The sequence below is a fragment of the Rhodanobacter sp. C05 genome (assembly GCF_002001165.1).
GTDB lineage: Bacteria > Pseudomonadota > Gammaproteobacteria > Xanthomonadales > Rhodanobacteraceae > Rhodanobacter.
Genome location: NZ_MUNQ01000006.1, coordinates 343,218 through 400,888 on the forward strand (window position 1 = coordinate 343,218; position 57,671 = coordinate 400,888).

Sequence of the window (57,671 nt, forward strand, 5' to 3'; positions counted from 1 at the left end):
TAGCGTCGTCGGCAACCAGCCGATGGCCGCGGCTGATCAGTTCCAGCGCCAGCTCGCTCTTGCCGGAGCCGGCTTCGCCGGTGATCAGCACACCGATCGAGAACACCTCGAGAAACACACCATGCAGGGTAGTCTTCGCCGCCAGCATGCGCGCCAGGTGGTATTGCAGATAGGTAAGCAGCTCATGGCCGCGTTTGGGGCTGATCCACAGCGGCGTGTTGGTTTCCTCGGCAACCTCGCGCAGGTCAGCCGGCACCGCCTGGTCCTTGGTCACGATCAGTGCCACCGGCTGGTAGGCGGCGATCTTGTGCATCACCTCCCAGCGCTGGCGCGAATCCAGCGCGTCGAGGAAGTTCAGTTCCTCGGTGCCGATGATCTGGATCTTGTTCGGATAGATGACGTTGAGGTAGCCGATCAGCGAAGGCCGGCGCGACTGTGCGGCACCGGGTTCGATCACGCGCGTTTCCCCGCGCATGCCGGACAGCCAGCGCAGGGCCATGCGTTCGTGGACGCCGTCGTAGAGTTGTCGCGCGCTGATCCGGTCCAAGCGAAGGTCCCTTGTGCCGCATGGCGAGCCCGGTGGGCATCTGCGGCAACGTGACCATTGTGCCAGCTTGGACGGTTAGGCGTCTTCGGAACGAAGGCGGCCCGCCGGAGGGCGGGCCGCGGGAGGGATCAGCCGAACTGGCGCGCTTCGCGTGCCTCGTGCTGATGCTTGTCGCTGACTTTCTCGCGATGTTTGCGCAACTGGTTGACCAGCTTGTCGAACAGGATGTCGATGGAGGCATACATGTCGGCTTCGGTGGCTTCGGCATGCAGGGTGGCGCCGATCACGCCCAGCGTGCCCTCGGCACGTTGTCGGAGCTTGTCGACCGACAGCACGATGGCAAGGCTGAGCAGTTTGTCGTCGAGGCGCGTGAGGCGGTCAAGCTTGGCGGTGGCGTGGTCGCGCAAGGCCGGGGTGACTTCAATCTGCTGGCCGCTGAGTTGGAATTGCATGGGGCGCCTCCTCTGGTGCTGCAGGCCGCGTTTCGCGGCGGGATGGACGTGCCGTAGCCGGGAGGGCGGCGGCACATCGTCAATCATCTCTCAGGTATGGGAACGCTTTTGTGAGAACCAAGTTCCCGACAGGTTTGGGACGCGGATCAGCTGGCGCGCTGACGTTCGCTGGAGCTGGGAATGCGCAGCCCCTCCCTATATTTGGCCACGGTGCGGCGCGCGACCTGGATGCCCTTGCGCTGCAACTCCTCGGCTATCGCCTGGTCGGAAAGCGGTCTGCGTGCATCCTCCGCGTCGATCAACTTGCGCAACATGGCCTGGATGGCGGTAGCCGAGGCACTGCCACCGTCCTCGGTGGAGACGCCGCTGGAAAAGAAGTACTTCAGCTCGAACGTGCCGCGTGGAGTATGGATGTATTTGCGGGTGGTGACGCGCGAGATGGTCGACTCGTGCATGCCCACTTCCTCGGCCACTTCACGCAGTACCAGCGGGTGCATCGCTTCGGGGCCGTAATCGAGGAACGCGCTCTGTCGGCGCACGATAGCCTCGGCCACCTTGAGCAGGGTTTCGGCGCGCGATTCCAGGCTCTTGATCAGCCAGCGTGCCTCCTGCAGCTGGCCGCGCATCCAGCTGGCGTCTTCGCTGCGGGCCTTTGCGATCAGGCCGCAGTAATGCTGGTTGAGTCCGAGCCGTGGTTGTGCGTCCGGGTTCAGGCTGACCTGCCAGCGGCTGCCGTTGCGCAGCGCATAGACATCCGGCGCGACATATTCCACCGGGGTGGCGTCGAGGGCAGCACCCGGGCGCGGGTCGAGGCTGCGGATCAGTATCGCGGCGCAGGTCACGTCGTCCTCGCTGACCCGCAGGCGGCGCGCCAGTCTCGCGATGTCATTGCGCGCCAGCAGTTCCAGCTCGCTGTCGACCACGCGCAGGGCCAGTTCGCGTTGCGGCGTGCCCGGATCGAACTGTTCAAGCTGCACGCGCAGGCAATCGCGCAGGTCCAGGCTGCCCACCCCGGCGGGATCGAAGCCCTGCAGCCGCTTGCGTACGGCGTCGACCTCGTCGAGGCTGGCCTTGAGGTCGGCTGGCAGCACGGCCAGTACCGCCTCCAGTCCCTCGGACAGGTAGCCGTCGGCATTCAGGGAGTCGATCAGTACGGTGGCGATCAGGTGCTGGCGCGGATTGAACAGCGCCATGTTGAGCTGCCACAACAGGTGTTGCTGCAGTGTCTCCGGTGCAGCGTTCTGCGGTTCGAAATCATCGTCGCCCCGGGAACCGACGCTGCCGCTGCTGCTGACACTGCTGCTGGAGAAATCGATCGGCGATTCAGCCACGACGCCATCAGCCCATTCGCTGTTGTCATCGCTGTCGTTCTGGCTGCTGCCTGCGGCAGCGACGCTTTCGGCGCTCGGGTACTCGCTTTCGGCGCTTTCGCGGTCGACCGCTTCCTCGTCCTCGATTTCCTCGGCGAACTCCAGCAGCGGATTGCTCTCTGCGATCTGCCGCAGTTCGGCTTCCAGCTCCAGCTGCGACAACTGCAGCAGACGGATCGCCTGCTGCAGTTGCGGCGTCAGGGTCAGCTGCTGGTGGAGACGAAACTGCAGTGCGGGTTTCATGCCAGCCAGGTCGAATGAATTCGCGGTCATCCTAACGCTTGCCTGCGGGCGCGGCCATAGCCGCACGCAACCGCTTGCCGCACAACACTAAAGAACAGGAATCAGAGGCGGAATTCGCGGCCCAGATAGACCTCGCGCACCCTTTCGTCGGCGAGGATGTGCGCCGGGGTGCCGCGGGACAGCACCTCGCCTTCGCTCATGATGTAGGCGCGGTCGCAGATTCCCAGCGTTTCGCGCACGTTGTGGTCGGTGATCAGCACGCCGATGCCGCGCTCCTTCAGGTGGCGCACGATGCGCTGGATTTCACCGACCGAGATCGGGTCGACGCCGGCAAATGGCTCGTCCAGCAGCATGTAGCGCGGCCGTGCGGCCAGCGCCCGGGCGATTTCAACGCGGCGACGTTCACCACCTGACAGGCTGACACCTTTCTGGTCGGCGATGTGGCTGATCTTCAGCTCGTCGAGCAGGCCTTCCAGTTCACTGTTGCGCTGCTGTTCGCTCAAGCCCTCGCGCAGTTCCAGCACCGCCAGGATGTTGTCGGCCACGCTGAGCCGGCGGAATACCGAGGCTTCCTGCGGCAGGTAGCCGATGCCGAGCTTGGCGCGGGCATGCATCGGCAAGCCGGTGATGTCCTGTTTGTCCAGCTTGATGCTGCCGGCATCGGCCTCGATCAGGCCGACCACCATGTAGAAGCAGGTGGTCTTGCCGGCACCGTTGGGACCGAGCAGGCCGACGACCTCACCCTCGCGGATCGAGAAACCGAAGTCACGCACCACTTTGCGTGCCTTGAAACTTTTCTGCAGACCTTCAGCGGAGAGCATCGGTTATGGTTGCCTCTGCGAAGACGTCGACGAACTGCTGGCCGGCGTCGAAGCGGGCTTGGCTGCACTGGATGCCGAGGCGGGCTTGGCGGCAGAGGGTGCTGCCACTGGCTGGGTGGAGGCCGGCTTGGCCGGCGTCACCGGATGCGGTTTTGGCAGGAAGGTCATGTGTACGCGGCCATCGCCGTTGCTTTCGCCGGTGATGTAGGCGGTCTGGGTGTTATAGGTGAGCTTGTCGCCATGCGCCTCGCCACGTCCCTGCTGGTGCACCACGGCATCGGTGATGAGCACGGCAATGCCGTTGATGTTGTCGTAGTCCAGCGTGAGCGCGTCGCCGGTCATCAGATTGCCGCTGTCGTCCAACTGCTCGATATGCGCGGGCTTGCCCGTTACCACGATGCGGCTCACCTGCTGGTCGCCATCCACGTGGATCTTGGCCAGGTCACCGGTCACCTTCATGGTGCCTTGGGTGATGAGGACGTGTCCGGTCAGCGTGGTGATGCTGTTGGGTGCATTGAAGCCGTCGAAACTGTCGGCGTGCACCACGTTCATCGGCTGGTTGCGGTCATCCTGCTTGGCCAACGCCGGTTGCAGTGCCAGCAGTCCCAGGAGTACCAGGCCGAACCGGATGGTTCTTCTGGCGCGGGATAAGTGTGCCGTGGACGTCATGGAGTAGTTCCAGATGATTTTCGTTGAGATTGGCGCGCATGCCAATGCCGTTCATTCTACTGTCGCCCTGCGTCATCAAGGCGGCCTCCGCGGTTTCCATGCGGTTTTCCTTCGGCCACGCGGTGATTTCCGAGGTATGCAGGGTGGCTACGGGCTGGGCAACACCCGTTGCATCGATGAACGCCGGGCGGTGCAGATAGACCGGACCCTGCAGCTTCAGCAGGGTGCCCGGCTTGTTGACCCAGCCGTACAGGGATTCGCCCTCCCAATCCGGTATGCCAGGTTGCTTGGCAGGCATCTGGAAGGTGGGTGAATTGAGGTAGAGCGATTCGTCGCTCTCGCGGCGCTCGAGATGTGGCGACTGCACACGCAATCCAGGCGTGCCATCGACGTCGTATTCGGTCACACGCGCATTGGTCAAGGTATAGCCGGAGCGTGGCGGCCCGACAAAATCCTGATTTGACGCGGGTGGCCCCAGCCACCATTGCAACACCTGCAGGATACCTGCCGCCAGGGCAATCAGGGCGATCGAGGCCGGCAGGCGTCGGTCACGCAACCAGAGCCACAGCTTCACTGCCAGCGCTCCCGTTCGGCGGCGCTCTTGCCCTGGGCGAGCAGGATCAGGTCGCAGACTTCACGCGCGGCGCCCATCCCGCCGCTCTTGCTGGTCTGCCAGTGCGCCTGCTCGGCGACCCAGGGATGTGCATTGGCCACGGCCACGGCCAGCCCCGCAATGCGCATCGGCGGCAGGTCGGGCAGGTCGTCGCCGATGAAGGCAGCCTGTTCAGGTGTCAGGTGCAAGGCGTCCAGCAGTTCCAGCAGGCAACTGCGCTTATCCCCCTGGCCCTGATAGACGTGGGCGATATCCAGTTCCTGCGCACGCAGCGCAACCGGTTGGCTGATCCGTGCCGTGATCAAGGCCACCTGCACCCCGTTCGTCTGCAACTGCTTCAGGCCAAGACCGTCGTGCACATGGAACAGCTTGGCCTCGTGACCGTCCTCGCTGTACCACAGGCGCCCGTCGGTCAGGGTGCCGTCGACGTCAAACACCGCCAGGCGCACCTTGGCAGCACGGTCTAGGAGGTCGGCAGGCAGGTCAGCCAGATACATGGAAGATATGGGCTCGTGCAGTGGTGATTGAAGGTCAACGTGCGATCAGACCACACGTGCACGGAGCAGATCATGAATGTTCAGCGCGCCGACCACGCGTTGTTCGTCATCGACGACCAGCAGTGCGTGAATCTGGTGCTTTTCCATCAACTGCGCCGCTTCGGCAGCCAACTTGTCGGCGCCGATCGTCTTCGGGCCGCGGGTCATCAGCTCGGACACGGTGGCACCACGCAGGTTTACGCCCTCGTCGTCCAGTGCGCGGCGCAGGTCGCCGTCGGTGAATACGCCGAGCAGGCGCTGTTCGGCATCAACCACGGCGGTCATGCCCAGGTGTTTGCGGGTCATCTCGACCAGGGCAGCGGTGAGGCTGGCGTCCGGCGAGACCCTGGGCACGTCGTCGCCGCTGTGCATCACATCGCCGATATGCAGCAACAGGCGTCGGCCCAGGCTGCCGGCCGGATGTGAGCGGGCGAAATCGTCCGAAGTGAAGCCACGTGCCTCCAGCAGCGCGATGGCCAGCGCGTCGCCCAATACCAGCGCGACGGTAGTGCTGGTGGTCGGCGCCAGACCGAGCGGGCAGGCTTCGCTGGAGATGCTGCCATCCAGGTGTACGTCAGCCTGGGTCGCCAGCGAGGAGTTGGGCTTGCCGGTGATCGCGATCAACGGGATGCCCTGGCGCTTGATCACCGGCAGGATGAACAACAGCTCGTCGGTCTCTCCCGAGTAGGACAACGCCAGCACCACATCCTGCGGCAGGATCATGCCGAGGTCGCCGTGGCTGGCTTCGCCCGGATGCACGAAAAACGCCGGCGTGCCGGTGGAGGCAAGGGTGGCGGCGATCTTGCGTGCCACATGCCCGGACTTGCCCATGCCGCTGACGATCACCCGACCCTTGCAGGCCAGGATCAGCCGGCAGGCCTCGACGAAGTCCGGCCCGATCCGCGATTCAAGTGCCTGCACCGCCGTTGCCTCGGTGGCAATCACCGTGCGTGCGCTACGGGCGATCGCATCCGGGTTCAGATCGATCGGAGTGGGAGAGGCGATGCGTGCGTTCATGAGGTCTCGGGAGAAGGAAGGCGGATGCCGGCATCGTCGCGGCAACTGTGCAGCGGTCATGCCGGTCGGCAATCACCGTCGTTTCTGTGCCAGAGGATTTCCATTACCATGGCATATTCTCATTTTAACGTCATAAGCCGCACCTTGGATTTGGCCAGCGCCGGAATCCTGCCGCGGCGACCCCGGTTCGTGTACGGAATATTCCCGATGGATCCAGCCAGCATCCAGGCAATGATCGAAACCGGCCTGCCCGGAGCACAGGCTGAGGTCAGCGGTGCCGATGGCGTGCATTTCGAGGCCACCGTGGTGGCCAGCCAGTTTGCCGGCAAGCTGCCGCTGGCACGGCATCGGCTGGTCTATGCCACGCTGGGCGAATTGATGGGTGGCGCGATCCACGCGCTGGCGCTGAAAACCCTGACTCCCGAGGAAGTCGCGGCGCGCCGCTGAGGGCTGCAGCCGGATTTCCCCCTGATTACCGAAGGAAAACGATGGCCAAGATCCTGATCAGTGGCGGCGTGCCGCTCCATGGCGAGGTCGGCATTTCCGGCGCCAAGAACGCCGTGTTGCCGATTCTTGCCGCCTGCCTGCTTGCCGACGAACCGGTCAGCATCGGCAATGTGCCGCACCTGCATGACGTCACCACCTTCATCGAGCTGCTCGGCCAGATGGGCGTGCGGCTGGTGCTGGACGACCGCATGAAGATGCACGTCGATCCGCGCACCACCAGCACCTGCGTGGCACCGTACGACCTGGTACGCACGATGCGCGCTTCGATCCTGGTGCTCGGCCCGCTGGTGGCGCGTTTCGGTCAGGCCGAAGTCTCGCTGCCGGGTGGCTGCGCGATCGGCTCGCGTCCGGTCGACCAGCACATTCGCGGCCTGCAGGCGTTGGGCGCCGACATCACGGTCGAGAACGGCTACATCAAGGCCAAGGCGGCGCGGCTGAAGGGTGCGCGCATCCTGATGGACATGGTCACCGTCACTGGTACCGAGAACATCATGATGGCGGCCACCCTGGCGCAAGGCACCACGGTGATCGAGAACGCTGCGCAAGAGCCCGAGGTCGTCGATCTGGCGCATTGTCTGAATGCGATGGGTGCCCAGATCGAGGGCGCCGGTACCTCGACCATGGTGATCCATGGCGTCGAGCGCCTGCATGGCGCCGAGTATGAGGTGCTGCCTGACCGCATCGAGACCGGTACCTTCCTGGTCGGTGCGGCGATGACCGGTGGCAAGGTGCGTGCACGTCATGCCCGCGCCAATACGCTCGACGCCGTGCTGGCCAAGCTGGAAGAGGCAGGTGCGCACATCTCGACCGGCGATGACTGGATCGAACTGGACATGCAGGGTCGCCGTCCGAAGGCCGTCAACATCAGCACCGCGCCGTATCCGGCGTTCCCGACCGACATGCAGGCGCAGTTCACTGCGCTCAACTGCGTCGCCGAAGGCACCGGCGTGGTCACCGAAACCGTATTCGAGAACCGCTTCATGCACGCCCATGAACTGCAGCGGCTGGGTGCGGACATCCGCCTCGAAGGCAATACCGCGGTGGTGCAAGGTGTCAAGGAGATGAGCGGTGCACCGATCATGGCCACCGACCTGCGCGCTTCGGCCTGCCTGGTGCTGGCCGGCCTGGTAGCCAAGGGCGACACCATCGTCGATCGCGTCTATCACATCGACCGCGGCTACGAGAATATCGAGGAAAAGCTCGGTGTGCTCGGCGCGAAGATCCGTCGCCTGCCGAACTGACACGTCATGAGCTGAAGCTGCGGCGCCGGGGTCAGCCGGTGCGCCGCAGACTCCACGCCAGTGCGATCCAGCAGGGCAGGGCAAACAACAGCCAGGGTTGGTTCTGCTGCACGACGCCGGGCAGCAAATGCAGCAGCACGGCGGCCAATCCGGCCAGCAGCTGCAATGCGATGACGCCATCGATGAAACGCGCTGCGGCCAAGCCGCGCCGGGCCCGCCACAGCGTGGGCAGCAGCACGAACGCAAGCGGATTGAACAGCAACAGATTGGCGTTGGCCCAGGCCGAGTGGTGCGTAGTCAGCGTCCACAGCATCAGCAGCAAGATGCCGACAAGCCCGGCCGGCAGCAGGTACAGCGTGCCGAGCAGGGCGTAACCGGTGGGCCACCAGCGTCGTGCCGCGACGAGCAGCGAAGCGGCCAGCAGTCCGGCCAGGGCGAGCGGCAGCCGCAGATCAGGGGCGTTCGGCGGTGGCACTTCCAGCCGGTTTGGCGACAGCAGTTGTTCGTCCTGCAGCAGCGGTTGCAGGGAACCATGGCCGTTGTCGATCCGGGCGTCACGCATCTGCGCCTGCAGCACCATCGGCAGAAAGCTTTCCTGCCAGGCGTTGAGCGGCTGGTCGGCATACGGACCCAGGCCCAGATCCAGCACCAGCATCAACCACGGTTGCGCGCTCATCAGACGCGCTGTCTGCTGGCGATAAGTCATGCCGCCGGCGCGTGCGCTGAGCTGGCTTTTCAACACGCCACCGAGTGCCTTGTCCAGCGCATCGCGCACGCGGGTGGTGCAGTTGTCGACGTAGTAGTCGTAGTTGTAGCCAGCGTTTTCCGGACGCAGGTTCCACAACAGGAAGTCGCGCAGTGCGGCGGTCTGGTCGGCGTTCAGTGCCAGTCGCTGGCGGGTCACCGAGCGACCGGCGGTGACGTAGTCGCTTTCGTCGAGCCCGCTCGGCGCAGCATCCATCAGGTAATGCATGCGGCCGCGGGCGAAGTTGACGAAGAAGTTCGACTCGTTGAAATCGAACACGCCGTAGTTGAAGTTGATCGCTTCGCCCGAGACGTTGTCGCGCAGCTCGATCGCATCGTGGCCGAAGCGTTCCCAATAGGTTTCGCCGGGACCGTAGGTGATCAGCGAGACTTCGAGGTCGGCGCCGGGTGCGTCAGCGACGCTGGCGCGCGCGCTGGAAAACACGCCGAACAGCAACAATGCGAACAGCAGCAGGGTGTAACCGGTGCGATGCATGCGGCGGGAGCCTTGGCGGGAAGCGCAGGGATATGTTGCAGGAAAGAGGATGTCAGGCGGCCATATCGTCGGTCAGCTGAAGACGTCCACGCAGCGAATTGCTCATGGCCTCATTGATCACCACGTTGACGAACTGGCCGATCAGCCGCGTATGGCCGGAGAAATTGACGAAGCGCATGTTCTCGGTGCGCCCGGTCAGCTCGTTCGGATCACGGGTGCTGGGCTTTTCCACCAGCACGCGCTGCACGCTGCCGATCATCGCCTGACTGATCCGTTTCGCGTTTGCGTTGATGGTTGCCTGCAGCCGGGTCAGTCGTGCGTGCTTCTCGGTCGCCGGCGTGTCGTCGGCGAGATTCGCCGCCGGCGTACCGGGGCGCGAGGAGAAGATGAAGGAGAAGCTCTGGTCGAAGCCGATATCGTCGATCAGCTTCATGGTCTTCTCGAAATCCTCGGCAGTCTCGCCGGGGAAGCCCACGATGAAGTCGGACGAGACACAGATGTCCGGCCGCACCGCGCGCAGCTTGCGGATCTTCTGCTTGAACTCCAGCGCGGTGTAGCCGCGCTTCATCGCGCTGAGGATGCGGTCCGAACCGGCCTGCACCGGCAGGTGCAGGTAGTTGGCCAGTTGCGGCACGTTGGCATACGCCTCGATCAGCGAGTCGGAGAACTCCAGCGGATGCGAGGTGGTGAAGCGGATACGGCCGATGCCGTCGATCTGTGCGATGGCGTGGATCAGCACGGCGAGATCCGCGATGCCACCGTCGTGGGTCGGGCCACGATACGCGTTGACGTTCTGGCCGAGCAGGTTCACCTCGCGTACGCCCTGCGCGGCAAGCTTGGCGACTTCGACGATCACGTCGTCGAACGGACGGCTGAGCTCCTCGCCCCGCGTGTACGGCACCACACAGTAGCTGCAGTATTTCGAGCAACCTTCCATGATCGAGACGAAGGCGGTCGGGCCTTCGGCGCGTGGTTCGGGCAGGCGGTCGAACTTCTCGATCTCGGGGAAGCTGATGTCGACCTGCGGCTTGCCGCTGGCGCGCTGCTGCTCGATCAGCTGGGGCAGGCGGTGCAGGGTCTGCGGGCCGAACACCAGGTCGACGTACGGCGCACGCTTGACGATCGCCTCGCCCTCCTGCGATGCCACGCAGCCACCAACGCCGATCAGCACCGGCTTGCCGTCCTTCTTGTGCTGCTTCCAGCGACCGAGCTGGCTGAACACCTTTTCCTGCGCCTTCTCGCGGATCGAGCAGGTGTTGATCAGGATCACATCCGCCTCGGCCTCGTCCTGGGTCAGCTCCATGCCGTGCGACGCCTTGAGCACGTCGGCCATCTTGGCCGAGTCGTACTCGTTCATCTGGCAACCGTGGGTCTTGATGAAAAGCTTGCCGCTCATGGCGTGGGAATACCGTGGTTCGTGAAGCAGTAGGTGCAATCCGCTGAACCCTGCAGTTTACCTGTCTGCAGGCAGGCCTGCCAGTCGATCTGACATGAGAGATCAAGCACTTGCGGCAATTGGCGCGGTACGGGGCAAGGCTGCAAGTGTTCACGGTCGAAGCATTCGGCGAACGCTGCATGGCGCACGAAATGGCGACCGCACACTTGGCGCGGGAAGCGCATGGCGGCACACTGCGCCCATGTTCGACGTCGCAAGTCACGGGGGAAGCGTCGATCGGCTTGCCGGGAGCTTCCCTTTACGCACGATCCTGTCCCGGGTCGCGCTGGGCTGTGCGCTGCTTTGGGTAGGAGGCTGGTGTTCCTGGGTGCGCGCCGGCACGCTGTATCAGTGCATCGGTGCCAGTGGCGAAGTGGCGTTCAGCAGCAGCAAGGTCGGTTATCACGGCTGCAAGGTGATAAGTACCTATACGGCGCCAGCGCCTCGTAGCCAGATGCCACCCCCTCCCCGTGTTTCGCTGACTGGGGTGACTGGCTCGGTCGAAACAACCGCACGTCTGCTCGCTGCAGACGATGTCCCGACGACTTCGCTCGCTAATGTACATGGGACGGTGGAGACCAGCGCACGACGACTCGACGAAATGCCGGTGCAAACATCACTCGCTGCCGTGCATGGTTCAGCAGAAACGGCAGCCAAGCTGCCATTGGCCACCGCCGCCGCTGGCACGCCAGGCCAGTGGAGCTATCACGAATCACACGATGCGCAGGCACCGGCGGCAGCGGTTGTGGATGATCCCGGCAATCGCATCCTGCGCGGGGCGGTCTACCGCATCGTGCGGGCAGACGGCAGTGTGGAATACACCAATCTGCCAGTTGCGGGCCAGAAGGGCCGCACCGTGACCATGCTGTTCACCTATATCGCCACCTGCGTCGCCTGCGACCTGCACTCGACGATCCGTTGGGGCAGCGTGTCGCTCAACCTGACCGCCTATGCCGACACGATCCGGGCCGCCAGCATGGAATACGGTGTCGACGAGGCATTCCTGCGCGCGATCATCCATGCCGAGAGTGCATTCAACCCACGCGCGCTGTCGATGAAGGGTGCACAGGGCCTGATGCAGCTGATGCCAGCCACGGCCAGCGACATGGGTGTGCTGGATGCGTTCAACACCGATCAGAACATCCGCGGCGGCGCGCGTTACCTGAGCCTGCTGTTGCACAACTTCAATGGCAGCGAACGGCTGGCCGCCGCTGCCTACAATGCCGGGCCGGGTGCGGTACAGCGCTATAGCGGAGTGCCGCCCTATGCCGAGACCCAGGTATATGTGGAGCGCGTGGAAACCCTGCGCAAGCGTTATGGCACGGCGATCCATCCACCGCTGGCGATCGCACGCGGGCCCGGTTGAATCAGTCGCCCAGCGTCGTATTGGCACTCATCGGTGGCCGTTGCGCCAGGGTGACCTCGGAGTGGAACGGGTTGCCGTCGCGCAGGCCGGAGACTTCCACAGTACTGCCGGGCTTCAGTGCGGCCTCGCGCCGCCGCAGGTCTGCCGGATCGAGGATGTCGTCATTGCCGATGCGCAACAGGATGTCGCGTGCCTTGATGCCGGCTTGCTCGGCCGGGCTGCCCGGGGTGACCTCGGTGACCTGGACGCCACGTGCCGCCGCCGGCAGGCCGCCATTGGCGGCCACCGGCACGAAGGCATAGTCGGCGCCCAGCCAGCCACGCACGACGTGGCCGGTGGCGATGAGCTGATCCAGTACTTTCCGTGCCGTGGCGACCGGTATTGCAAAGCCGATGCCTTCTGCGCCGGCTGCCTTGCCGATCAGCAAGGTATTGATCCCGACCAGTTCACCTTCGGTATTGACCAGTGCACCGCCTGAGTTGCCCAGGTTGATCGCTGCATCGGTCTGGATGAAATCCTCGGCGCTGGCACTGTTCAACTGCCGCCCCACGGCGCTGACGATGCCCATCGTGACGGTCTGGTTCAGGCCGAGCGGGTTGCCGATCGCCAACACGACGTCGCCAGCCCGCAATGGCTGCTGGTCGGCCATGCGGATCACCGGCAGGTTGCTGGCATCGATCTTCAGTACCGCCAGATCGGTTTCCTCGTCGGCGCCGACCAAGGTGGCCTTGGCGATGCGGCCGTCGTACAGCAGTACCTGGATGTCGGCGGCCTGGGCGATCACGTGGTTGTTGGTCAGCACATAACCCTGGCCCTGCGCGCTGACGATGACGCCGGAGCCAAGCGTCTGCTCACGATGCTGATAGGTTGTGGGCTGCCCACCGAACAGCTGTTGCAGCACGGGGTTGTCGTACATCTTCACCGCCTGTTCGGTGACGATCTTGTTGGCGTAGATGTTCACCACCGAAGGGGCCGCCACGGCAACCGCATCGGCATACGATACCGGGCCGTTGCCCGGATGCGTGGCGCCAGCTGCCGGTGGCGACGATGTTGTGGCCAGGCCGAAACGTGCACGCAACCGTTCGCCACTGCCGGGCCAGAGCAGGCTGACCACGAACGCCATCGCCAGACCGAGGATGACGAAGCGGGCAATGAAGGCAAGCGTGCCGGCGGCATGTTTCATGTCGAAGGGAGGGGTTCCGGCAAATCGTGGCTAAAGTCACGGCGGATCGACTTCGCCGGGATGCAGTTTTATTGTACGGGGCGGGGCCTGACGCTACACTAACGCGATTTTTGCGGGGCCCCAAACCCCACCATGTATTGCAAGTACCGGAGAGCCTGATGGCGAACGAAGTCGTCGATCACGGCCGCCGCCGTTTCCTGACAGCAACCACCGCGGTGGTGGGTGGTCTAGGAATCGTGTCGGCAGCTGTGCCCTTCATCAAGTCGTGGGAACCCAGCGCGCGTGCCAAGGCCGCTGGCGCTCCGGTTACCCAGTCGCTGAAAAAGATCGAGCCCGGTCAACAGCTGATCGTGGGCTGGCGCAGCCTGCCGGTGTTCATCGTCAACCGCACGCCGGCCCAGCTGGCGTCATTGCCGCAACAGGACTCGCGACTGGTCGATCCGAAGTCGGATGGCAGTTCCGCCGCACAGCAACCGAAGTACGCCCAGAACGAGACCCGCTCGATCAAGCCGGAATGGCTGGTGATGGTCGGCATCTGCACCCACCTGGGTTGCGTGCCGAACTTCGTGGGTGAGATGAAGCCGGAGCCGTTCGATCCGAACTGGCAGGGTGGCTACTACTGCCCCTGCCACCATTCGCGCTACGACATGGCCGGTCGCGTATACCAGGGTGTGCCGGCGCCGAAGAACATGGAAATTCCGCCGTACAACTTCATCGACGATTCGACCATCCAGATTGGCGTGGATCCGAAGGGGGCTGCGTAATGGCCAACGTATTCACGAACATCGGTGACTGGGTCACCGAGCGCGCACCGAACATGATGCCGATGTACCGCAAGCACATGACGGAGTACTACGCGCCGAAGAACTTCAATCTCTGGTACTACTTCGGTTCGCTGGCGATCGTGGTGCTGGTCAACCAGATCGTCACCGGCATCTTCCTCACCATGAACTACAACCCGAGCGCGGCGGGAGCCTTCGACTCGGTGCAGTACATCATGCGTGACGTGGAGTGGGGCTGGCTGATCCGCTACATGCATTCCACCGGCGCGTCGCTGTTCTTCGTGGTGGTGTTCCTGCACATGTTCCGCGGCATCATGTACGGCTCGTACAAGAAACCGCGCGAGCTGGTGTGGCTGCTCGGCATGCTGATCTTCCTGGTGCTGATGGCCGAGGCCTTCATGGGCTACGTGCTGCCGTGGGGCAACATGTCGTTCTGGGGTGCCAAGGTGATCGTGTCGCTGTTCGGCACCATCCCGGTGATCGGCAGCACCCTGGTCGAGTGGATCATGGGCGACTTCCTGCCGGCCGATGCCACGCTGAACCGCTTCTTCGCGCTGCACGTGATCGCGTTGCCGCTCGTGCTGCTGCTGCTGGTGGTGCTGCACATCGCCGCGCTGCACGAAGTGGGTTCGAACAACCCGGACGGCGTCGAGATCAAGAAGGGTCCCAAGGGCAACCGCTGGGACGCGCTGAAGCCGGCCGACGGCATTCCGTTCCACCCGTATTACACGGTGAAGGACATGTTCGGCGTGGGCTTCTTCCTGCTGATCGCCGCGTTCATCATCTTCTTCGCGCCGACCTTCGGTGGCTGGTTCCTCGAGCATGACAACTCGATCATGGCCAACAACCTGGTCACTCCGGCCGAGATCAAGCCGGTGTGGTACTTCACTCCGTTCTACGCGATCGTGCGCATGATCCCCTCGTTCGCCGGAACGGCCGTATGGGGTGTGCTGGCGATGTTCGGCGCGATTGCCGTGCTGTTCCTGATGCCGTGGTTCGACCGCGGTCAGGTCAAGTCGATCCGCTACCGCGGCACCGGTTACAAGGTTGCGCTGGGCGTGTTCGTGATCGCGTTCTTCGGCCTCGGTGCGGTCGGTGCCGGCATCACCGCGGAAGTGATACCCGAGTGGTTCGGCAATGTCGACCTCACGACCTGGGAAAACGCGTTTGGCCGTCTGATGACGCTGCTGTACTTCGGCTTCTTCGCGTTCCTTTGGGCCTACACGCATTTCGGCTGGGAAAAGACCAAGCCGGTTCCGGATCGGGTGACCATGCATGACTAAGCGGCAGATCACGATGAAGCATTTTCTCTCCTCGGCCGCGCTGGCACTCGGTCTGCTGGTCGGTACCATGCCGGCGCACGCCGAAGGTGAATCGGGGCTGCTCAAGTCCGGTTCCGATGTGCGCGATCAGGCCTCGCTGCAGCGCGGTGCCCGGCTGTTCTTCAACTACTGCGTGGGCTGCCACTCGCTGAAGTACGTGCGCTATTCGCGCATCGCCGAGGACCTGGGTCTTTCCGAACAGGAAGTGATGCAGAACCTCAATTTCACCGGCGCCCGGTTCGACGATCCGGTGATTTCGCACATGCCCGCCGAGTCGGCCGGCAAGTGGTTCGGCAAGGCTCCGCCGGATCTCTCGCTGGAAGTGAGTGCGAAGAGTGCGGACTGGGTCTACACCTACCTCAACTCGTTCTACCTGGATCCGCACAGCCCGATCGGCTGGAACAATACCGCGTTGCCGAATGCCGCCATGCCGTTCCCGCTGTGGGAGCTGCAGGGCACGCAGGCCGCGGTGATGAAGCCGGGCACGGACGAGGTGGAGAAGCTTGAGCTGGCCAAGCCGGGCAAGCTGACCCCGGCGCAATTCCAGCAGGCCACCCGCGATCTGACCAGCTTCCTGGAATACACGTCCGAACCGGCGGCCCTGCAGCGTCATCACTACGGGATCTGGGTGCTGTTGTTCCTGGCGTTCTTCACCTTGTTGGCCTACATGCTCAAGAAGGAATACTGGAAGGACGTCCACTGATACCGGATGGCACTCCGACTGCGGCGGCCATGAGCCGCCGCAGTCGTCTCACCGATGGGGAATCGCGGCATGGTTCAAAGCGTTCGCTCGCGTACGGTACTGACGCTCTACACCACGGCCGATGACATTCAGTGTCATCGCGCGCGACTGGTGCTGGCCGCCAAGGGGGTCAGCTATGAACGTGTGCTGGTGGATCCGGCCAAGCCGCCGGAAGACCTGATCGACCTCAATCCGTATGCCAGTACACCGACCCTGATCGATCGCGATCTGACCCTGTTTGATACGGCGGTGGTCTGCGAGTACCTCGACGAGCGTTATCCGCATCCACCCTTGATGCCGATCGACCCGCAATCGCGTGCGCGGCTGCGCGTGGCGGCAGTGCGCATCGAAAAGGACTGGTTGCCCGAAGTGGACACCATCCGTGCCGGCGGCCGCCCGGCCGAGGCCGCGCGCAAACGTCTGCGCGAGCAACTGCTGTCCACCTTGCCGCTGTTCAAGGCGTCGAAGTTCTTCCTCAATCCGGAGATGAGCCTGGCCGACTGTCTGGTAGCGCCGGTGATCTGGCGACTGCCGTGGCTCGGGGTCGATCTGGGTCGGGAGGGCAAGCCGATCATTGACTATGGCGAGCGCCTGTTCCACAGCCAGGGTTTTGCGCGCAGCATGACTGACCAGGAAAAGGCGATGCGGCAACTCCATGAGCAAGCATGACACCGTGCCGATGAGTTCCAACCGCCCGTACCTGCTGCGGGCGATCTACGATTGGATCAGTGACAACAACCTCACGCCCTACGTGCTGGTCGATGCCACTTTCAAGGGTGTGCGGGTGCCGCCGCAAGTGATCAAGAACGGCCAGGTGGTGCTCAATCTCGCCATGCGTGCGGTGGCGAACCTGGATCTGGGCAACGAATGGGTCAGTTTCCAGGCCCGCTTTTCCGGCGCCAGCCAATCCATCCAGATTCCGGTGCAGGCGATCCTGGCGCTGTATGCCCAGGAGAACGGGCAGGGCATGATGTTTCCCGCCGACGAAGAGGGCGGTGATACGCCACCGTCAGCGCCGGAGCCTGACGACACGCCGCCGGCTCCCGGTGCCGATGACGGTGGCGACAGCAAGCCCAAGCGCGGTGCGCCGCACCTTCGGGTGGTCAAGTAGAGACTGATCGGCGAATCCCGATCAAGGGGTTCAATGCAGCCGGTCACCGGTGCGGGTATGCGGATGCATCGGTATGACGTTGCTGATCGCAGCAGGCAAGGTTGATCCGGATACGGATTCACGTGTGGGCAGCAGCTCGATGGTCGGCAGGCTCAGGCTGCTCAGTGCATCGCCCAGCATCCACAGGCGTCCCGGCTCGCGATCATGTCCATCGATGCTCACCTCGAAGCCATAACAGCGTTCAAGCCGGCGCAGGCCGTGGATACGACGCAGACGCACGGCGCGCAGACCGACAGTCTCGTCCAGCAACTGCAGGCCGTGCTGCTGGCATTGTCGACGAGCTTCCCGCACGGCGCGTTCACGCGCCACGCTGAGCCTCAGCCACAGCCCGATCATGGCGACCAACACCAGTAACAGCAGCAGATCGGAAAGGTCGCTCATGCCCGCAGTGTGTGGGCGACAGCACCCGACCGCAAGTCGGCAAGATCAGCTCAGTTGCAGTCGAAGTGATAGATCGATCGCCCGCACATGCTTGGTCAGCGCACCAACCGAAATGAAATCCACCCCGGTACGGGCAAACTCGCCGATCGTGTGCAGGTCGACATTGCCGGACCCTTCCAGGGGCACACGACCGCCAGTGAATTGCACGGCCTCGGTCATCTGCAGCAGGCTGAAGTTGTCCAGCATGACCCGGTCCACGCCAGCATCGATCGCTTGCGCCAGTTCGTCGAGGTTCTCCACTTCGACTTCCAGCAACAGGTTCGGGTGCAGCTGCCGTGCCGATTGCACAGCGGCAGCGATGCTGCCGGCGGCGATGATGTGATTTTCCTTCACCAGGATCGCGTCATACAGGCCGATGCGGTGGTTGTGGCCACCGCCGCAGCGCACGGCGTATTTCTGCGCGAGACGCAGGCCTGGCACGGTCTTGCGGGTGTCCAGGATACGCACGCCAGTGCCGGCCACGGCGGCCACATAATCAGCGGTTACCGTGGCTGTAGCGGAAAGCAGCTGCAGGAAATTCAGCGCCGAGCGTTCGGCGCTGACCAGCGAACGGGCATGGCCCGACAGACGGCAGATGACGGTACCGGCATCGACCCGCTGCCCGTCTCGGGTTTGCCAATCGATCTGGACGGCGGGATCGAGCCGACGAAAACAGGCATCGAACCATGCCGTGCCCGCGATCACTGCCGAGTCGCGGCAGGTCAGCGTGGCGTGCGCGTGGGCATCAATCGGCAGCAGTTCGGCGGTGGCATCGCCCTGACCCAGATCCTCGGCGAGGGCGCGTTCGATATCGATGGCGACGTGGGCGGCATCCGGGGCCACCGGTACAAATGGTTGACTCATTCCGTGTCCGAAGCAGACGCTGTGGTGTTGTCCGGCTGGCTCAAACGGCCGACGATGGCGCTCAATGCGCGGTCAAACAATGCATTGGCGGCAAGTACACGGGCCAAGCCATCAATCAGCAGGACGACCAGTTCCTGCGGCGAGTAATCCGCCACTTTCAGGCCGCGTCGATTGACGAACAGATAGCGCCCGCTCATCGGGCTGATCCACGACAGCTTGGCGCGGGTCATCGCTTCTTCGAGATGGCTGAATTCCAGCCAGGTGCCTGGTTGCAATGCCTGGACCTGCTGCCATTCGGGGCTGTCCGGGGAGATCGCGACGTTGTCGTCGATGCTGTTTTCTTCCGGTTCGGCCTCGCGTTCGACGACCGGCTGGATGCTGTCAGGTATGGCCAGCATGGCGGTGTCTTCGTCGGTAGTGACAACCCCGGCCGTCTCGGGGGCTTCGCCAAGCTGCTGGCGATAGTAGGCGTGCAGCTGGGCCAGCAGGCGCTCGGTGTCGTGCTCCTGGAAGGCCACATTGGCCAGACCCTGACGCAATGCGCGCTCGATGCCGGGCAACATCTGCCGCAGAGTATGCCGGCTTTCCGGATCAGTAGCGGGGCGAGTGCTGGCGATGAACTCGTCGACGAAGCGCAAAGCGCCCTTGAATTCGGGCGAGTCTTCGCCCTGGCGCAGCAGGGTCAGTACCAGGTGGTTGGCCCAGGCCCGCGCCAGTACGCCGTGCACCAGCGGAGGAAGCTTTCGGTCACCAATGCGATCGAGGATCTCGCGAGCGGCGCGGCGACGCGCCTGCTCGAGCTTCTCGCGGCCGCGGGTGGATTCGGCCACACGCTGTTCGGCCAGCTCGGAACGCCGCTTGTTGACGTCCTGGAACTGCTGCAGGTCGTTCAGCAGGCGCTCGAAGATGCCCATGTCATCGTCGAATTCATGCAACAGCTGCTCGACCACCGACTTCACCTTGTCGTGCAGGCGGCGGTCGCGGTCGGATTCCTCCGACCAGCCCTTGGCCTGCTCGGCCAGGCAGTCCAGCAGCCGGCGCGCCGGGTGCTGGCGATGGGCAAACAGTTTGCGATCGAGGATCGCTGCCTTGAGGTAGGGAATCTGCAGCCGGGCCAGCATGACCTGCATCTCGGCAGGCAGGTTGCGATCTTCCAGGATGAACTCGAACAGCATGCCGACCAGGTCGATGGTGTCCTCATCGATGGTGGCCACGTGGCTCGGACGCTCGCCGCGCAAGGCGCCGATCTGGCTCAGCAGCTGTCCCTTCAACTGCATGACTTCGCGGCTGAGCTCGGCAGCGTCGTCGGGCTGGGCGAAGGGGAGCGGACCGGCACTGGCGATCTGGCTTTGCAATACGCTGAGTGCGCCGAGCAATTCATTGGCTGAAGGCAGCGGACCAGTCGGTATTGCGTGCATGCCACCTGCACTGCCCGCATTGATGCCGGCCGAACCGCGGCGGGCACTGAACAGCGCATGCAGGGTCTGCAGCAGATCGCTCGGAATGTCGCCAGCTTCCTCGCCATTCTCCGCTGCGGCACTCGCAGGTTGTGCGCTGGCATTGCTGGAATTGGTTGCGGTCCTGGCGCTTGCACCGCGCGCGACCTCATGCCGCAGATGCGGCAGTACGCCGGCACGCGCCAGTTCGGTATTGATTTCCTGGTAGAGCTCTTCCAGCGACGACAGCAGGTAGCGATCGAACAGCTTGAAGATGATCAGCTTGACGCGCATGTCTGCGCTGAGCTCATGCAACGCCTGGCGGAAGGCTTGCGCCAGGGTCGCCGGGGCCACCGGGTTGCTGGCATCGTCGATCTTGTGGCCGCCGCAGATCACCGACAGCCGTTGGTTGACGGCGAACAGGTCACGTGCGAGCCGCGACTCGTTCTTGCCGATCATGCTGGTGATGGCGAGTGACTCTTCCAGTTCATTGTCGGCCACCAGCGACAGCTCGACGGTCCCCGGAGCTGCCGGTGCGCCAGCGGATGACTGCTGCAATGGATGGGTCATTTCGCCCAGGCTGCGGCTGATGGCGCCCAGGAAATGCCGTTCCACCGCAGGGCGACGCTTGCGCACTTCGCGCATGCCGTCGAAATAGTGCATCTGGGCGGCGTTGTTCTCGGCTTTTTCGGCCAGGTCGAACAGCGCGTCGTCGACATGTTCGAAGGCGTTGCCGACCCATTGCTGCAGGCGCCGGTTGGCGATGCTGCGCACGGCGTTGAGCAATTCACCCCCACGCTCGCTGGCGGGATCCATGCGCTGACTCAGATTGACGACTCTGGATGGATCACTGGCTTCGTTCATCGCCAATCCCCTGAAACATTGCAATGTGCGGCCGGAAACCGGAAATGCTGCACGGATGGTGACGATAAGCCAAAGCGGCTATCTGTGTCATGCATGGCCACAGTTCGGTCATCGGCGCAGGATTTTACGGGGCGCTGGGGAAGGCCGTGAGCTGGGTGGTGCCGATGCCTTCTTCGGGCAACATTACCGGAATGCCATCTTCAACCCGGTAGATCACCTTGCGGTCGGTGGTGATCAGCGCTTCGATCACGCGCTCGCGGACGCTTGTGCCGGCGACGGAATCGACCTGGCCGGCGGCAATCGCCTCATTCAATGCGTCGAGCTCGTGCTTGCTCAGCGGACGTACCGGCGTTTTGCTGACCGGGCAGCACAGGATGTCGAGTAGACGCTTGTCCATGATGGCTTTTTTGAAGGATGCCGGGGGTAGCGGAAAGCCCGTACAATAGCCGTTTTTGGACGGCTCGGCCATGACAGGTACAACCAAGACGCCGCGTGTTGGCGTGGTGATGGGCTCGCGTTCGGACTGGGAAACCATGCAGCACGCGGCCGAGGTATTGACCGAGCTGGGTGTGCCGCACGAAGTGCAGGTGGTCTCCGCGCACCGCACGCCGGACCTGCTGTTCAGCTATGCCGAGCAGGCCGTTGCACGAGGTATTCAGGTAGTCATTGCCGGTGCCGGCGGTGCCGCGCATCTGCCAGGCATGCTGGCGGCCAAGACGCGGCTGCCGGTGTTCGGCGTGCCGGTGCAGTCGAAGGCACTCAACGGCATGGATTCACTGCTTTCAATCGCACAGATGCCGGCCGGCATTCCGGTAGGCACGCTGGCGATCGGTCGGGCCGGTGCGGTGAACGCCGGCCTGCTGGCGGCTGCCGTGCTGGCCCTGCACGATCCCGAACTGGCCACGGCACTGGATGCCTGGCGGGCGCGCCAGACCCGGGCCGTGCTGGAACAGCCGGATCCGCGTCAATGAGTGATCGGCGCCAGCCCGTGCTGGGCATCCTCGGTGGCGGTCAGCTGGCGCGCATGCTGGCGTTGGCGGCGGCGCCACTGGGTGTGAAGACCCTGGTGGTGGACAGCTCGGCCGATGCCTGCGCAGGGCAGGTTGCGCCGCTGGTGGTGGCTGACTGGGCCGACTATGCCGCGCTGGAGACCTTTGCCGCGCAGGTTGATGTAGTCACCTTCGATTTCGAGAATGTGCCGGCCGAGACGGCGCATTGGCTGGCTGCACGGGTGATGGTGTCGCCTGCACCGCAGGCCTTGGCGGTGGCGCAGGACCGGTTGGCCGAAAAGACCCTGTTTCGCGAGTGCGGCCTGCCGACGCCGGAATTCATGGCTGTGGGTACACGTGAGGAGCTGGATCAGGCACTGGCTGCGATCGGTGTACCGGCGATTCTCAAGACACGGCGGCTGGGCTACGACGGCAAGGGGCAGTTCCGTCTGCGGAACCAGACCGATGCCGATGCCGCATGGGCGGCGCTGGGTGCACAGGCTTCGAAGCACGGCTTGATCCTGGAAGCGTTCGTGCCGTTCGAGCGCGAGTTGTCGGTGATCGCGGCACGCGGCCGCGACGGTGATTTCCGCATCTGGCCGCTGACCCGCAACTGGCATACCGATGGTGTGCTGGCCATGAGTCTGGCGCCGGCGCCGGATATCGAGCAGTTGCAGCAGCGCGCCATGGCGCTGGCGCGTACGCTGGCCGAACGGCTGGATTACGTGGGGGTATTCGCGCTGGAACTGTTCATCAAGGATGGCGAACTGCTCGGCAACGAGATGGCGCCACGAGTGCACAACTCCGGTCACTGGACGATCGAGGGTGCGCATACCAGCCAGTTCGAGAACCACGTACGGGCGGTGCTCGGCCTGCCACTGGGCGACACCGGCGCACGCGGCATGTCGGCGATGTTCAACTGGATCGGCGAGCTGCCCACAGCGGAACCGGTGCTGCGCGCCGTCGATGCGCACTGGCACGATTACGGCAAACAGGCGCGAACAGGACGCAAGGTAGGACATGCCACGCTGTGCGCACCGGATGCCAGGCAATTGGTTATGCGCCTGAGCGCATTGGCCGACGCTCTGGGGCGTGGGACGCAGGCGGCGCCGGTACTGCAGTCGCTGTAGAAGCGCACCTTGTACGCTCCTACGGAATGATCCACAAAAAACGGAGCCGCAAGGGCTCCGTTTTTTGTGGTGCCAGCCAGTCAATCAGGCCAGGTTGCTGGCCGCGAAGTCCCAGTTCACCAGATTCCAGAACGCTTCCACGTACTTCGGGCGGGCGTTGCGGTAGTCGATGTAATAGGCGTGTTCCCACACGTCGGTGGTGAACAGCGGCTTGTCGCTGCCGGTGATCGGGGTGGCTGCGTTCGAGGTGTTGACGATGCCGAGCGAGCCGTCCGGACGCTGCACCAGCCAGGTCCAGCCGGAGCCGAAGTTGCCGGCGGCGGACTTGCTGAATTCGTCCTTGAACTTGTCGAACGAACCAAACGCCTTGGTGATCGCATCGGCCAGCTTGCCGCTGGGCTCGCCGCCACCTTTGGGGCTCATCGAGTTCCAGTAGAACGTGTGGTTCCAGATCTGCGCGGCATTGTTGAACACGCCGCCGGACGACTTCCTGATGATGTCTTCCAGAGCGGCATCCGCGAACTCGGTACCTTCGATCAGCTTGTTGAGATTGGTCACATAGGCCTGATGATGCTTGCCGTAGTGATACTCCAGCGTTTCGGCGGAGATGTGCGGTTCCAGTGCGTTCTTCTCGTACGGCAGCGGGGGAAGTTCGATCGCCATGTGTGGCTCCTTGACGGTGGCTGGGGAGATTAGGTCGGCGCAACGGACGGCAGCCGACGGCTGACTGATACAATATCGGTCTGCCTGCATTGTAAAGATGAAACACCGAGCTATGGACATCAACGAACAAATCAGGGCCACGCTGGCCAATCATTCCATCGTGCTTTTCATGAAAGGCACGCCGGAGTTCCCGATGTGCGGGTTTTCAAGTCGTGCCGCCAAGGCGCTTTCCGAGGCTGGTGCGGAATATCACGCGGTCAACGTGCTGGCCGATTCACAGGTGCGCGCCGCTTTGCCGCATTTTGCGAACTGGCCCACCTTTCCGCAGCTGTTCATCCAGGGCGAGCTGATCGGTGGCTGCGACATCATCGAGGATCTGAACGCCGCCGGTGAGTTGGCGCGCATGGCCAGTGATGTCGCCGGAGTGGCGCATTGATGGACCTGCCTGTCGCACACTTGCCGTCGGGCTGGATGCCGGCTGCCGACACCCTGGCCGCTCGCGTGGTGCTGGTGACCGGTGCCTATGGCGGTCTCGGCAGCGCGGTGACGCGTGCGGCAGCCCGCGCCGGCGCCACCGTGGTGATCACCGGCAAGCGCAAGCGCCAGCTGGAGCAGTTGTATGACGCGATGCTGGCCGAAGGCTTGTCGGAACCGGTGATCCATCCGCTCGACATGGAGGTGGCCACGCCGCGCGAATACACCGCACTGGCTGAGGGGCTGGAGCGTGATCTGGGCCGGCTTGACGGCATCGTGCACTGCGCCGCCAGCTTCACCGGGCTGACCCCGATTTCGATGCACAAGCCGGACGACTGGCTGCGCGCATTGCATGTGAATGTCTCGGCTCCATTCGCGCTGACCCAGGCCTGCCTGCCCTTGCTCAATCAGTCCGACGACAGCTCAGTCGTGTTCGTGCTGGACAATCCCGAGCTGCTGCAACGCGCGCACTGGGGCGGTTACGGTGTCTCGAAGGCAGCCCTGGAGCGTTTCGTGGCGATCCTGCACGAGGAAACCGACAACGGTCCGCTGCGCACGCATGCGCTGCTGCCGGCGCCGATGCGCACTGCGCTGCGGCGGCAAGCGTATTTCGGCGAGGACATCATGCAGCGCCCGTTGCCGGATGCCACGGCTGCGGCAGCAGTCTATCTGTTGAGCGCTCAGGCGCTGTCGGCGCGTGGTGCGGTGCTGGATCTGCGTGTTGGGTAAATGCATGCGCCGACGTGGTGATCGCCTCACGAGAAGGGAGTCGAGATGGAAACGCAGATGACCACGTTGTCCGCGGGAATCATGTTGTTTCTGATCATGGACCCGCTGGGCAATATCCCGTTCTTCCTGAGCCTGCTCAAGGACGTGCCGCCGAAGCGTCGGCGTCGGGTCATGGTGCGCGAGCTTCTGATCGCGCTGGGTGTGCTGGTGGCGTTCCTGATCGGCGGTCAGCACATCCTGCAACTGCTGCAGCTGAAGCCGGATTCGATCAGCATTGCCGGCGGCATCGTGCTGTTCCTGATCGGCATCCGCATGGTGTTTCCGCCGGCCGACGGCGGTGGCATCTTTGGCAAGGCCGGTGAAGGCGAACCGTTCATTGTGCCGATGGCGATCCCCGGTGTGGCTGGCCCGTCGGCGATGGCGGCGTTGTTGCTGCTGACCAACACCCAGCCTGGCCGTACCGCCGACTGGATGATCGCCCTGCTGCTGGCATGGCTGGCCACCTCGCTGATTCTGCTCAGTGCCACCTATCTGTTCCGCTGGCTCGGTGAGAGCGTGCTGACCGCGCTGGAGCGTGTGATGGGCATGTTGCTGATCGCGCTGTCGGTGCAGATGTTCATGGCTGGCGTGGCGTCGTTCCTGCATCTGGCCGTCTGAACGCATTCATCTGAAACGGCGACATCGCCGGACCGGCCGCCACTGGCGCGTCGGCGCATCGACCGGTTGTCACATTCGACCCGCAAGATAGTGAGGGTCGATTCGAGGACACGGTCATGCTGAGTATCGAGCAGTCTCTGGTCGAGCGCCTGCCCTGGCTGGCGCAATACCCCACTATCCGTCGCCCGGTCGCAGGCATGCTCGGGCGACTGGCCGACGAGGACGGTTTCAACCGCGTGCTGGATCGGGTCGGCACGGCCACGGGTTTTGACTTTGTCGAGCGTGTGCTGGACGTGCTTGGCACCAGCTATCACGTCAACTCACGCGAGCGCGAACACATCCCGCTGGATGGACCACTGCTGGTGGTGGCCAATCACCCCCTGGGCATGCAGGATGCGCTGGCACTGCTGCAGTTGATCGGTTCGGTGCGCAACGATGTGCGCATTCTCGGCAACGACTGGCTGGCGACGGTTCCGCAGCTGGGCCGGCTGTTGCTGCCGGTGGACGTGTTCGGCAAGGGCGCGACTTCGCGTCTGCGTGGCGTTTACCGCGCACTGGACGATGGCGAAGCCCTGATCGTGTTTCCTGCTGGCGAGGTATCGCGGATGCGCGCCGATGGCGTGCGCGACGGGCGCTGGTCGGATGGTTTTGCGCGGCTGTCGCTACGCCGCAAGGTGCCGGTCTTGCCAGTTCACGTAGCCGCGCGCAATTCGACGATGTTCTATGGCATGTCGATGCTGGCCAGGCCGTTGAGCACGGCGATGTTGCCGCGCGAAGCGGTGGCGCCAGGTAGCCGGCGGATCGGTTTCAGCATCGGTGCACTGATCGCGGCCGGTGAGCTCGAACAGCGCAGCGAGGGTTCACCAGCTCAGGCCGCACGGTTGATGCGGCGGCATGTCTATCGGGTCGGCCGGCATCGCGGCCTGATTTTTGGTGGGCAGGCGCCACTGGCCCACCCCGAACCGGCCGAACAGGTCGCCGCTGAACTGGCGCGGGCCGAAAAGCTGGCCGAGCTCAGCGATGGCAAGCAGGCATTGCTGTTCAAGGGAGTTGCCGACAGCACCGTATTGCGCGAAATCGGTCGTCTGCGCGAGCTGACGTTCCGCAAGGTCGGTGAAGGCACCGGTGCACGGCGCGATCTGGATGCCTGCGATCCGCATTACGAGCATCTGGTGCTGTGGGACCCTCAGGCCCTGCGAATCGTGGGTGCCTATCGTCTCGGTCATGGCGGTCGGCTGATCGCCGAACGCGGCATGTCGGGCCTGTATACCTCCAGTCTGTTCGATTATTCACCTGCGCTGGAGTCACGATTGACGCAGGGGTTGGAACTGGGGCGCAGCTTCATCGCGCCGGCGTACTGGCGCTCGCGTGCGCTGGATCAGTTGTGGCAGGGCATTGGTCTGTATCTGCAACGCCATCCGGAACTGCGCTACCTGTTCGGCCCGGTCAGCATGTCGGTCAGTCTGCCGCGGGAGGCCCGCGAATGGATCGCCGCCGCACATCAGCATTATTTCGGCGCGCCGGGGCTGGCGGCGGCCAGGCAGCCGTTTGTCATTTCGACCGAAGTCATCCACGGCGTTCAGCTCGCGCTGGAGGGGCTTGATGCATCCGCTGGGCTGGGCAAGCTGAAACATCATCTTGATGCGCTGGGCGTCAGCCTGCCGGTGCTGTATCGCCAGTATGTGGATCTGGTCGAGCCCGACGGAGTGCAGTTCCTGGACTTTGGCGAGGATCCGGGGTTTTCCGGTTGCGTGGACGGGCTGGTGATGCTGGATCTTTCGACACTCAAGCCAGCCAAGCGGGCGCGCTACCTCGGCAAGGTGGCTTGATCTGCCCGAAACGTCCTGCACGGCAGTGGATGGAGGAGTCGAAACTGCCATCCAGCCATGAGGTAGGTGGCCGCATGCGTTAAACCGACCCGGAAATGACGCCCTGGAAGGTGGCGGTGCGGTTTCAAGCCATAGCGTATTCATGCGGCAGTCGGGGGCAAATGGTGTAGCCATTCGATTAATCGGCGATGGCTGGAATTGTTGTAAAATTGTTGTAAGGTAAATCCGGGACGATAGCGGGGTGCCTTCAACAGCACGCGATTTGTGATCGGCGCGGAATAAACGCAAGTAATTTCGGAAATTCATGCATTTTTTTGCCCGACTTGAAGGTTGGGTTTTTTTTGTGCCCGAGTTTTACGTTTTTTCTTTCGCCTTGCTTGGGGATTATTAGTAAAAATTTGCGATCCAGTCTCGGGCGAGACAATGCGCTACCTGATTTACAAGGCACCTGGAGCATTGGGGGTTACCGAAGTTCCCCGGTTATGGCTGGCTGAGCCGGATGGAAATGCTCAGCGCCCCGGAGGGGTGCAGAAAAATTGCTATGCGATCGACCGCTGAAACGGTCATTCACTTGTTTGGACTTGAGAGATGGAATCCATAATGAAACGAACCTACTTATCTGCATCCATTGCGCTGGCTTGTTGCATGAGCGCCGGCATGGTCATGGCACAGAGCGCCCCCGATCAGGCGCCACCCGCACCTGCCGCCCAAACGGCGCAGCGTGCCAGTGCGTCAAGCACCTCCAATACGACCACCTCCAATGACACCAAGCGCGTGCAGCAACTGCAGACAGTGCAGGTCAGCGGGCAGTCGCTCTCGCTGGGCGGTGGCCTGATGTCGGTACAGACCGCGCCCAAGGCGGTTTCGACCATCACCCGCGATGCAATCGTCAAGGCTGCGCCTGGCGTGACGTTCGCGCAGATGATTGACAGTATTCCGGGCGTCAATGCATCCACCGACGACTTTACGGGTCTCGCCAACGGCAACTACAGCATCCGCGGCTTCACCAGCGACGAAATCGGCACGACGGTCAATGGCGCGCCGATCAACGACAGCGGCAACTACAAGGTCTATGCGACCGAGTATGGCGACGCAGAGAACTATGGCGACATCACCGTATTGCAAGGTTATCCGGATGTGGATACGCCTATCGGCGGCGCGGCAGGCGGCTCGATCGCCTGGGCCACCATCGACCCTTCGCATACGGCTGGCCTGGACGCGAGCCAGACTTTTGGCAGCAATGATTACCGCCGCACCTTCCTGCGTCTGAATACCGGCGATACCGGTCCGGTGCGCTCATGGTTGTCCTATTCGAACAACTCGGCTGACCTGTGGCGTGGCCCTGGTGAGCAGAACGTGACCAAGGTGGATGGCAAGTCGCTGTGGACCATCGATGACAACAACTCCGTCTCGGCTTCGTTCCAGTACAACCGCGAGTTCAACAACACTTACGAAAGCCTGACCAAGGCGCAGGCGCAGCAGAATTACAACCAGAACTACGATGCGACCCTGCTGACGCCCACCGACACCAATTTCTACAAGCTGCACACCAATCCATTCCGCAGCTGGCTGGTCAGCATGGATGGCGAATTCAAGTTGAGCGACAACCTGCACCTGTCGGTGGTGCCTTACTTCCAGTACGGCTTCGGCGGTGGCGGTGGCGGTACCACCTTCACCGAAACGACGAAGACGACCGATCAGTACCAGTACACCAACCAGGATCTGAACGGCAACGGCAGCATCGGCGGCAAGGACTTGGTCTATTCGATGAGCAGCTCGTATACCCTTCGTCCCGGTGTCATCGCCAAGTTGAATCAGGACTTCGGCGAGAACAACAGCCTCGAGTACGGTGTGTGGTGGGAACGCCCGCGCCAGGAGCAGAGCGAGGAGTTCACCCCGGTTGATCCGACGACGGGCATTCCCTCCGACAACTGGGCGCAGACTGACCTGATCCGCTATCCGGATGGCACGGTGCAGAAGCTCTACAACGAATACACCACCACCGAAACCCGCAAGGTATTCGCCACGGACACCTGGACGCCGAATGACCAGTGGACCCTCACCGCAGGTGCGGCTTACCTGTGGGTGGAGCGCACCGGCTTCGACTACGAGTATCCGGGTTCGGTCCGCTCCGGATACACGCAATACGGTGTCGCCGATATCAGCTCGACCTATCACAAGGTGAGCCCGACCCTTGGTGCGAAGTACCAGTTGAACGAACAGAACCAGTTCTACTTCGGCTGGGGCAAAACCTTCCGCGCACCGATCAATGGCGCCACCTTGCAGAATGGTGCTGTTGCAGATGCTCCGGGCCAGGTCTCACCGGCGAGCGATTTCATCAACAAGCCGGAAACGGCGACCACGGCCGACCTGGGCTGGCGCTTCTACAACGACACGTTCTCGGCCAGCGTCGATGCCTATTCGTCCAGTCTCAACAACAAGCAGATCTCCGGCTTCGATGAATATACTTTCGCTACGGTATATCTATCCCTGCCCAAGGTGCATATGCGTGGCCTGAACACCGAGGCCAGCTACAAGATCACGCCGAACCTGACACTGTACGGCTCGTATGCCTATACCAAGGCGACCTTGGTCGGATCTCTCGATTCGCAGGGTGACGGCATCTACAACACCAACGGCAAGACGTTGCTGAATACGCCGAAGAACATTGGTTTCGTGCGCTTGAACTACGATCAGGGTCCGTTCTGGGTCAGCCTGGACGCCAAGTATCGCAGCTCGATCTGGGGCGACTGGTCCAATACGGAGAAGGTGGGCGGGTACACCACGCTCAATGCCAGCGCAGGCTGGCATCTCCAGGACTTCGCGTCGTGGTTCCGCAAGCCGTACATCAAGGTCAACGTGTACAACCTCACGGATCGCAAGGCGCTCACCAATGCCAACAACATCACGGCATTCCTTGCATCCAACCCGGACAAGATCAAGGACGAGAACGGTACGACCCTGTATGCCTCGGCACCGTACTACTCGCTGCTGCCGAGCCGTACGCTCATGGTGACTCTCGGCGCCTCGTTCTTCTAAAGCGGGAATCACGCGCCCACGGCAGGTACTGCGTGGCTCATCAGGCCGGCACCTTCGGGTGCCGGCTTTTTTTGTGGTCGTCATAACCTTTGACAAAGCTACAAAAAGCAGTGGCACGGCACAAAGTTACGAATTTGTAATATATTGCGCGTAAATTTGAGCAAGCTGTCTGTGCCGAATTGCCAGGTTTCAATCGGCATATCCAGGGGAAACCCAAGATAAATCATTGCCTTGAGGATGTGTCTGACGGGCGATTTGTCTTGCTTGTTGCTCATATTTCGTCATTTCTTGCGAATTACCATAAGGCCGATGTCCGATGAAAAGCACTTTGCGCACAAAATTGCTGCCGCTGGCGATCGCCGCGCTGCTTGCCTCCTCGCCGATCCTGGCGCAGGACACCTCCTCCTCGATCAGTGGCCGCGTGCTCGATGCGAGCGGCCAGCCCGTGGCCGGTGCCACCGTGCAGATCGTGCATGAGCCTTCCGGCACCACCAAGGTCACCACAACCGGTTCGGATGGCCGTTATTCGGCACAGGGGCTGCGCGTGGGTGGCCCGTTCGATGTGACTGTGTCCAAGGACGGCATGGCCAAGGGCGAGCAGGACAACGTCTACCTGCAGCTGGCGCAGGAGTCGGCGATCAACCTCACCATCGGCAGTCAGGCATCGGAAAAGGGTGTGAAGAATCTGGAACGCGTGACCGTTTCGGCCAATGCATTGGCCCAGACCTTCTCCCCGGACAACAAGGGTATCTCGACGAACATCTCCAGTCGTGAACTTGAAGCTACGCCGACGCCGGGTCGCTCGATCCAGAACATCGTGCGCCTTGACCCGCGGATCGTGGTGACCGATCGCGCCCGTGGCGAAATGTCCGCGATCGGCCAGAACAGCCGCTACAACAACATCACCGTCGATTCGGTCAGCGCCAACGATCCGTTCGGCCTGAATGCGAACGGCCTGCCGACGCTCGGTACGCCGATCTCGCAGGACACGATCCAGGAATACAACATCTCGACCGCCAACTATGACGCGGCAACCCGCCGCGGCCTGGGCGCCACCGTGAACGCGGTGACCAAGAGCGGTACGAATGATTTCCACGGCTCGGTGTACTACGTGTTCCAGAACACCGACATGATCGGCAAGAACCAGAACGACGTGAAGTATCAGGGCTTCGATCGCCAGTGGACCAGTGGCGCCACCGTCGGTGGTCCGATCATCAAGGACAAGCTGTTCTTCTTCGTTTCGGCCGAGAAGAGCACCCAGGTTGCGGCCGGCAGTCCGTATGGTCCGATGGACTCGGGTGCGGGTTCGCCGATTGCCGGCCTGACCACGGCCCAGGTCCAGCAGATCCGTGATGCGGCTGCGAGCTATGGCCTGACCGATATCGGTTCGTCCGGCGGCGGCAATTCCAACCTCGAAGACAAGCGCTACCTCGGCAAGATCGACTGGAACATCAGCAACGATCATCGAGCCAGCTTCACCTACAGCCAGACCAAGGAAACCAAGCCGATCATCACCGGCAGCACCAGCAAGCTGGTGTTGTCCAGCGGCTGGTACACCACCGCGGTCGACAGCAAGAGCTATGCCCTGCATTTCTACGACGACTGGTCGTCGGACTTCTCGACCGATACCACGCTGTCGTATGCCAGCTTCAATCAGTTGCGTGGTCCTTACAACGGCGTGGCCATGCCGGATATCACCGTGTATCCGGTGGCTTACGGTGGTCCGGCGGTGGAGTTCGGCACCGAATATTCCAGCCAGGCCAACGTGTTGCGGACGTCCACCCTCAGCGCAGCATGGGCCGGCACCTACTACGCCGGCGACCACACGATCAAGGGTGGCTTCGACTTCGAGAAGGACAAGTTCTACAACCTGTTCCTGCAGAACGCGTTCGGCAGCTACACCTTCGAGGATTCGACCGACATCAACCCGGTCACCGGCAAGCCTTACACCGGGCTCGAGAATTTCCAGCGCGGCTACTACTACCAGTACTACTACAACCGTCCGGCAAACGGCCTGACCCAGGCCCAGGTGGCCGCCAACTACGGCATCAAGCAGTGGGGCGTGTTCCTGCAGGATACCTGGCAGATCACCAACAACCTGTCGGTGCAGTACGGTTTCCGCGTCGATATCCCGTTGATGAGCGACAAGCCGCTGAACAATGTGGTGTATGACACGACGTACGGCCGCAGCAACCAGACCACCATCAACGGCAATCGTCTGGTCCAGCCGCGCATGTCGTTCAACTACAACTTCAACACTGAGCACATGACCCAGCTGCGCGGCGGCGCAGGCCTGTTCATCGCGAGCCCACCGAATGTCTGGATCGGCAACATCTTCTCCAACTCCGGTGTCACCCAGACCCAGTATTCGTGCGGGCCGACCCGCCCGGCACCGTGCAACGGCACCAACATCCCGCCATTCAGCGCAGATGCGCACGCCCAGAACGATGGCGCACTGGGCGCGGGCAAGATGACGGTGAACACCGTGCAGCCGGGTCTCGTCATGCCGAGCGCATGGAAGATGAGCCTGGGCTTCGACAAGGAACTGCCATGGTGGGGTCTGGTCGCCACGGCCGATTACGAACACATCATCCAGCGCGAGGCGATCCTGTACCAGCACCAGAACCTGGGCAAGCCGCAACTGGTGAAGGGTACGGTCGATGGCATGCTGCCTGACGGTCGCGAGACTTTCTATGCGCTCGCCAACAGTGATCCCAAAGCCAAGGGTCAGGCTGCGCGTGCCGGGGCTTATGCGGCCTTCAATGATGTCATCAACCTGGCCAACACCAGCCGTGGTACGGCGGACAGTCTCTCGCTGTCGCTGAAGAAGTCGTTCTCGAGCGACTGGTCCGGCATGGTCGGCTTTACCCTGAGCCGTGCGACCGAGGTGAATCCGGGCACGTCCAGCGTGGCCACCTCGAACTACAAGTACAACTACGTCACCAATCCGAACGAGAACGTGGCGAGCCCCTCGAACTACTCGATACCGCGCCGCGTGATTGCCGGCCTCAACTGGCAGCACCGTTTCTTCGGCAACTACACCACCAGCGTGAGTGCGTTCTTCGATGGTCACAACGCGTCGCCGTACAGCTGGTCGTTCGGCAACGATGCCAATGGCGACGGCTACGTCAACGACCTGGTCTTCATTCCTAAGCCGGGTCAGGTGGAGTTCCGCAACACGGCGACGGTCGCCCAGCAACAGCAGTTCTTTGATTACATCCAGAACAACGATTACCTGAAGGATCATCAGGGCCAGATCGCCCAGCGCAACGGCGACCGGGCGGGCTGGATCAATCAGCTCGATCTCAGCTTCAGCCAGGAAATTCCCGGGATCTTCAAGGGCAACAAGGGGGTCATCAAGCTGGATGTCTACAACTTCACCAACATGCTGAACAAGAAGTGGGGCATCGAGAAGCGTGTGACATTCCCGGGCGGTCGTCCGCTGGCCGATTTCTACGGTGTGAACCCGGCAACCGGCAAGTACATCTACGACATCAACTGCGGTGGCGCGGCGACCTGCACCAACTACATCGACAGTAACGGCAACTACAACCCGCAGGCTGTTCCGACCTACGTCAACAACAATGACGATCTAGCCCAGCGCTGGGCGGTGCAGTTGACGGTGAAATACACCTTCTGACCTTTCGTCCAGCTCGTGACAACAACCGGTGCCCGCGAGGGCGCCGGTTTTTTTGCCTTGCTTGACCGCATACGGCCGTCGCGGGAAGCTACGCGGTCTGCCCATGATTGATGATGTACCGGATACCGCGAACCGGCGGTCAGGAGAATGATTCGGATGAATGATGCAAACGTCGCAACGCGCGACAAGTCGGCTACCGTCAGCGCGCGTATCTCGCCGGTCGGCGGGCTGGATATTCTTTCCCGCAATGAAGTGGCGCGACTGCGCGGTGCCAGTGACTCGGGTCTGCATGCCTTGCTGCGCCGCTGCGCGCTGGCAGTGCTGACCTCCGGAAACATCAGCGACGATCCGCGCGCCATCCTCGAACAGTATCCCGACTTTGACATCCAGGTGCTGCAACAGGATCGTGGCATCAAGATCGAGCTCAACCATGCGCCTGCGCAGGCTTTCGTGGAAGGCCAGATCATCCGCGGCATCAACGAGCTGCTGGTGGCGGTGGTGCGTGACATCGTCTATGTGTCGACCCAGCTGGAACAGATCGGTTTCGACTTGGATGGATCGGCTGGCCTGACCCAGGGCGTGTTCGAAATCCTGCGCAATGCACGCATCCTGAAGCCGCACATCGACCCCAATCTGGTGGTGTGCTGGGGCGGTCATTCGATCTCGCGCGAGGAATACGAGTACACCAAGCTGGTCGGCTATCAGCTCGGCCTGCGCGGACTGGATATCTGTACCGGCTGCGGCCCCGGCGCGATGAAGGGGCCGATGAAGGGCGCGACCATTGCGCATGCCAAACAGCGTCGTCGGCACAATCGTTACATCGGCATCACCGAGCCGGGCATCATCGCCGCCGAGTCACCGAACCCGATCGTCAATCATCTGGTGATCATGCCGGATATCGAGAAACGGTTGGAGGCATTCGTACGCATGGGCCACGGCATCATCGTGTTTCCCGGTGGCGTCGGTACCGCCGAGGAGATCCTGTATCTGCTGGGTATCCTGCTGCACCCGGACAACGCCGGTACGCCATTCCCGCTGATTTTTACCGGACCACGGCAGTCCGCAGCGTATTTCGAGCAGATCGATCGTTTCCTGCGGCTGACCCTGGGTGATGAAGTGGCGCAGCACTACCAGATCATCGTGGACGATCCGGCGGCGGTGGCCAAGGCGATGATCAAGGGCATCGACAAGGTGCGCAATCATCGACTGGACACCAAGGATGCATTCTTCTTCAATTGGGCGTTGCAGGTTCCACTGGCATTCCAGACTCCGTTTCGTCCCACCCACGAGGCGATGCGTGCGCTGCAGCTCCATCACGACAGGCCGCGGCATGAGTTGGCTGCGGACTTGCGACGCGCCTTCTCCGGCATCGTTGCAGGCAATGTGAAGGAGGAGGGCGTGCAGGCAATCGAAAAGTCCGGCCCGTTTGATATCGACGGCGATGCCGACATCATGCAGGCACTGGACAAGCTGTTGCAGGCCTTTGTCGAGCAGCATCGCATGAAGCTCCCTGGCGGCGCTGCTTACGTGCCGTGTTACCGGGTACTGACGGGCTGAAAAAAGTGCCCGATGATCTGCCCGCGATGGCTTGACAGCCAGTCGCGGCCCCGACAAACTACGCAGCTCACGCCCGAATAGCTCAGCTGGTTAGAGCACTTGACTGTTAATCAGGGGGTCGCTGGTTCGAGTCCAGCTTCGGGCGCCAGATGTATCAAGGGCTTGCAGACATGCAGGCCCTTTTCTTTTCTTGCGGGGGAAGCCAGAGGGAAGCGAGCGATCGCATCTGGCGAGGGTCTTTTCAGAAATGAGAGCGATCCGCAGTGGAGAACGAGTTTCGCGTGCATCGCGCGCGAGCCCGCTGGTGCAAATTCCCAGTGGCACGTAAGAGACCTTAGTCTGCCCTGTGCAGACAACCAAGAAATTCAGCAAGTCCTGACCCGTGCGCAGGATCTTCATCAATTTGGAGACCCATGATGGGTAAAGGAAAGTGGTCCGGCGACCACATGCGGGAAAGGCAGAAACGTGCCGTGATGATTCGCACGGGACGGAAGAAGGAAGGGACTTGGGCTGCCCTGATTGCCGAACTCATCTTCGCGCGTGAGTGCATCAACCCTGGGATGCTTGAGGACGAACCTTCACTGGCTGATACGACATGGTTGCCGTATCGCTATATGAGCGCATTTGAGCGGACTGAGCTGTTCTCGACCGAATACGAGTCCGCCTTCAAACGGCTACATGCTCAATACAAAGACTTTCACAAGGCTGCAGGAATGCAGCCGGTTCATCCCGAGTATGCATGCAACACGCGAGCTGAAATGACGTCACTCTGGAAGGCTCGGCAGTGTGCAGATGCAATGGGAGTGTCGTATTCGATCTTCATCAGCGTTGCGATGGATGTGGCAATCAACCGCCACTACGAGAAGGTTCCACGACCCAATCAGCTGTGCCGCCCATGGCAGATTGAGGCAGTGAGAGTTGCTTGGCTGAAGGAGATCGAGATCGCTCAGCTGTTCGCAGACGACTGGGATCCTCGGTTCTTCGCTCCAAGCCTTCGGGACGATCCTGCCAGGAAAGCGGCGCTGGATGCCATGTCCGAGCATGTAAAGCGTGCTGCTCCGGGACGTTGGGCAGAACGGCTCGCGAATTATATGTTTCGACGTCTGGCCATCAACGAGGTTGAAGCGCGTCAACGATTTGATGATGAAGTGGTGGATGACGCGATCAGCCTTCCATACGCGCCGACGATGACCTTGCATGTTGCATCGGAGAAGCCCTATCGCCCCCACTGTCTGGGCATGCAGCAGCTGCCACCGGCGCCTCAGTGCGCTGGTTGCTCCCTCAGCGATGCATGCGTGAAGCTGAGTAAGCTCGTCGATATCGAGTTCATCAAGAGCTCAGGCACCGCGGACCCCCAGAAGGCTCGTGACCGAGAGCAGGCAGCTGAAAGGCAGCGTAGGCATCGCGAAAAGATTCGGAAGATGCAGATGCAGAGCGAGGTATGAGCGTGTGAGTTTTAGATAGCGGCTACGGCGTGGATGGTGATCCGGTATCTTATCGGTGCGCTGCAAGTTGGGTCCGGAAGTGTTTGTTGGCCTGTCACGTTTCCCGGTCACGCTTCCCTTAAGAGCATATTTATTACTTCTTAAAAGCTAATAACTAATATAAAAAGAAAGAAGGAAGCGTGACATCCCGGCGTCCATTTCACCGCACAGGAACGAGCACGTCCGGCATGTACTTGCTGGTCACGAACATCCCGGGATGTCGGTAGGTATGGTTCCAAGGAAGTGAGTCATCCGTATCGTTCCATCCGGATCAGTTCGAGACAATCGTGACTCATCTCTCATGCGTCGAGGATGAAAAACGAGGTCTATGCCGGCGTTCCTGACTGGGCTAAGAGATGGCGTTTCAAGCAATTCTTATGCTCGACTGGTGGGGTGGGCTGCCTGTGCTCCTGGAAGGGCGTCAGGGCAGCGCTATGAAGCTCCTGCGGCGTGTCAAATCTTGCGGGCGGAGACGGCTGCTTACCCCGATCCGACAAACGCATTTACGCAAACGACCCCGTCCTCACTGCATGCCGGAGCGCACGAATGACTGACAGCTCACCGCGTGAGATCAGCATGCTGGGTGCCAGTGTTGAGATGACTTTGTGCAACTCGGGATGGTATGCAGCCAAACAACCATCAAGCAGGACCTTCGGGTCGGTGCCCATCGCCTTCGCAAGCGCCGGGATGCGTGCCATCGGCATGGGCGTTTTGCCACTCTTGATCATGGAGATGATGTTCGGGTTCGGGAACCCTGCTTCAGCTGCGATCTGGATGTTGGACTTGCCGGAGAGAAGGATGGAGCGGCTGATATAGGAGGCGACGTCGGCTTTGGTCTTCATGTGATTTATCTCGCTTCTGTGAGTGATAAATCAGTATAGAAAGGGGACAACAAACTCCGATCAGGAACGGCAGGCGCGGGCAAAACTCCCGGTGGTCAGTTGAGAGTGCATCGTCGGGACGTTGGTGTGACCAGTCGGTCTACCGCAAGTCAATGCAAGTCGACCTCAAGTCATGCTCAAGTTCGTCTTTGCTGGGTTGAGCATCTGAGCCGCGGATTGCAGTATTCGAGCGTTTCAAGCGTCAATATGCGAGTCAGATCGCGTGACAGCGCGAATTCGCGTTTTTGAGCGTGGGCAAGGGCTGCGAGCGACAAACGTCATGCTAACGTCAAGTAAATGAGATGCAAACTGAGTATTGAATCCTTACACCGCAGATCGCTGGAGATCAGGGCTGCAGGCTGATCAGCATTCCCGGCGTTGTATAAGCGCCCTCCCTGAACTGACCGCGATTGCCATCATGAAAAATGTTGCGTCCTGGAATCTGCCCAGAGTGGAAGCCCTAGGAAAATCCACTCTGCGCCCGTATCCCTCACGCCACAGTTCAGGCGCTTCTTGCCAATCTCCATACTTGCTCCGCTGTCATGCCGACTTCCGCTTTCGCAGCATCTCGACCGCGACTGAAGGGGCGCTCTACGACGTCGCTCACGAGCTTCTGCTGAGCGCCAATGTGCTGCGAGTACAAGGGGCGCGAGCGACGTCGAGGCGAGCTCACACGTGCGCCATGAAGCCCTGACCCAGCACGCCCATCGACTGCTTCGCGACCCCATAAAAGCAAAGCCCCCACAGTTGCCTGTAGGGGCGCGCGAGGTATCAGAGGCGCTCATCTCTCTGTCCTGCTGCAACTGCCATCCCGGATCGGATCTCGCTGCAGTCTCGAAAGCCGAACTGAATCGGCACGCGCATTTTAGTGTCCGCGACAGCTTGGTCAAGCTTTCGATGGGTATGCGGGATGCTTTCGCCGATCAACCATCTGAATTCAGTTCAGCCATCAGCTCGTCAACGCTGTCGCACGACTTCCCAGCACCAGCTTCCAGCTCGCGCATTGCGGCCAAGGTAGTCTCGCTGGGTTGCATGAAGTCCATCGGATTCAGTTTGTCGTGCGCAGCGTGTGTCATCACCATGCGGACGAGATCGTCGATGGTCAGCCCCATTTTCTTCAGATTCGCAGCCGCCGCATCCAGGATTGCTGGGTCGATGCGCGTTGAAACGCGTGCGCAGTTGGTCATCGTTTACTCTCTCTGTTTCGATGTGCGTGCAAGCGTAAATCACAATGTTGAGCTTGCGACGAGGGACTCCAGGTAACTCCTGAAGTCCGGGAACGGCAATCAACTCCACTGGTTACCTCACCCTATCGGGGCGTGTATTGGGAAGCGCTTGAATGCGGTGCGGGTTATACGCCGGAAGGTGTTGCTGAAATCGCTTTCGAGCCTATATGCTGACCAGCACTACTTCATAAGCTCGGTCACGGGCTTTATAGATTCCCCTCTACTCGGCGGACATCAGCTAGATGCGATCACCAATTCTGATTCTTGAACGAGCGATTGCAGGCTCGGCCTTCAGCATCGCGCCAGAGCGTGGGGCAGAACTGGCTGGTGCTAGGGATTCAGAAGGTTTTAGCCTCGCGCTTTCTGACGATCGTCACTTCTCGATTCGTGTGAACACGGTAACCCACGAAGCCACACTGCCGATCGCAACGCTGGAGTATCTTTGGTGCTGCGCATACATTTTTTATGTAATGTATCAAGAGTACGTAAAGGCGCAAAGTTCCGGAATGAGTACCTTGGATTTAGCGAGTGTGCCGAGAGTCGTAAGAGCTATTCGAGTATTGAATTGGGCGGCTCGGAACATGCGTGAATCAGGTGTACGGAAGTGGCCAATGGCTGCGCCGCGCCCTAAAAAGTACCCGAAATACGCTAGCGATGCCCACGTTGCAAATGAGATTTTCTTGGCCGCGATTGCGTGGATTATTCATCACGAGATTGCTCATGTGCGGCTGCAGCACATCAAGATGCATGCTATCTATACGATCCAACAGGAGCGTGAGGCTGATCTGGCCGCAACCGACTGGATTCTGCACTCGCCCCGAAACGCGGACGAAGCTCAGAAACGGCAACTCGGCATGGTGACTGCCATTCTGGCCATGCAGTTGCTAGACGAGCCAAAAGGCGACAACTCTTACGTAAGTTCGCACCCAGCTGCGGCGGAACGATTGGACTATGTCTTGGATCGTGCAAAGGTCGCAGACGATAGTGTCGTGTGCGGTTTCGCAGCCGCCACAATGCAATATCACCTTACCCAGTTGGGAATCAAACAAGAACTTGACGGGACGTCCATTAGGGACATCCTCGCGGGTTTCATGTTGGCCTTCACTACTGCGGGTAGAGCGCGAGCTTAGAAGTTTCTCCTCTGATGTAATCGCGCAGCTCACACCATCGAAGGCGGTGTCAGCTGCTATGTGATGACTGGAAGGGGCTGGCGCTGCTGATGAAAAGGATTGTCCAAGGCGATCATGATGCGCTGGTGTTCTGATGCCACCGTTATCCGTGTTGCCAGCCCCTGATCTCGCTGACCGGGTGCTCAAGAACGGCGTGCAGTAGAATCTCCGTTATATTCCTCAGATCCTCAACAGGCTCTATCAAAGCTCATTTAGTCGGATGCAATAGTCACGGCCAGTAAAGAAACTGGGTCGGCAACTTTGTCTTTGAATCCCACAACTCCGGAACATTCTCAATCACCGTCTCAAGTCTATCGAACATGATGGTGTGAAACGAACCATCACTAGGGTCAGCATAGGTGACGTCAGGGTTGACGCCATCGGTATTCGACATGCTCGTTACGACGATGATGTGTGCGAACCATTTGGTGTTGCCGTCCTGAAGTGCAATGCCCGCCCAGACAGGCCCCTTGGAGAGCATTTGCCGCCATCTGGCTAAAGTTGGGTTGTTGATCGGATTGACCGCTAAGCCGATGGCCTTGGCGAAAGCATCGACCTCGTCTCCAGGAAGTCCCTGATTTTCGCATTGCTCGCCAGGAATCTTCGCATTGACCCGCGTGACATAGCTTGTTCCAGCGGCGTCGGCAGCTGACAGCTCTGTATACGGCACTCCATATTTTGCGGATAGCATCATGGCAGCAGCAGCAGCCCAACAGGTGCACTCGCCGGCCTGCTTGAGCGGCATAATCGGCGCTGAATTCACCGATGGCGCAAAGACAACGAGTGACAGATAAAACGGTGCAACAGCTCGTGCGATTGAAGAACAAATTGTCTTCATTTGAATTCTCCGGCAAATGAGCTACCAGCCAACATGTATGCCTGGGACAAGGACTATGCTTGGGACATCGACGGAAAAATGTCCGTTACCCACTCTAAGGCTACCTCCGGGAGTTTTCACGCTCACGCCACTGCTTCCTACCGTGATGTTCGGGGTTGCGGCATTCACACCAGCGGCTAAGCCACCGATGGCGGCGTTGCCAAGATCATTCGCTGCCTGTGCTGCTTGGCTGAGCCCTTTGCCCAGATCAGACGCAAGCTTGCTACCGCCCCGAAGTATGCCTTCGGTGAGAGCAATGGTGCCCTTGATGGAATCCAATTGGACATTTACAACTTGTGCGACGACTGAGTTCGCCCCGATATTCTGGCCCAGGACATTTTTTGCAAACTTGCGCAGCTCATTGCCATCCCCGAAGCAGGGTCCCTCGGCGAAGCGAGAGTGCTGGCAGTTCATAAATTCTTTGAGCGACAACTGCCCGCCAACACATGCTGCATAGCCAGGCCCCGTGGCCGCGGTAACGGCGCAGGACAAGGCAATCTGTTGTTCAGGGGTCAGGCCGGGACTAACGGCGCAGATCGCAGTGCCTCTTGGATCACCGCCCGAGCTGGCGGCACATCGCAGGATCAGGCCAGCGTCTCCCTTGACATTGCCTAACGCGATGCAGGCAATGCCCTTCGTATATGCGCCGCCATTCTTGGTCAGACAGTCGATCGCTTTGACTGTGTTGGGGTCGGTAGTTGCTCCCTCGGCCAAGCATAGGGCTACAGCCATTCTGTCACCTGCATCAAGGCACTCATTGGCCTTCATCAGCTTATTGATAGTCGGATCTGACACGCACTGGCTCATTAATTTGACGAGCTTAGTGTTCATTACGCAATCCATAGCTGCGGCAGTCTTAGCATCCATAGACTTCTGCGCAGCGCAAATCATGCGCTGGTTGAGATCTAAGCCAGCACCAAGCAAGCAGCGCGCCATTTTCGCTTCCTTCGACTGCGGCCCCAAGGCTACGTCCAAGCAATCTGTGTCCGCTGAAGTTGTTCCGCTAACCATGTTCTTCGCGCAGCCAAGCACTTCCTTCACCTTCTTGTCTTCATATTGCGCCTGGATGAGACAGGTCATCATCCCAGACTTATCCTGCTTGTTGGCATTCGCGCATTCGAAGGCTGCTTTCTGGTAAGCGGAAAACGTAAGGTTGGGATTGACGATGCGTGGCAGATCTGCTGAAGTCGCCAGTTTTTTCAGATCAACTCGCTCCGCTAATAGTGCTACATCGAATTTCATGTTCGTTGCAAATTCCGGACGACAAAGTGCGCCACTCAGGCAATCGTCCAAAACCTTGTCGTCATCAATCTTCAAGTTGTAGCCCGCACAGGTGCCGATATCCTTGACGGTAGTCTTGCCTTGGAATCGCGTGCATTCGAGAAGGCGAACGCGCGCCAAAGCATCACTGATCTTCGTCGCTTGGTCAGTCTTGCTCCATGCCATCCGAACCGTGGCATTGGGCGATGAAAGGACATCCGCCATCCGGACGATGTCGTTTCGGCTGAGGCCTGCAAGAGCCGCAACCACGGGTTGTATCAGCGCGTTCTTTGCAATTTTTTCGCTTAAGCGAATCTGCTCTACACGGCGATTCAGGTCACCCAGAAGGTCTGCCGGTGTCAACGTGATCTGTGCTTTTAGGGGTGCTAGGGTAAGTTTGGCGTCGAACGATCCAAGTTCGCCTGTCGGTGCGACAAGGGTCCAGTCCTTTAGCATTTCGAGCCGCCCAGCGCGATCATATAGATTGGCGATTTTCTGGAAGCGGACAGCGTCTTCCAGCCCTTTGGCCGGGCAGTCCATTGAGCCGATCGTGCATGGACTACTCACCAAGCCAATTGAAATAGCCGGGACTGTCATATTTTTGGTTGCGTAACAGACGGACAGTTTCCGCGCGACGCGCTGTTCGAACAGCGTGAATGCTGATTGTGTCGCGGCTATGGCGGTATCCTCGCGACGTTTGATTTCAGCATTACGTGCAGTGATGTCACCCGGCAACGAAATGAGCATGTTTGACGAGGTTTGCACATACATATCTAGGAGGTCCCCTAGATCCTGCACCTCTCCCCTAAAATCCGAAGCACAGGCATTCAGGGTCGCGCTCGCTGTAGAGTCAACTGGCGTTGGTGTGATGAGAGCTACAACGAGCCGGTATCCAATCACCCTACCTTTTGCATCGACACCTACCGGGACGACACCGAGCGTTTCGTCCTTGGCTGTGGTCAAGGAAGGTATTGGCGTGTTCGTATCTATCCGAACCAGCTGACTCTTGAGAAGGATTTGGTTTGTGGCTTGGACGTTTATGCGATCCCAAAGCGGGGCGCTCGTTTGCCATGCTTGGGCGTAAGCGCAATAGACAAACAGCCCCGCGATTGCAAAAACGCTGAGCGTTTTGGAGTTCCGTTTCATGTAATTCCCCGTTACACGCTTAAGCTTGAACGGACTAAAATACACGTAAATCCCCAAGTTTAACTTACTGCAGAGTGCTATTCAGTTCAAGAGGGGTGGATGCACAGGCAACTCTATAACCAGGTTACGGAGATCAACTCACGCTGCGTACCTCATCCCAGCGCGTCGTGTAGCACGGTGACAAGTTGCTGCGCTGCATCGTCCAAGCTCTATCAGCGGTCGTTGTGTGAGCATCGCCCGACGTCGGACAGTGGATTGCTACGACTCAAAAAGTTATGTCGTGCGATCAGCCCAGAGTCGAGTCCTAGGATTTTCCGACTCTCGCCCATATCCCTAGTCCCGAAATCGACGCATTTCCAGCCAATATCCATACAGGTGAAGATCATCAGCCGGACTCGCACGTTCGAAGTGTCTCGACTATGCGTGGTGTGCGCTACAGCGTCGAACAAGCTCTTCTAGCTAACGCCGACGTGTCGCAAGCGGAACGTACGCGTGTGTCGTTAAGGCGAGCTTAGAAGCGCGCGTTGAAGTTACGACGAATACTTCGTCAGCTGTGACAATTCGGCCAAGCGAAGCAGCGCACCGACCAGGCTCTTCAAGTCTTGCGTGTTGTGCGCCAGACTGGTGCGACAGGGAGGGCTTGTCATGAGTGATGCAGAAAAGGCCGTTGGAAACGCAGTAGATCAGGGCCAGCAGCAGGAAGTTGTGGATCTTGTCGTCAGCGAAAAGGATATTCTGAAAGCTGAAAAGCTCGCCAAGGAGAGGGCTATCTTGATTGAGAAGGTGGCCAGCAACACAACAGACACCGTGCCTGCACGTGTCGCTTGGGTACTAAATCATCATCCGGCTAGCCGCAATTCCGATGTCCGTCTCCAGGTGACCTACTGGAAGACGTTCGACAATCAGTGGGTGTCTGGTTCAAACGTGGCGTTGGAAGACCTATATAAGCTCACGCGACTGACTGACATCACACGAGCGAGAGCAAAAATCCAGAACGAATACCACCTCTTTAAGGCGACCGACGAAGTCCGGCAGCGGCGAGGTTCGCGTCAAGAGCGTGAGCGTCGGCGTCAGATCGATGACCAACCTGGTCACCCAACACTCACCGTCTATGCTGACGAAAGTGGAAAGACAGGCGACTTCCTTCTGGTTGGTAGCATCTGGTTTCTTGCTGGTCCAGACGTGATGGTCATGTCGCAGGCGCTTGCTGCATGGCGCGAGGAATCCGGCTTCAAGGATGAACTTCACTTCTCCGAGATCAGCAACGGGAATGTAAGTCGCTATTTCGAAGTACTCGACATTCTTTATTCAAACTCCACAACCGTAAGCTTTAAAGCAATCCACATCATAAGGAAGGGGCACACAGATGCACCTAGGGTCTTGGACGATCTTCTATTTCATCTGATCGTAAGAGGCGTGAAACATGAACATGAAAGCGGGCGCGCGGAGCTGCCAAGATCCATCAGTATTTGGAAGGATGAAGAAGAGGCGTCAAGAGATAAGTTGATGACCGCGAACCTGATGCTTCGGCTTAAAGCCGCTTCGCAGTCGGAGTTCGAAAATAGGCTTCATGTATCAAGTGTTGAGGTCATCGACTCGAAGAAAATCGTATTTGTCCAATTGGCAGATCTGTTCATCGGTAGTCTGAACCGCAGTCTCAACTTCGATCCAGAACGAATTAGCGAGCACCCGAAAGACAGGTTCTCTCGCGCATTTTTGGAACGCTTTGGTAGTCGCACTGATGAACTGCGAGTCGATCAGCTCGGAGACATGGTGGTGGTGGATGGGATCTAACGTTGTGACTTAGACCCAAGGTGGACGATTCGACGGCGATATTGATTTCAGACAGGCATAACGAATTGGGCTGCTGCGCCAATCAACTCACGCTACGCACTTCATCCCAGCGGGTCGTGTAGCACGGCGACAGATTGCTAGGCCGCATCGCTCAGGTTCGGGCAACTGTCGAGGTGTGAACACCGCCCGACGATGGACATTGATTTCTAAGAAACAATAAGGAACGTCGCGGAATCTGCCCAGAGTCGAAGTCCTAGAGATTTTTCGATCGCGTCGATATCGCTGAAGCCGGACATGGACTGCTTCTCGCCAATCTCCATACAACCGTCCCTTTCACGCAGGCGCCGGAGCTTGTAGCTTCTCGACAGCGATCAAACTGCAGGACACCCTCCAGGGACAGACCGTAATGACAACCTTTTTGGTGTCGCTTACATCGATTGTCGTGGCCCTCGTCGCCGCGTGGGCCACTGCGATCCTCGCCGAGGACTACCGGCGCTTCAGAGACGGGACTAGCCTTGCTGCAGCGCTTGCCGGTGAGCTCCAAGCTTACATAGAAGCATTTGACACGGGCTTACCCACGCTGCATGACATACGAAAAGAGCTGAAAAAGGGAGCGCCGCTGAAATACATGCCTCCCTTCAAACCGCCTGGCGATCCCGTATACGAGTCAGGGGTCGAGCGACTTGGCCTGCTTGGGCCAGAGATAGCAAGGGATGTCGCTTATACCTATCAACAGGTGAACGCTTTCAGGGCGTCTTACGTCAACATGACGGAAACTTACTCGAAGGTGGAGCAGTTTGTTGTGCTTGGCTCTCTTGAAGGTGTCATTTCAGCTGCCACCAAAGCTCTGGATCGCGGTAATTCCGCGATCCAACAGCTCGACGCGCGTGCTCGCGCGACGTATTGGCTCTTCCCTTGGCCGCGGCCTCAGCCGGCACCCGCCCCGACATCAGCCACCTGACGAAATAATGAGAGAAGCCCTACGCAGCAAGGGCTTGCGAGAACGATGACTCACTCAGATACTGAAACCGTATGGGAAGTCCGTGAAGCTAGGTGCCGTGAACGATGAACCAAACAAAACGCCACCTTTGCGGGTGGCGTTTCTTTTTGCGTCAGAACAAGTTGGAGTGAGAGTCCATTCGCACCAGATGAAGCGTGTTGAGATCCTTGTTGCCCTTCACTTTGTCGACGGGCTTCTGGTAGATCAGGACAAGATCCGGGTACACGTGGCAATCCCGGAAGCTCGACCAGTCGCCAGACAAGGGGTGATCTTTGTTCGCTTCGGGCAGTGCAACATCCATGCTCAGCTGCCCCAAGATCCCATCCAGATCATCTTCAATGGTCTTTGCGTGCTTCCCTTTAAGTTCCCTCTCCAAGTCCTTTGTAAACTTCTTAGTGACAACAATCTCTCTTGCGGTTTTACGCATGCGTTAACTCGCTTTCCTTTCGGATTTGCTTGGCTAGGGCGCGAATGCCTCCAGCAGAAAGGAGCGTCACCTCCCCTCTCTCCGACGCCCGCATCGCAGCGATGGTCTCGGCGTTGGGAATCTCAAGCAGCTCGTGGGGAATCTCGCGAGTACGAACAAGGTTAGTCAGCACCAGACGAAGGAAGCTGGACGAATTGAGACCGATGCTCTTGAGCAGCGCATCCGCTTCGTTCTTGATTTCAGGCGTGACACGGCTCTGAACGGTGGCGGTTTGGGAAGACATATTTGCGCTCCTCTGGATCAGTAAGTGTTGCTGTCTGTAATACAGTGTAATACAGAACCTCATGTAGATACAGCACCTACACCAGGTTGTTCAGGCGTCAGTGTCCCTCCAGCAGCTCCCAGACGCGCTGCCGCACCCAATCCCGATCCCTCGGGCCAGCAGCGCGTCGATGATGACCTGCGCTGCAGCCTTGTAGGCGGGCCAGATGATCGTCGGGTCGGCTGCGACTACCTCAATGTGCGCTTGCAGTCTCTGCAGCGCGCTGTGGGCGGTTGACCACTAACCACCCTATCTCATCCCTTGAGATAGCTTCGGGGGACGCTGGGACTGAAACGGCGTTTGAAGCTGGATGCGAACACCGCGCTAAACCTTTGATCTGTCTCAAGTGGTTCGGCGTGGCTTTTTTTCATCTTCCATTTTCACCTAAATAGGTGAAACTATGCGAGCCATGACCATCCTGATCACCCAGCGCCAATTGAACGTCCTCGCCTTCATCCGCGCCCGAATTGAGCGAGATGGGCAGCCGCCCACATTGGAAGAAATCGGCGATGCGCTGGGGATCGGCAACGTCAGTGCGGTGTTCAAGCACGTCCAATCGCTCGCAGCGAAAGGCCGGCTGACGATTGAATCCGGCCATGCCCGCGGTATTCGGCTGGTACGCGAGCCCGATCCGATGGATGCCGACACGCTGGATCTGCCGCTGATCGGCCGCATCGCGGCTGGCGAGCCCCTGTTTTCAGAGTCACGGGTCGATCGCAGCTTGCGAGTGTCCCGTTCGTTTTTCCGGTTGCGACCGGACTACTTGGTGAAAGTAGTCGGCGACTCGATGCGCGACGAGGGAATCCTCGACGGCGACTTGGTGGCAGTTCACGCCACTTCGGTGGCCCGTCATGGTCAAGTGGTCGCAGCGCGTGTTCGAGGCAACGAATTCACCATCAAGCGGCTGCACTGGAAGGGCGATGTGGTCCGGTTAATGCCGAACAGCCCGGGATTCAAACCCATCGACGTGGATCCGACCGAAGATTTCGCGATTGAAGGTCTGTTTGCAGGCCTGCTGCGAGGCAGTTGATGCACGCCGCGGTTCCACTCTCCACGTTGCTCGACGCTCGTCAGATATGGCGCGGTCGTGCCCCCGCAGTCCCTATTGGTGACCAACCCACGGGCTGGCGCGCACTCGATGCGGTGCTGCCGGCAGGCGGTTGGCCCGAGGCCTCGTTGTCCGAGATCCTGTTGCCTGTCGATGGTGTGGGCGAACTTCGTCTTGTGATGCCTACGCTCGCGCGGTTGACCCAAGGTCAACGCCATGTGGTGATTGTGTCGCCGCCGTATGCGTCGTGTGTTGCCGGCTGGCGCCAGCAAGGTGTCGACATGCGCCGTGTCGAATTCGTGGATGCCGGCGAGAAGGATGTGCTCTGGGCCACTGAGCAGTGCCTGCGATCGGGAAGCTGCGCCGCGGTGCTGGCGTGGCCGCATCACGCCGACGATCGCGCCTTGCGTCGTCTACAGGTCGCTGCAGTCACTGGGCAGGCTCTCGCTTTCGTGTTCCGCGATCGCTCCCATCTGTCCAACGCATCGCCTGCTGCGCTGCGTCTGGAACTGGAAGCACCGCCACGCCCACAGATCTGGGTGCGCAAATGCCGAGGCGGGGCCGTGCCCGCCCAAGCGATCCCGTTGCCACGTTCTGTCCATTGATGGTGTGCAGACATGTTATGGGCCTGCATCACTCTGCCAAGTCTGGCGTTAGACGGGATTCTCCGACGGCGGCCCACGGACGATCCGTTGGTGCTCATCGACGGCCCCGTCAACGCACGCACGATCGTTTCAGCCAATGAAGCCGCCCGAGCGGCAGGCTTGCATGTCGGTCAACGGCTGAGCGCTGCCCAAGCGCTGCTGTCCCACTTCGAAGCCATCCCCTATGACCGCGAGTCGGTCGAGCGGTGGCACCGGTTCCTAGCTGCTGTGGCCTACCGATACAGTTCCGAGGTCAGCCTGCTGCCGCATGCGATCGTGCTGGAAGTTAGCAAGAGCATGGGCCTGTTCGGGCCATGGCCACGGCTTGAATCCATGTTGCGGGCAGACTTCACCGACCTGGGCTTCCGTCATCGTATGGCGGCGGCGCCGACGGCTCATGCCGCGCATGTGTTGACGACCGTTTCTGATGGGCAAGCCGTGCTGTCCGTCGATACGTTGCGCAACGCCCTGCAGCGCGTGCCGATTGCGAAGAGTCGTTTGCCCGCGAATGCCATCGCAGCATTGCCGAGCATGGGCATTCGGACGTTGGGCCAAGTGCTGGCATTGCCGCGCGATGGTCTGCGTCGACGCTTTGGTGCAGAACTGTTGGCATCCCTGGATCGCCTGACAGGTGATCTGCCCTCTGGCCTGGAGCTGTATCGGCCTCCTGATACGTTCGATCTGCGCGTCGAGTTGCTCCACGAGGTCGAAAACCAATCCGCGCTGATCTTCCCAGTGCGACGCATGGTCGATGATCTGGCCGCGTATCTGGCCGGTCGCGATGGAGGCGTGCAGCGTTTCTTGCTGCGCCTGGAACACCGCGAAGGTCGCTTCACTGATGTGCCTGTGGGCTTGCTGGCGTCGGAACGTGATGGCGCCCTGTTGTTCGAGTTTGCACGAGGCCGACTGGAGCACCTGACGCTGCCTGAGCCGGTGCTGGCGCTGCGCTTGATCGCCCGCGATCTGCCGGCGTTCGTGCCCGCGGGACGGGACCTGTTCGACGAGCGGCCGGCGAATGCGTTGCCGATCGAGCAGCTGCGCGAACGACTGCGCGCGCGGCTGGGGGATGGCGCGGTCTATCGACTCGGCAGCACACAGGACCCTCGGCCGGAACGTGCGCAGCGCGAGGCCACGCATGATGAAGTGCCGATCGAGCCGCACCCACGCCCCACGTGGTTGCTTAGACGTCCCGTTCAGTTGCGCGGTGGGCAGCCGATCATTCTTGCCGGTCCAGAGCGCGTCGAGACGGGATGGTGGGATGGCGGTGAAGTCTGTCGCGACTACTACGTCATCGAGACATCCTTGGGGCAAGAGGCTTGGGCGTTCTGCGCACCTGACGAACAAACCGGCTGGATGATCCACGGATGGTTCGCATGACGGCCTACGCGGAACTCCACTGCCTGTCGAACTTCTCGTTCGGTCGCGGGGCATCCAGTGCGCGCGAACTGTTCGAGCGGGCGAAGACGTGCGGCTATGCGGCTCTGGCGATCACGGACGAGTGTTCATTCGCCGGTATCGTCCGCGCGCTGGAAGCCTCACGTCAAACAGGTGTGCCGTTGATCGTCGGTTCGGAAATCCAGCTCGACGACGGTCCCAAGGTCGTCGTGCTGTGCGAAACGAAGGAGGGTTACACCTCCCTCTGCGGCCTCATCACACAGGGGCGACGCGCTTCCGAAAAAGGCACCTACCGCCTGACGCGTGCCGACATGGTCACCGGCTTGCCAGGCACGCTGGTCCTGTGGGCTCCTGACCTGATCGTCGACATGGCTCATGGTCGCTGGGTGCGACAGACGTTCGGCGATCGCGCTTGGCTGGCCGTTGAGCTACATCGCGGACCGAACGACGCACGGCGCGTGCGTGAACTGCAAGCGATCGGCCGCGAGCTGAATCTGCCACTGGTGGCAGCGGGCGACGTGCACATGCACGTCCGACGGCGGCTCGCTTTGCAGCACACGCTGACGGCGATCCGACACCGCGTACCAGTCGCCGCGGCGGGAGGGTTGATCGCACGCAATGGTGAGCGACACCTACGGCGCCGCCACGTGCTCGCCACGCTCTACCCCGAGGCGTTGCTCGAAGAAAGTGCACGGATCGCCGCGCGATGCACCTTCACGCTCGATGAGCTGCGTTATCGCTATCCGGCCGAGCTCGTGCCGGAAGGCCACACCGCTACCAGCTGGTTGCGCCAGCTGACGGAAGAAGGCGCGCGCTGGCGCTGGCCCGAAGGCGTGTCGGAGAAAGTGCATAAGCAGATCGAGCACGAACTGGGACTGATCGAGGAACTGCGCTACGAGCCCTATTTCCTCACAGTGCACGACATCGTGCGCTTCGCGCGAAGCCAAGGAATCCTCTGTCAGGGCCGAGGGTCCGCGGCGAATTCGTCAGTGTGCTTCGCACTCGGTGTGACCGAAGTCGACCCGATGAAGATGAGCCTGCTGGTCGAGCGGTTTATCTCGAAGGAGCGCAACGAGCCGCCAGACATCGACATCGACTTCGAGCACGAGCGCCGCGAAGAGGTCATTCAATACATCTATCGCAAATACGGTCGGGAGCGTGCTGCTCTGGCAGCTACCGTCATCTGCTATCGCGGCAAGAGCGCCGTGCGAGATGTGGCCAAGGCCATGGGTCTACCGCTCGATCAGGTCGATCAGCTGAGCCAGATATTCGCATGGTGGAATGGTGAGGAGTCACTCGCGGAGCAGTTGCGCGAGCGTGGGTTCGATCCTGAAAGCGCAGTCATCCGGCGCATCCTCAAGCTGACGGCAGAGATCCTGGACATGCCGCGTCATTTGTCGCAGCACGTCGGTGGGTTCGTGATCGCGGATGCGCCCCTGAGCGAACTGGTGCCGGTGGAGAACGCCGCGATGCCTGATCGCACGATCATCCAATGGGACAAGGATGACCTCGACACGATGAACCTGTTGAAAGTCGATTGCTTGGCATTGGGCATGCTCACCTGCGTGCAGAAATGTCTGAACCTGCTACGCGACCAGCGCGGACAGGATTACTCGATGGCCACGTTGCCATCCGAAGATCCAGACACCTACGCGATGATCCAGCGGGCGGACACGATCGGCGTTTTCCAGATCGAATCGCGGGCGCAGATGGCCATGCTGCCGCGGCATCGGCCGGAAAACTTCTTCGATCTGGTGGTGCAAGTTGCGATCGTTCGGCCTGGCCCCATCCAGGGCGACATGGTGCATCCGTATCTGCGGCGACGTAGGGGCGAGGAACCTGTCGACTACCCGTCGGAAGAGTTGAAGGAAGTGTTCGAGCGCACGCTAGGCGTGCCGCTGTTTCAGGAGCAGGTGATGAAGCTGGCCATGATCGCGGCCGGTTATACGGCAGGCGAAGCCGACGGGCTCAGGCGCGACATGGCCGCATGGAAACGACGGGGCGGATTGGAGAAGCACCGCGAGCGCATTCTCACCGGCATGACCGATCGCGGATACACCACCGCTTTTGCCGAGAAACTATTCGAGCAGATCAAGGGCTTCGGCAGCTACGGTTTTCCTGAAAGCCATGCAGCCAGCTTCGCTGGCATCGTGTACGCGTCGTGTTGGCTGAAGTGTCACGAGCCTGCGGCTTTCGCGTGTGCGCTTCTGAACAGCCAGCCCATGGGCTTCTATTCACCGAGCCAGATCGTGCAGGACGCCCGTCGCCATGACATCGACGTTTTCCCCATCGACGTGCAATGCAGCGATTGGGACAACACACTCATCACGCGGGAAGAAGAGGCTCCGGCGATCCAGCTCGGCTTGCGCCAGGTGCGCGGGTTCAGTGAAGAAGCTGCACGACGGATCACCGCAGCCCGCGTGCAGCATCCGTTCGCAGACATCGCGGATCTCTGCGCGCGAGCAGCCATGGACAAGCGTCATCAGGACCTGCTCGCGCAGGCCAGTGCGTTGCGGGGTCTGTCGCAGCACCGGCATCACGCGCACTGGGAGATCGCGGGGGTGGAAAAGCAGCTGCCGCTCTTCGGCAATGCCAGTCCGGCAGAAATCGAGGTGACGTTACCGAAACCGACGCAGGCCGAAGACACGCTGGCGGACTACGCGCGAACCGGCCTGACGTTGGGGATGCACCCCATGGCGCAGATCAGGGATCGGTTGCGCGCTGTCCGGTGCATCGACTCCCAAGCGCTGCGGAAGCGGCCCCACAACAGCTATGTGCGCGCCGCGGGGATGGTCACGATGCGTCAGCGGCCGGAGACGGCCAGCGGGGTCACGTTCCTGACGATGGAAGACGAGCACGGTATGGTCAACGTCATCGTCTGGCGCGATGTCGCCGAAACCCACCGGCGGGTATTGCTCGAATCAGAGCTGCTGGGAATCGACGGACGTTGGGAAGCGGTCGATGGCGTGTGCCATCTGATCGCCAGTCGCCTGCTCGACATGAGCGAGCTGCTCGGTGGACTGGACGTGCGGTCGAGGGACTTCCACTGAGCGGTGACAGCGAAACACGCAGGCACCCAAGAGTCAGATGCGTGGACGGGTTTGGACGCATCATACGACCGATCGACGATGACCTGCCCGCCGGGCAGCATGATCAGTTGCAGATCCACCTCGATCGACGGAAACCAACCCGAAGCGGACCTTCGATATTTGGCCGGCTACGCTTAACTGATACTGCAGGAAAGGGAAGATCAAACCCTATTCGTTGACTACTTCCGATATTGCTGTTTCTTCCCCCATCTTCCTTAGGTAGTGGTGCTCGTGGCCCGCCTCCTTGAGCAGCGCCCTCAGCTTCGCCAAGTAATACGGGACGTCATACTGAGACCAATCCATTGGCGGCCCATTGATTCCGTCCTTGTGGGATCCACGATCCAAAAACCGATGCAGTGCCTTGTACTTATGGGATGGATCCTGGACAGCTAGTTTTTCCAAGGCCTCGTCGAACTCATCGGTCCCTGCAGTGAAGGTAAAGAACTGCTCCAGAATGCAGCGCATCGTGTTGGGCACGATCTGAACCATGGACTGGTTGTCCTTGACGTCGCGAAGCACTTGCCATAGCGCGTCGTAGTCATTCATGTACGCCGTGGGATCGAGCGACACCACCGTCGTGTATTCGCTCTTCAGAACCCGCAGCATCTGGCACTTCCGATGTGTGTTGGCCAGCTTGCTGCGGGCAAGCTGATGGACGATCTCATGGAAGAAGAACAAGTTGTGGGTGAGGACAATGACCTGCCGCACCTTCGCCACACCATCCGGCGGCTTGATCAGCTGGTGCTGAATGATGGTGGCCACGTCGTAGACGAAGTTCTGTGACAGGCTGGAAATCGGGTCATCAATGACCACGATCGTCTTGCCAATGTCGACGGCGCCATGCTCCTCGTGGGTGCCTTTGATCAGCTCCATGAAGTAGAGGAAGGAGATCAAGGTCTTCTCCCCCTCGCTCAAGGACTGGGCTGTGCTGTTGGGGTCGTTCGGCCTTGCAAGGCAATACAAGTGCCCGTCGTCCTCCTTCCGTTTGATCCAGAACGCATCAATGCCCAGCTCCTTCAGAGACCTGTTGATCGCTTCAACCGACGCATCGACGCCAGTTTGAGATTGACGCAGTTCTGCGAGGCGCACTGTGTTGTCCCTGATCCGATCTGCAACCCCTTCCGTGATCGCTATCTCGGTTGCCAGTTGCGCGTTCAGCGGCGCGAGCGCCGCATCATGGCTGGCGTAGGCCTCGGCACGGTCTGCGCACAGGACCTGATAGAACATGGTCCTGATCCTGGTGAATTCGCTATTGCGGTCCTTGAGGCGCTGGTTGAAGTCGTCCATCTTCGCCTTCGCCGTCGCCAAGGCCGCGATCATAGCTTGGTGGTCGGCGCCTTCAATCGCGACCGAATCGCTAGGCTTGACCTGCTTGGTCCGCATCAGGGCCAAGTTGGCCTTCATCCGCCCTTCCAGCTTCGACCAGGCAAGCTCCAGCCCTGTGTCCTTGGTGATGGCGTCGTCGAACACACCGCTCATGCGTTCCTGCAGCCGTTCCAGGCGCAGGGCGTAGTTCGACACCAACGCTTCGACCTTGTCGATCTTGAGTTTGCGACCGCCTTCCAACAGCTTGGCCAGCTCTTCATGGAAATCGTGAGGCAAGCCCTGCTGGCAAAATGGGCACTGGTCGTCTTTCACATAGGACCGGCCTTGGTCGACCCAGTCGCCATTCCCCAGCTTGGCGATCAAGGGAGCCAAGCGACTGGTTACGGACACCTCGATGGCTTCGGCCCAGATAGAATCGGTCTCGATTTCCGCTAGGCCAGTAAGGTCGGGCTGGGGCGCACTCTTGCTTGTCTCGCTGCCAGATACATCCTCCCACCGCTGCTCCAGGCGCTCCATGGTGTTCAACGGGGCGTCCCCGTCGACGGCTGATTTCCGCAGTTCGTCGAAAAACTTCTTCTTGTCCTTTCCGTAGCCCACCAGCAGCTCCGCAAGCTTTGTCTTCTTGCCCAGGACATGGGCCTTCCAGACGTCTTCGACACCGCGAGTGATCTGGGCTTCCACCTGCTTCTTGGCTGTCTCCACACGCGCGCGCAGCGTGGTCAGCTCAGCTTCCAAGACAACGTACTCGGCTTCCTTACCGTCGATCTCCTTTTGCTTGGCCGTGTCCATCTCACCGATGGTGAAGATGCCCCGCATGGTCTCGCCGATGACCCTGCCCACAAATGCATGGTTGTAGACAAGGTGACGAAAAGGGCCGGTTCCGGTCGTCTCGACCTGGCAGTGCGCGAAGATCTGGTCGTTGACAAACCGACCGTGGATTACCTCACCGATCGCGGACTTCCCGGCACCGTTCAGGCCATAGATGAAGGTGGCCTGCTTGGAGGTATCTATTTCAATGACGGTGGGCGTCGTCGGATGAAAGCTCTTGTAGTTGTGGATTGAGATCTTTCTGATCATGCCCGCCCCCGCGACCTCCAACTTGTTCGCAACATTACCCTCTGCGCATCATGGCAGCAGCTAAGTCGCTTGTGCATAGCGTCGAGGGTCCCTCCAGGGAATTGACTGCCGCGCACGGTGCGAAAAAAAAGGGGATGCCGCCACGGGCCTGCTAAAACCGACTCTCCCCGATTCTTTCTGACGCGTGCAATGGGCTGCGCTTGATCGGTCGACACCTGTATTGGATGTCTGTTCCTGCCGATGACAGCCCTTGCGAGCTCGATGACGCGCGGGCAAGCTGCGACAGGTGGAGGTCGACCCGTTGCGGACGCTCAGGTTGACAAGCGTTCCGTCAAAAAGCTGACGTTCAGAGGTCGAATGCTGCTCATAAGACCGGTGCCGTTTACGTCACCTTATGGCTATCAAGTGATTGACCACCTTCAAGCCCTCGTCCGGGTTGGCATACACGTCTCGCTGGTCGAGGATTTCTCCCTCTTTGTCGAGTAAAAACCAGCGGGCGACTTCCAGAGTGCCAGCCGGCACAAGATGCTTTGCGTCTGCGACGGAAACTATCGCAGTCACGAAGTTCTCATGGATGACGTTTTTTGTCGCCTCGTATTCCATGAAATAGCCCAGGGTATAGTCCAGCTTGCTTAGCTGGCGATGCTTGTCGTCGAACAGCACGACGAACACCCGCCGGTCGATTCGCTTGGCCTCAGCCAGCGCTTCCGCGAGCGTGGCAAATGGCGTGGTCCTGAAAAATCCTCGGTATATGACCTGCCGCGTTGGCCCCTCTATTAGGCCGCGAACTCCTCTCAGTAGGTGCATGCGCACCTTCGCGCTGAAGTCACCAGTGAGGTCGGGTTTTAGCGCATCCAGCCGGAAGATGAAATCTGACGAGGAGCGCACGACGATCTCTGTTCCTAGTACGTCGATCTCCCAACGCGGCGAGAACCGCGTCTCATGATTGTCTGATTGGGCGACTCCGAGGTTCGTGTGAACAGAGGCTCCCCTTTGTTGCATCCCGCCTTGCGTACGCACGAACTTCCCATTCAATTCGGCCACGATGCTGTTGACGACACGATCCATCGCCTGGTAGACCGCTTGACAGTTAGCGCCCAATTGCAGCACCTCAACGACGCTTTCCCGATCTAGGTGACTCCTGATAAATGCTATGTCAGCCTCCGCCTGCGATTCGTGATCGGCACTGGGCACCAACAGCGACTCCAACGCCGAAAGCATCGCGTTGGCGCTTGAATACCGCCTGTTGATGGCAGGATTGAAGCAGCGGTCGAAGAAGTCCAGTAACCGCGGTGTTGCAACACCCTCAACGGTGGACAGCAGGGACAACGCTTTCTTGCGTTGGTGAGGCATATTGCCGTCTGCATCCTGAAGTGTCGCGGGAAACATGCCGGTCAGCACGTAGAATAGGATGCCGCCGACGAACGCGAGATCGCTACGTTCGTCTCGCTTCGACATACTTCCAATCGACAGCTCGGGCAGTCGCAAAAAGCGGTTTCCAATTTCTTGGCCGTGCTCCGTGTTCAGAGTGTCCGCGACCCCCTCCTTGTAGCTGAGACCGAAGTCAAGCAACATCGGAGCTGCAACCTCTCCGTCCTTGAGGATGATGTTATCCGGCTTGATATCCCGGTGGACCCATTCGTTGGCGTGGATATACGCGACTGCTTTGAGCAGCGCGAGAGTCAAAGTGGATCCGTCCACCCAGCTTAGCGTCCCTTGCTCCTCAATCCGCTTGTTGAGTGTCGGGCCGGGAATGAACTCAATGACAAGAAACAGCTTGTAGTCGGGGTCCACATGATTTTGCCCGTTGCTCGCAAGGAGGCGGGGGATCAGCGGGTGCTGGCACGTGTCATACGCGGTGGCCTCCCGGAAAAACCGCAGCCGGCGCTCGGAATCCTTCTGCTTACTCAGTAACTTTAGGCACCCGGCGGTCCCTGTTTCGTTGTGTTCGACTCGCC

General features: G+C 60.5%; 49 protein-coding genes and 1 tRNA gene (2 of these 50 cut by a window edge). 26 read left to right on the plus strand and 24 right to left on the minus strand.

Annotated elements, in window-relative coordinates:
• The 8 genes from hprK to B0E51_RS04145 form a co-directional block, all read right to left on the minus strand.
• Window positions 1-547, minus strand: partial view of an HPr(Ser) kinase/phosphatase gene (hprK, locus tag B0E51_RS04110; RefSeq protein ID WP_077443558.1) — the 5' portion only. 404 nt of this gene lie to the left of the window's left edge; the window shows 547 of its 951 coding nt (coding positions 1-547); its start codon is at window positions 545-547; the stop codon falls past the left edge of the window.
• 128 nt (window positions 548-675) lie between these two features.
• Window positions 676-999, minus strand: coding sequence for a ribosome-associated translation inhibitor RaiA (gene raiA, locus B0E51_RS04115; protein WP_077443559.1), 324 nt, complete (start codon window positions 997-999; stop codon window positions 676-678).
• Between the two features lie 146 nt (window positions 1,000-1,145).
• On the minus strand, window positions 1,146-2,612 hold the full coding sequence (locus B0E51_RS04120) for an RNA polymerase factor sigma-54 (protein ID WP_077443670.1): 1,467 nt from the start codon (window positions 2,610-2,612) through the stop codon (window positions 1,146-1,148).
• Window positions 2,613-2,713: 101 nt separating this feature from the next.
• A complete protein-coding gene (gene lptB / locus B0E51_RS04125) occupies window positions 2,714-3,433 on the minus strand; it encodes an LPS export ABC transporter ATP-binding protein (protein ID WP_077443560.1) in 720 nt (239 codons plus the stop codon).
• 3 nt (window positions 3,434-3,436) lie between these two features.
• Entirely contained in the window at window positions 3,437-4,015 is a 579-nt protein-coding gene (gene lptA / locus B0E51_RS04130; RefSeq protein ID WP_343124657.1) for a lipopolysaccharide transport periplasmic protein LptA, read from the minus strand.
• Window positions 3,999-4,676, minus strand: a complete 678-nt coding sequence (lptC, locus tag B0E51_RS04135) for an LPS export ABC transporter periplasmic protein LptC (RefSeq protein ID WP_077443562.1) — start codon at window positions 4,674-4,676, stop codon at window positions 3,999-4,001. The genes lptA and lptC overlap by 17 nt, the downstream gene beginning before the upstream one ends.
• Window positions 4,673-5,212 (minus strand): HAD hydrolase family protein, encoded by a 540-nt coding sequence (locus tag B0E51_RS04140; protein ID WP_168172568.1) that lies wholly within the window; start codon window positions 5,210-5,212, stop codon window positions 4,673-4,675. Before B0E51_RS04140 ends, lptC begins: the two co-directional genes overlap by 4 nt.
• A gap of 45 nt (window positions 5,213-5,257) precedes the next feature.
• A complete protein-coding gene (locus tag B0E51_RS04145) occupies window positions 5,258-6,268 on the minus strand; it encodes a KpsF/GutQ family sugar-phosphate isomerase (RefSeq protein WP_077443564.1) in 1,011 nt (336 codons plus the stop codon).
• Between the two features lie 207 nt (window positions 6,269-6,475).
• On the opposite strand from B0E51_RS04145, the gene B0E51_RS04150 reads away from it, so the two are divergent.
• Window positions 6,476-6,715, plus strand: a complete 240-nt coding sequence (locus B0E51_RS04150; RefSeq protein WP_077443565.1) for a BolA/IbaG family iron-sulfur metabolism protein — start codon at window positions 6,476-6,478, stop codon at window positions 6,713-6,715.
• 41 nt (window positions 6,716-6,756) lie between these two features.
• The gene (gene murA / locus B0E51_RS04155; protein ID WP_077443566.1) at window positions 6,757-8,016 is read left to right on the plus strand and encodes a UDP-N-acetylglucosamine 1-carboxyvinyltransferase; all 1,260 of its coding nucleotides are present in this window, start codon (window positions 6,757-6,759) and stop codon (window positions 8,014-8,016) included.
• Between the two features lie 31 nt (window positions 8,017-8,047).
• Here the strand turns inward: murA and B0E51_RS04160 are convergent, their stop codons facing one another.
• Both B0E51_RS04160 and miaB read right to left on the minus strand, forming a co-directional pair.
• The gene (locus B0E51_RS04160; RefSeq protein ID WP_077443567.1) at window positions 8,048-9,256 is read right to left on the minus strand and encodes a DUF4105 domain-containing protein; all 1,209 of its coding nucleotides are present in this window, start codon (window positions 9,254-9,256) and stop codon (window positions 8,048-8,050) included.
• A 52-nt stretch (window positions 9,257-9,308) separates the two neighbouring features.
• Entirely contained in the window at window positions 9,309-10,652 is a 1,344-nt protein-coding gene (gene miaB / locus B0E51_RS04165) for a tRNA (N6-isopentenyl adenosine(37)-C2)-methylthiotransferase MiaB (protein WP_077443568.1), read from the minus strand.
• A gap of 241 nt (window positions 10,653-10,893) precedes the next feature.
• Here miaB and B0E51_RS04170 point away from each other — a divergent pair, with 241 nt between their 5' ends.
• Window positions 10,894-12,057, plus strand: coding sequence for a lytic transglycosylase domain-containing protein (locus B0E51_RS04170; RefSeq protein ID WP_077443569.1), 1,164 nt, complete (start codon window positions 10,894-10,896; stop codon window positions 12,055-12,057).
• Window position 12,058: 1 nt separating this feature from the next.
• On the opposite strand, the gene B0E51_RS04175 is transcribed toward B0E51_RS04170, so the two are convergent.
• Window positions 12,059-13,240 (minus strand): trypsin-like peptidase domain-containing protein, encoded by a 1,182-nt coding sequence (locus tag B0E51_RS04175; protein WP_077443570.1) that lies wholly within the window; start codon window positions 13,238-13,240, stop codon window positions 12,059-12,061.
• Window positions 13,241-13,398: 158 nt separating this feature from the next.
• On the opposite strand from B0E51_RS04175, the gene petA reads away from it, so the two are divergent.
• The 5 genes from petA (at window position 13,399) to B0E51_RS04200 (ending at window position 17,197) form a co-directional block, all read left to right on the plus strand.
• Window positions 13,399-14,004 carry a ubiquinol-cytochrome c reductase iron-sulfur subunit gene (gene petA / locus B0E51_RS04180; RefSeq protein ID WP_077443571.1) on the plus strand — a complete coding sequence of 202 codons (606 nt, stop codon included), beginning with the start codon at window positions 13,399-13,401 and terminating at the stop codon, window positions 14,002-14,004.
• Window positions 14,004-15,305 carry a cytochrome bc complex cytochrome b subunit gene (locus B0E51_RS04185; protein WP_077443572.1) on the plus strand — a complete coding sequence of 434 codons (1,302 nt, stop codon included), beginning with the start codon at window positions 14,004-14,006 and terminating at the stop codon, window positions 15,303-15,305. Before petA ends, B0E51_RS04185 begins: the two co-directional genes overlap by 1 nt.
• A gap of 13 nt (window positions 15,306-15,318) precedes the next feature.
• Window positions 15,319-16,047 carry a cytochrome c1 gene (locus B0E51_RS04190; RefSeq protein WP_077443573.1) on the plus strand — a complete coding sequence of 243 codons (729 nt, stop codon included), beginning with the start codon at window positions 15,319-15,321 and terminating at the stop codon, window positions 16,045-16,047.
• Between the two features lie 69 nt (window positions 16,048-16,116).
• On the plus strand, window positions 16,117-16,755 hold the full coding sequence (locus B0E51_RS04195) for a glutathione S-transferase N-terminal domain-containing protein (protein ID WP_077443671.1): 639 nt from the start codon (window positions 16,117-16,119) through the stop codon (window positions 16,753-16,755).
• A complete protein-coding gene (locus tag B0E51_RS04200; protein ID WP_254424402.1) occupies window positions 16,742-17,197 on the plus strand; it encodes a ClpXP protease specificity-enhancing factor in 456 nt (151 codons plus the stop codon). Before B0E51_RS04195 ends, B0E51_RS04200 begins: the two co-directional genes overlap by 14 nt.
• Before the next feature lie 30 nt (window positions 17,198-17,227).
• Here the strand turns inward: B0E51_RS04200 and B0E51_RS04205 are convergent, their stop codons facing one another.
• The 4 genes from B0E51_RS04205 to B0E51_RS04220 form a co-directional block, all read right to left on the minus strand.
• Window positions 17,228-17,638, minus strand: coding sequence for a DUF3301 domain-containing protein (locus tag B0E51_RS04205; protein ID WP_077443574.1), 411 nt, complete (start codon window positions 17,636-17,638; stop codon window positions 17,228-17,230).
• Between the two features lie 45 nt (window positions 17,639-17,683).
• Window positions 17,684-18,541 (minus strand): carboxylating nicotinate-nucleotide diphosphorylase, encoded by an 858-nt coding sequence (nadC, locus tag B0E51_RS04210; protein ID WP_077443575.1) that lies wholly within the window; start codon window positions 18,539-18,541, stop codon window positions 17,684-17,686.
• Entirely contained in the window at window positions 18,538-20,841 is a 2,304-nt protein-coding gene (locus B0E51_RS04215; protein WP_077443576.1) for a DUF1631 domain-containing protein, read from the minus strand. The genes nadC and B0E51_RS04215 overlap by 4 nt, the downstream gene beginning before the upstream one ends.
• Window positions 20,842-20,965: 124 nt before the next feature.
• A complete protein-coding gene (locus B0E51_RS04220) occupies window positions 20,966-21,238 on the minus strand; it encodes a Trm112 family protein (protein ID WP_077443673.1) in 273 nt (90 codons plus the stop codon).
• Between the two features lie 70 nt (window positions 21,239-21,308).
• Between B0E51_RS04220 and purE the strand changes: the two genes are divergently transcribed.
• Together purE and B0E51_RS04230 are read left to right on the plus strand one after the other, a co-directional pair.
• A complete protein-coding gene (gene purE / locus B0E51_RS04225; RefSeq protein WP_077443674.1) occupies window positions 21,309-21,812 on the plus strand; it encodes a 5-(carboxyamino)imidazole ribonucleotide mutase in 504 nt (167 codons plus the stop codon).
• Complete coding sequence (locus B0E51_RS04230; RefSeq protein ID WP_077443577.1) at window positions 21,809-22,960, plus strand: 5-(carboxyamino)imidazole ribonucleotide synthase; 1,152 nt, start codon at window positions 21,809-21,811, stop codon at window positions 22,958-22,960. Before purE ends, B0E51_RS04230 begins: the two co-directional genes overlap by 4 nt.
• A gap of 84 nt (window positions 22,961-23,044) precedes the next feature.
• On the opposite strand, the gene B0E51_RS04235 is transcribed toward B0E51_RS04230, so the two are convergent.
• Entirely contained in the window at window positions 23,045-23,623 is a 579-nt protein-coding gene (locus B0E51_RS04235; protein ID WP_077443578.1) for a Fe-Mn family superoxide dismutase, read from the minus strand.
• 112 nt (window positions 23,624-23,735) lie between these two features.
• Between B0E51_RS04235 and grxD the strand changes: the two genes are divergently transcribed.
• The 9 genes from grxD to B0E51_RS04280 all read left to right on the plus strand — a co-directional run bounded on the left by grxD (window position 23,736) and on the right by B0E51_RS04280 (window position 36,993).
• Window positions 23,736-24,059, plus strand: a complete 324-nt coding sequence (gene grxD / locus B0E51_RS04240; RefSeq protein WP_077443579.1) for a Grx4 family monothiol glutaredoxin — start codon at window positions 23,736-23,738, stop codon at window positions 24,057-24,059.
• A complete protein-coding gene (locus B0E51_RS04245) occupies window positions 24,059-24,826 on the plus strand; it encodes an SDR family NAD(P)-dependent oxidoreductase (protein ID WP_077443580.1) in 768 nt (255 codons plus the stop codon). Before grxD ends, B0E51_RS04245 begins: the two co-directional genes overlap by 1 nt.
• A 57-nt stretch (window positions 24,827-24,883) precedes the next feature.
• Window positions 24,884-25,483: a YhgN family NAAT transporter gene (locus B0E51_RS04250; protein ID WP_077443675.1), complete on the plus strand. Its 600-nt coding sequence runs from the start codon at window positions 24,884-24,886 to the stop codon at window positions 25,481-25,483.
• Between the two features lie 116 nt (window positions 25,484-25,599).
• Window positions 25,600-27,312, plus strand: coding sequence for a lysophospholipid acyltransferase family protein (locus B0E51_RS04255; RefSeq protein WP_077443581.1), 1,713 nt, complete (start codon window positions 25,600-25,602; stop codon window positions 27,310-27,312).
• Between the two features lie 600 nt (window positions 27,313-27,912).
• Entirely contained in the window at window positions 27,913-30,351 is a 2,439-nt protein-coding gene (locus B0E51_RS04260; RefSeq protein ID WP_077443582.1) for a TonB-dependent receptor, read from the plus strand.
• Between the two features lie 316 nt (window positions 30,352-30,667).
• Entirely contained in the window at window positions 30,668-33,991 is a 3,324-nt protein-coding gene (locus B0E51_RS04265) for a carboxypeptidase regulatory-like domain-containing protein (protein WP_077443583.1), read from the plus strand.
• A gap of 156 nt (window positions 33,992-34,147) precedes the next feature.
• Window positions 34,148-35,548: a nucleotide 5'-monophosphate nucleosidase PpnN gene (gene ppnN / locus B0E51_RS04270; RefSeq protein ID WP_077443584.1), complete on the plus strand. Its 1,401-nt coding sequence runs from the start codon at window positions 34,148-34,150 to the stop codon at window positions 35,546-35,548.
• A 71-nt stretch (window positions 35,549-35,619) separates the two neighbouring features.
• Window positions 35,620-35,696: transfer RNA gene (locus tag B0E51_RS04275), tRNA-Asn, on the plus strand.
• A gap of 265 nt (window positions 35,697-35,961) precedes the next feature.
• A complete protein-coding gene (locus B0E51_RS04280; RefSeq protein ID WP_077443585.1) occupies window positions 35,962-36,993 on the plus strand; it encodes a hypothetical protein in 1,032 nt (343 codons plus the stop codon).
• Between the two features lie 542 nt (window positions 36,994-37,535).
• Here B0E51_RS04280 and B0E51_RS04285 read toward each other — a convergent pair.
• Both B0E51_RS04285 and B0E51_RS04290 read right to left on the minus strand, forming a co-directional pair.
• Entirely contained in the window at window positions 37,536-37,874 is a 339-nt protein-coding gene (locus B0E51_RS04285; RefSeq protein ID WP_077443586.1) for a hypothetical protein, read from the minus strand.
• A 962-nt stretch (window positions 37,875-38,836) separates the two neighbouring features.
• A complete protein-coding gene (locus tag B0E51_RS04290) occupies window positions 38,837-39,100 on the minus strand; it encodes a type II toxin-antitoxin system RelB/DinJ family antitoxin (protein ID WP_077443587.1) in 264 nt (87 codons plus the stop codon).
• 281 nt (window positions 39,101-39,381) lie between these two features.
• Here B0E51_RS04290 and B0E51_RS04295 point away from each other — a divergent pair, with 281 nt between their 5' ends.
• Window positions 39,382-40,269, plus strand: a complete 888-nt coding sequence (locus B0E51_RS04295; RefSeq protein WP_077443588.1) for a phage exclusion protein Lit family protein — start codon at window positions 39,382-39,384, stop codon at window positions 40,267-40,269.
• 268 nt (window positions 40,270-40,537) lie between these two features.
• Here B0E51_RS04295 and B0E51_RS04300 read toward each other — a convergent pair whose 3' ends face one another.
• Both B0E51_RS04300 and B0E51_RS04305 read right to left on the minus strand, forming a co-directional pair.
• Window positions 40,538-41,146, minus strand: a complete 609-nt coding sequence (locus B0E51_RS04300; RefSeq protein WP_077443589.1) for a papain-like cysteine protease family protein — start codon at window positions 41,144-41,146, stop codon at window positions 40,538-40,540.
• A gap of 21 nt (window positions 41,147-41,167) precedes the next feature.
• Window positions 41,168-43,591: a hypothetical protein gene (locus B0E51_RS04305; RefSeq protein WP_077443590.1), complete on the minus strand. Its 2,424-nt coding sequence runs from the start codon at window positions 43,589-43,591 to the stop codon at window positions 41,168-41,170.
• Window positions 43,592-44,236: 645 nt separating this feature from the next.
• On the opposite strand from B0E51_RS04305, the gene B0E51_RS04315 reads away from it, so the two are divergent.
• Complete coding sequence (locus B0E51_RS04315) at window positions 44,237-45,385, plus strand: DUF3800 domain-containing protein (RefSeq protein ID WP_143525782.1); 1,149 nt, start codon at window positions 44,237-44,239, stop codon at window positions 45,383-45,385.
• 406 nt (window positions 45,386-45,791) lie between these two features.
• Entirely contained in the window at window positions 45,792-46,346 is a 555-nt protein-coding gene (locus B0E51_RS04325; protein ID WP_077443592.1) for a hypothetical protein, read from the plus strand.
• Window positions 46,347-46,497: 151 nt separating this feature from the next.
• Here B0E51_RS04325 and B0E51_RS04330 read toward each other — a convergent pair whose 3' ends face one another.
• Together B0E51_RS04330 and B0E51_RS04335 are read right to left on the minus strand one after the other, a co-directional pair.
• Window positions 46,498-46,812, minus strand: a complete 315-nt coding sequence (locus B0E51_RS04330; RefSeq protein WP_077443593.1) for a type II toxin-antitoxin system YafQ family toxin — start codon at window positions 46,810-46,812, stop codon at window positions 46,498-46,500.
• Window positions 46,805-47,095, minus strand: coding sequence for a type II toxin-antitoxin system RelB/DinJ family antitoxin (locus tag B0E51_RS04335; protein WP_168172570.1), 291 nt, complete (start codon window positions 47,093-47,095; stop codon window positions 46,805-46,807). Before B0E51_RS04335 ends, B0E51_RS04330 begins: the two co-directional genes overlap by 8 nt.
• A gap of 448 nt (window positions 47,096-47,543) precedes the next feature.
• Here B0E51_RS04335 and lexA point away from each other — a divergent pair, with 448 nt between their 5' ends.
• From lexA to B0E51_RS04355, 4 genes are read left to right on the plus strand one after another with little or no spacing between them, the layout of a single operon-like run.
• Window positions 47,544-48,164, plus strand: coding sequence for a transcriptional repressor LexA (gene lexA, locus B0E51_RS04340; protein WP_077443595.1), 621 nt, complete (start codon window positions 47,544-47,546; stop codon window positions 48,162-48,164).
• A complete protein-coding gene (gene imuA, locus B0E51_RS04345; RefSeq protein WP_077443596.1) occupies window positions 48,164-48,787 on the plus strand; it encodes a translesion DNA synthesis-associated protein ImuA in 624 nt (207 codons plus the stop codon). The genes lexA and imuA overlap by 1 nt, the downstream gene beginning before the upstream one ends.
• Before the next feature lie 12 nt (window positions 48,788-48,799).
• Window positions 48,800-50,203, plus strand: a complete 1,404-nt coding sequence (locus B0E51_RS04350) for a DNA polymerase Y family protein (protein ID WP_077443597.1) — start codon at window positions 48,800-48,802, stop codon at window positions 50,201-50,203.
• Window positions 50,200-53,271 carry an error-prone DNA polymerase gene (locus B0E51_RS04355; RefSeq protein ID WP_077443598.1) on the plus strand — a complete coding sequence of 1,024 codons (3,072 nt, stop codon included), beginning with the start codon at window positions 50,200-50,202 and terminating at the stop codon, window positions 53,269-53,271. The genes B0E51_RS04350 and B0E51_RS04355 overlap by 4 nt, the downstream gene beginning before the upstream one ends.
• Before the next feature lie 207 nt (window positions 53,272-53,478).
• On the opposite strand, the gene B0E51_RS04360 is transcribed toward B0E51_RS04355, so the two are convergent.
• Both B0E51_RS04360 and B0E51_RS04365 read right to left on the minus strand, forming a co-directional pair.
• Entirely contained in the window at window positions 53,479-55,713 is a 2,235-nt protein-coding gene (locus tag B0E51_RS04360) for an AAA family ATPase (protein ID WP_077443678.1), read from the minus strand.
• Window positions 55,714-56,100: 387 nt separating this feature from the next.
• Window positions 56,101-57,671 carry the 3' portion of a serine/threonine-protein kinase gene (locus B0E51_RS04365; protein WP_077443599.1) on the minus strand. Its footprint extends 88 nt past the window's final position, so the window shows 1,571 of its 1,659 coding nt (coding positions 89-1,659); its start codon lies beyond the right edge, outside the window — the gene reads right to left on this strand; the stop codon is at window positions 56,101-56,103.

Coding starts and splice junctions, on each gene's coding strand:
- raiA (WP_077443559.1), bottom strand. CDS start 999: ATGCAATTCCAACTCAGCGGCCAGCAGATTGAAGTCACCCCGGCCTTG.
- B0E51_RS04120 (WP_077443670.1), bottom strand. CDS start 2,612: ATGAAACCCGCACTGCAGTTTCGTCTCCACCAGCAGCTGACCCTGACG.
- lptB (WP_077443560.1), bottom strand. CDS start 3,433: ATGCTCTCCGCTGAAGGTCTGCAGAAAAGTTTCAAGGCACGCAAAGTG.
- B0E51_RS04140 (WP_168172568.1), bottom strand. CDS start 5,212: ATGTATCTGGCTGACCTGCCTGCCGACCTCCTAGACCGTGCTGCCAAG.
- B0E51_RS04145 (WP_077443564.1), bottom strand. CDS start 6,268: ATGAACGCACGCATCGCCTCTCCCACTCCGATCGATCTGAACCCGGAT.
- B0E51_RS04150 (WP_077443565.1), top strand. CDS start 6,476: ATGGATCCAGCCAGCATCCAGGCAATGATCGAAACCGGCCTGCCCGGA.
- murA (WP_077443566.1), top strand. CDS start 6,757: ATGGCCAAGATCCTGATCAGTGGCGGCGTGCCGCTCCATGGCGAGGTC.
- B0E51_RS04160 (WP_077443567.1), bottom strand. CDS start 9,256: ATGCATCGCACCGGTTACACCCTGCTGCTGTTCGCATTGTTGCTGTTC.
- miaB (WP_077443568.1), bottom strand. CDS start 10,652: ATGAGCGGCAAGCTTTTCATCAAGACCCACGGTTGCCAGATGAACGAG.
- B0E51_RS04170 (WP_077443569.1), top strand. CDS start 10,894: ATGTTCGACGTCGCAAGTCACGGGGGAAGCGTCGATCGGCTTGCCGGG.
- B0E51_RS04175 (WP_077443570.1), bottom strand. CDS start 13,240: ATGAAACATGCCGCCGGCACGCTTGCCTTCATTGCCCGCTTCGTCATC.
- petA (WP_077443571.1), top strand. CDS start 13,399: ATGGCGAACGAAGTCGTCGATCACGGCCGCCGCCGTTTCCTGACAGCA.
- B0E51_RS04185 (WP_077443572.1), top strand. CDS start 14,004: ATGGCCAACGTATTCACGAACATCGGTGACTGGGTCACCGAGCGCGCA.
- B0E51_RS04190 (WP_077443573.1), top strand. CDS start 15,319: ATGAAGCATTTTCTCTCCTCGGCCGCGCTGGCACTCGGTCTGCTGGTC.
- B0E51_RS04195 (WP_077443671.1), top strand. CDS start 16,117: ATGGTTCAAAGCGTTCGCTCGCGTACGGTACTGACGCTCTACACCACG.
- B0E51_RS04200 (WP_254424402.1), top strand. CDS start 16,742: ATGAGCAAGCATGACACCGTGCCGATGAGTTCCAACCGCCCGTACCTG.
- B0E51_RS04205 (WP_077443574.1), bottom strand. CDS start 17,638: ATGAGCGACCTTTCCGATCTGCTGCTGTTACTGGTGTTGGTCGCCATG.
- nadC (WP_077443575.1), bottom strand. CDS start 18,541: ATGAGTCAACCATTTGTACCGGTGGCCCCGGATGCCGCCCACGTCGCC.
- B0E51_RS04215 (WP_077443576.1), bottom strand. CDS start 20,841: ATGAACGAAGCCAGTGATCCATCCAGAGTCGTCAATCTGAGTCAGCGC.
- B0E51_RS04220 (WP_077443673.1), bottom strand. CDS start 21,238: ATGGACAAGCGTCTACTCGACATCCTGTGCTGCCCGGTCAGCAAAACG.
- purE (WP_077443674.1), top strand. CDS start 21,309: ATGACAGGTACAACCAAGACGCCGCGTGTTGGCGTGGTGATGGGCTCG.
- B0E51_RS04230 (WP_077443577.1), top strand. CDS start 21,809: ATGAGTGATCGGCGCCAGCCCGTGCTGGGCATCCTCGGTGGCGGTCAG.
- B0E51_RS04235 (WP_077443578.1), bottom strand. CDS start 23,623: ATGGCGATCGAACTTCCCCCGCTGCCGTACGAGAAGAACGCACTGGAA.
- grxD (WP_077443579.1), top strand. CDS start 23,736: ATGGACATCAACGAACAAATCAGGGCCACGCTGGCCAATCATTCCATC.
- B0E51_RS04245 (WP_077443580.1), top strand. CDS start 24,059: ATGGACCTGCCTGTCGCACACTTGCCGTCGGGCTGGATGCCGGCTGCC.
- B0E51_RS04250 (WP_077443675.1), top strand. CDS start 24,884: ATGACCACGTTGTCCGCGGGAATCATGTTGTTTCTGATCATGGACCCG.
- B0E51_RS04255 (WP_077443581.1), top strand. CDS start 25,600: ATGCTGAGTATCGAGCAGTCTCTGGTCGAGCGCCTGCCCTGGCTGGCG.
- B0E51_RS04260 (WP_077443582.1), top strand. CDS start 27,913: ATGAAACGAACCTACTTATCTGCATCCATTGCGCTGGCTTGTTGCATG.
- B0E51_RS04265 (WP_077443583.1), top strand. CDS start 30,668: ATGAAAAGCACTTTGCGCACAAAATTGCTGCCGCTGGCGATCGCCGCG.
- ppnN (WP_077443584.1), top strand. CDS start 34,148: ATGAATGATGCAAACGTCGCAACGCGCGACAAGTCGGCTACCGTCAGC.
- B0E51_RS04280 (WP_077443585.1), top strand. CDS start 35,962: ATGATGGGTAAAGGAAAGTGGTCCGGCGACCACATGCGGGAAAGGCAG.
- B0E51_RS04285 (WP_077443586.1), bottom strand. CDS start 37,874: ATGAAGACCAAAGCCGACGTCGCCTCCTATATCAGCCGCTCCATCCTT.
- B0E51_RS04290 (WP_077443587.1), bottom strand. CDS start 39,100: ATGACCAACTGCGCACGCGTTTCAACGCGCATCGACCCAGCAATCCTG.
- B0E51_RS04295 (WP_077443588.1), top strand. CDS start 39,382: ATGCGATCACCAATTCTGATTCTTGAACGAGCGATTGCAGGCTCGGCC.
- B0E51_RS04300 (WP_077443589.1), bottom strand. CDS start 41,146: ATGAAGACAATTTGTTCTTCAATCGCACGAGCTGTTGCACCGTTTTAT.
- B0E51_RS04305 (WP_077443590.1), bottom strand. CDS start 43,591: ATGAAACGGAACTCCAAAACGCTCAGCGTTTTTGCAATCGCGGGGCTG.
- B0E51_RS04315 (WP_143525782.1), top strand. CDS start 44,237: ATGAGTGATGCAGAAAAGGCCGTTGGAAACGCAGTAGATCAGGGCCAG.
- B0E51_RS04325 (WP_077443592.1), top strand. CDS start 45,792: ATGACAACCTTTTTGGTGTCGCTTACATCGATTGTCGTGGCCCTCGTC.
- B0E51_RS04330 (WP_077443593.1), bottom strand. CDS start 46,812: ATGCGTAAAACCGCAAGAGAGATTGTTGTCACTAAGAAGTTTACAAAG.
- B0E51_RS04335 (WP_168172570.1), bottom strand. CDS start 47,095: ATGTCTTCCCAAACCGCCACCGTTCAGAGCCGTGTCACGCCTGAAATC.
- lexA (WP_077443595.1), top strand. CDS start 47,544: ATGACCATCCTGATCACCCAGCGCCAATTGAACGTCCTCGCCTTCATC.
- imuA (WP_077443596.1), top strand. CDS start 48,164: ATGCACGCCGCGGTTCCACTCTCCACGTTGCTCGACGCTCGTCAGATA.
- B0E51_RS04350 (WP_077443597.1), top strand. CDS start 48,800: ATGTTATGGGCCTGCATCACTCTGCCAAGTCTGGCGTTAGACGGGATT.
- B0E51_RS04355 (WP_077443598.1), top strand. CDS start 50,200: ATGACGGCCTACGCGGAACTCCACTGCCTGTCGAACTTCTCGTTCGGT.
- B0E51_RS04360 (WP_077443678.1), bottom strand. CDS start 55,713: ATGATCAGAAAGATCTCAATCCACAACTACAAGAGCTTTCATCCGACG.